The sequence below is a fragment of the Aliirhizobium sp. YIM B11859 genome (assembly GCF_057163345.1).
Genome location: NZ_JBXHAY010000006.1, coordinates 339,499 through 394,868, shown reverse-complemented (window position 1 = coordinate 394,868; position 55,370 = coordinate 339,499). Strand labels below are relative to the sequence as shown.

The window sequence follows — 55,370 nt, the reverse complement described above, 5'->3', positions numbered from 1 at the left end:
TTGGGTGGCTGGTCGACAACTACCCTCGCCTTGCGGATTGGAACGCCTGTGCCCGCCGCGTCGCATCTTTGATGATGTCGCTCGATGGCCTCGAACGTGCAGAGACTAGCGATAGTCTTGGCCGCATCACCAGAGGCGACGCTCAGGGCAATATTATGCTCAGCCTTCACGATCTGTCCGTATCACTCGGTGACGGCAGGGCTGTCGTCAAGGAGACCGAAGTCGAAATCGAGCCTGGCGAACGTGTGTTGGTGGCCGGAGAATCCGGTTCTGGCAAAAGTACCCTGGTGCGAGCCATAGCCGGGCTCTGGCCGTGGGGCGAGGGAAGCGTCAACTTCCGCGCAGACAGTCGTCTGTTCATGCTTCCACAAAAACCCTATATCCCCACGGGCTCGCTTCGCCGCGCTGTCGCCTATCCGCAAGAGGCCGATAGCTGGAGTGCCGAGGACATCGGATCGGCCCTGGAAAAGGTCGGGTTGGAGCACCTGAAGGATAAGCTCGAAGACGACGCCCCGTGGGATCATACTTTGTCGGGCGGCGAGAAACAGCGTTTGGCCTTCGCACGTCTACTTCTCAACAATCCAGATATCGTCGTGTTGGACGAGGCCACCTCCGCACTTGATGACAAGAGCCAGGATAAAATCATGCAGACGATCATCAATGAGTTACCGCAGGTGACTATCCTAAGCGTCGGTCACCGCGCTGAACTGGAAGCGTTTCACAGCCGGAAGATCACGCTCGAAAAGCGGGACGGCGGAGCGAGGCTGGTCAGCGATGTGGACCTTTTGCCGAGAAAGGGTAAGCGCATGGCAATCGCTCGGATTTGGGGAAAACCCCGAGACGTTCCCTGAGCCCCGGTACGAGATTGACGTTTACCTTGATAGGGCTGGCCCGCGTGTCGCGTTTTCAGCTTCTCGATGCGGCATTTCTTCAATGACCGAAATGATGTCAGCAAAACATACAGGCGTTGGCGCTACCCATTTGACACAATCGTGTTCATCCGCGAGTGAAGCGGTAAAACGGTCTGAAGCGAGCCTATAGTTGCGACCAACTTCAGCGGCATTCACGACGCAGCGGTAACACTGATCTGCGGCCGTTACGGCGCTTTTTGAAACTTCGAACACCATGATCGCGCGGCTATTGAGTTCCTTCACGTGAGCCTCGAGCTCGGCTAATTGTTGACGACGCATTGGAGCGTCGTCCCCAGCAATCAGCAGTATCCACTTCGGCTGATAGTCACCTTCGAACAGAGAAGGCATAGGCGTTCCTTTCGCACAAAAATCCTCAGTGGGCATCGTGGTTCCGCAATGAAGCAGAACCGGCGATGCGAAATAATGTTCCTTCCCGCGCCAGCACCCATTCTTCACCGCCACGGGCGGTGAAGAATGGGTAGATTCGTCTCGCATTGGACGCGGCCGAACCACTCGATATTCGGCCGACAATCAGGCAGCCCACGGGCTGGATCCAGTGTCAATTCCTCTTCACGCTTTTCCGTCGACTTGGCGCGTGTCTCGGGCACAAAACGGACGACGAACAGGAGTGACAGCACATTGATGGATGATGGTGGCTTTCCGACGCCACTCGGCAGGGCAATCTGGATGCACTGGTGCGGATCGATGTCGGCCGTTACGGCGCCAAATATCGGCGCGGCGTGCAGCGCAAGCGCCATTGGTGGTGCGTGTGGGTCAAGGTCAATCGAGAGATTCGCGGCCCGAGCCAGCGGAACACTTAGTTCCCTGCCGAGTTTCGGTATTCAGCATCACCAACGGAAGAGTGGAGCAGCCACATGAAAAATGTATCGAAAGCTTTGGCCGATGAATATCTGGGGTTAGGGGGCCAGCGCGTAGCGGTCATCGATGACAACCTAGGATCGTCGCGGGACTGGGATGACGATCCGCCCGAGGCGACGGCATTCTGGACCGAGCGCATTGCTTCGCTTCCCGAGAAAGAAAAGCGCGACGTCGAGAGCTTTCTGCCGTCATTGAACGATGAAAGCGATGAACCAGGATCGGAACAAAGTTAGGATATCCTCCTTCGCAAGGTAGTCCCAGATGAAGATCGAGATACCCTATTCTCAACAAAGCGAGCGGATGCTCAACAATCGACGGCTGCCGGCTACAGTTCACCGATCTGCCACACTACCCACTGGGCCGGTCCGGGTTGAGGCTGCTTTCACCGACAACGGTGCGGCAGCGACCGGGCGGGACGGTGTTTTTGAATTTGAACATGAGCATCCGGGCGCTCACAACAGCGCTCCCGTTCTGATGGGCGACTCCGATTGTCCATCCCTTAAGGCCTCACCGGGGGGACGCCGGCATTTTGCCTGCGGGAACGGACGCCAAAACCTCGGCTCGTCTCCGGATTTCCAGCCGTTGGGCGCCATGGCGATGATGGTGGAGGGATTTTGGTTTTTCCGGTTCCCGACGCAGCCCCCCTTTTGGGCGCTATGGGCGGGCTGTCGGGACTATGGCGATGACGAACCGCTGCATAAAATTGAGTCCTGTGAAACACCGGGCCGTAACCAATCGGCTTCTAAGGATGGAAGCTATTGAAGAGCGTCTGGAATTCGATTTGGAGAGCATGCAGCACTATGCTGACTCCATCGCGGAAGAGCGGCAACGCCTGACCCAGATGCTGTTGGCGACAACATCAAAGAATTGATCCGGCTCCAGAATACCGTTCAGATGCGGGCGTCAGTTCCGTTGCAGGCCGGCGGATGTGATTTTTGTGATCCATCATCGTCTCCTTCGTTTTTATGATTGGAAATTGGCAGACATATCCGGAGGCGGACTTTTCCGTTGCGGACCGGCTTTTCTTGAAAGCCGAGGGGCGGAAGCCGAGAGAACGACGCAACTGGGCCTCCCGTCGAAAGTTGGAACCATGCTCGTCTTGGTTTCGTTCCCAACGTGGGAGACCATTGTATTTTCCAAGGAGATTTTCATGAAGCGTTTTGTCGACAAGGTCGTCATTGTCACCGGAGCAGGTTCGGGAATCGGCAGAGCAACCGCCGAGCGATTCCTGGACGAAGGTGCCAAAGTAGCGCTGGTCGGTCGCACGAAGACCAAGCTTGAAGCGGTCGCGAAACCTTATCCCGCTGACCGGGTGCTTGTTCTGGAGGCCGACGTTTCAAGCGAGAGCGACATCGAGCGGGTCGTCGAACAGGCGAGCTCGAAGTTCGGTCGACTGGATGTGCTCGTCAATAATGCCGGCGTCGTCGAACAGGGCGATGTTGGATCGCTGTCGACGGATCAGTGGCGCAAAGTCATGGCGACCGACCTGGATGGCGTCTTTTTCGCGTCACGCGCGGCCATGCAGCACCTTAAATCGTCTGGTGGTTCGATCGTCAACGTCTCGTCGGTATCGGGCACGGGCGGTGACTGGGGCATGGCAGCCTATAATGCCGCCAAGGGTGGCGTCACCAATCTGACCCGCGCCATGTCCATGGACCACGGCAAGGATGGCGTCCGGGTGAATGCTGTCTGCCCGAGCTTCACGAAGACCGGCATGACCGGGGACATGGCAGATGACGAAGAGATCGTCGCCAAGTTCAACGAGCGGTTTGCGCTTGAAGGTCCTGGAATGCCCGAGGATGTGGCGGCAGTGATCGCGTTTCTGGCCAGCGAGGATGCACGTTTTGTCACCGGCGTGAACCTTCCTGTAGACGGCGGCATGTCCGCATCCAATGGCCAGCCTGCGCAATAGGAGGATGAACCGTGCCAGGCACATTCGCAACGGTCTATATCACCGCATTTGACATTGACGATCATGGTCAGGCCGTCCAGGCATTTACGCCGAAGGCGGCCGCCAGCGAGAGCGCTGCGATCAAGGAGGCCGGCGAGCTTGCCCACACTCATGCGGGCGTCCTTGTCTGGCGACGGGACAACAATCCCGTCGTCGCAGAAGAAGGCGAGCCGGCGGTCGTATTCAGCATCGGCAAGGTCGGGGATTTCTCTTAGGGCATCACGGACGATGCTGCCAGACCATGCGCCTCGGCCTGAACTCGCAAAGCCAGGGCTTCCACCCGGCTTTTATTGCGCGGTGAAGAAGGTAAGAAGAACCTTTCCCTTTTCGCCGAGCAGGCAGACGAACCTGTCGGGCTTTCCGGTTGCGCCTTTCCGCGCAATATAGGCATCGCCCATAATGACCATTTTGACCGCGACGTCCTCGACCTTGGTATCCGCAGCGCTAACGGCAAGGGATTCCGGATCCAGAACGATATCGGTGATGTCGGGCGCTTTTTCCTTCAGTGCCAGGAGTCCTGTCGATTTGCAGGCCTGCACCGCCGTGTCATTGTTCGTCTGAGCATGTCCGATACCAGCGCCGAATCCGGCAAACGCCAATGCAATGATGCAGGTGGAAATCTTCATTGTCATGGTCCTCGTATCGACGCGTTGCGCGCTGCATAATGCGTGACGAGACTGCCAGTTCCTTGTTGGGCAAACGAAATCTCGTGAGTTTCGCATCGCGTCCGTCTCCCCGAAATTTATACCTACCGACCTCCCCGCGCCCCGGAACCAAGCCGATCGCATTTGGTTACCTTTGCTCACGAGGAAGGAAATCCATCATGGCATTTATCGAAACAAAAGACGGCACCCAGCTCCACGTCAAGGACATGGGTCTGGGCCATCCGGTCGTGCTGATCCACGGCTGGCCGCTGACAGGCGATATGTTCGAATACCAGACGGTCGCTCTTCTTGAGGCCGGCTATAGGGTGATCACCTATGATCGCCGGGGCTTTGGCCAGTCAAGCCATCCCGCCGATGGCTATAATTACGACCTCTTTGCCGACGACCTTGCATCAGTGCTCGAGGGCCTCAAAGTCGATAAGGCTCATCTGGTCGGCTTTTCGATGGGTGGTGGCGAGATTGCGCGGTATCTGTCGCGACACGGCGCGTCGCGCGTGTCAAAGGCGGTGCTGATCTCGTCGGTCGTACCATACCTGCTCAAGGATGATAGCAATCCCGATGGCGTTGATTACAGTGTCTTTGCAGATATGAAGTCTCAGGTGCGGGAAGACCGGTTTGCTTTCCTTCAAAGCTTTGCCAAGACCTTCTACGGCGTCGGGCTGGTCAGCAAGCCCGTTAGCCAGGGCGTGCTGGACTGGTCCTTCGTGCTTGGCGTGATGGCGAGCCCGAAGGCGACAATCGAGTGCATTGACGCTTTTGGCCGAACTGACTTCCGACCCGACCTTCAGGCTTTCACTATTCCAACGCTTGTCATTCACGGCACGTCGGACAAGACCGTGCCAATTGCCCCGGCCGGCCGCGCCGCGGCGAGCGGGATTTCCGGTTCCAAGCTGATCGAATATGACGGCGAGCCGCATGGCCTGTTCGCAACGGCGTCCGAACGGCTGAACCGCGACCTGATCGAATTCCTCGGTTGACAATTCGAGGCCCAGCTGAGTTTTTCCTAAGTGTAGAACTGAGCTTCTCATCAGGCAGCTCAGGTTTCCCGATGCGGATATCAGGGGCCAGCGATGGCCTCCACGACGAAGCTAAGCGGAGCGAAACAAGTTTCGACCGTCCGATGACCATCGTGAAAGAAACCGGCCTACCCCATCACATAGCCGAGCTTTGCATCGTCGAAACCGCGGGCCAACCAATCGTTGTCTGGATTCGAGGTTAATTTATGTATGGTACAGATGCCCGTCGATATATCGGGCGACGGATAGGCGATGGTTGAAAGCTATCGCCTATCTTCGGATTTACTTCTTGAATTTCGAGTAATCGAGCTTCGGCGCTTTCGAAAGCGTCTCCTGGGTTGTGTCGACATAGGCCATCCAGGTGCCGTTTTCCTTATTCAGCGCCACCGACGCTGGGTCGATCACCACATAGCTTTCGCCGATGCCGAGGAAGCCGCCGACGCTAGCGACCACGCCAATCACCGACTTGCCGGCACCGATGACGACGTCGGCAACGGTACCAACCTTCTCGTTCTGCTTGTTGTAGATTTCGACCCCGACAAGGTTCGATGCGACCAGATCGGTGTCTTTGATCTCGACATATTTGAGAGGCATCGTTGCCGCCGTGCCCATGGCGATACCAGGACCGGCAAGGTTAGGATCGCTACCCGTGACCGCCGCCTGCTGCGCAAAAGCTGCGCCCGACACGGAAAACAAAAATGCTGTGGCGAGAATGGAAATTTTCATGCGATGCCCCTGTGTGATCATACCCGAGCGAGGGCTGGACAGCCGATAACGGTGCGGCTCTATGGCAGTTCCCTTTCCGCCAATGAAAATATTGATTTCATTGAGCTTAGCGGAGCGGAACATTGTTGTTACGCGGGTGTTTGTCCCTGGCAACAAGGAGCTTTCCATGAACATGATGGCCACGCCCGTCCGTTACGCTGCCGATCTTGAGGAAATTCAGTCCAACGAACAGGAAACGAACGAGGGGCTAAACGAAGCTTTTGACACCATCTTGGCACGCACGGCCGAGGATTATGGCCACGCCGTGCGCGCCGTGCACGCAAAGGCACATGCCATCCTTAAGGCACAGATGACCGTGCTGGACGGCCTGGGCCCGGAGCTTGCCCAGGGCATGTTTGCCCGGCCCGGCAGACATCCGGTCTATATGCGCGTCTCCACCAATGCCGGCGATATCCTGCCTGACGCGATTTCCCTGCCACGCGGACTTGCGATCAAGGTGCTGGATGTGGACGGCGCCCGACTTACCGACGCGGAAGGTACGACCCAGGATTTCGTCATGGTCAACGGCCCGGTCTTCCAAGCGAAGACTGCCAATCAGTTTCTCGCAAGCCTGAAAATGCTCGCTAAAACGACGGATCGCATGGAAGGCACGAAGACGGTAATGTCGAGCCTGCTCCAGACGATCAATACCGGATTGGAGGCGGTCGGGATTGCGAGCCCCGCGGTCCAATCACTTGGCGGCGCGCCGAACGTCGATCCGCTCGGCGAGACCTATTTCAGCGTCACAGCGTTTCGCTATGGCGATTATGTCGCAAAGTTCCGACTAAAACCCGCCTCGCAGGATTTGATCAGGCTTACTGGCAAATTGATCGATGCCAGCGTCCGTGAGGATGCAATCCGCGAGACCGTACAGGCTGAAATGCAGCATGTCGATGCGGTCTGGGAATTCCAGGTCCAGCTCTGTCGCAATCTCGACAAGCAGCCGATTGAGGATGCGACCGTCGCGTGGAGTGAAGAGGATGCCCCCTTCGTGACGGTTGCCACCGTCACTGCGGAACCGCAAGATAGTTGGAGCGATGACAAGGTGCGAGCGGTCGATGAGGAAATGCGGTTCAGCGTCTGGACCGGCCTCGATGCGCATCGCCCGCTCGGCAGCATTAATCGGGCCCGCAAGTCGACGTATCGGCATTCGTCGGACTTCCGCCAGCGCTTCAATGGCTGTCCCATCCACGAGCCTCGCAGTTAAATCTGTCGCCGTCCCGCCTTCAAATTCGGAGCCTTTCTAATGTCAGACATAATTAGCAATCCGGAGGGTAAAGGCCCGGCCGGCGGTTGGGGATCACTTAAATCGATTGCACGCATCTACGGCGAAATCGAGCCGCCGGTTGCTTTTGTCGAAACGCTCGCCCGGCAGAATAAGCCGGGCGGCTTCATGTGTGTCTCCTGCGCATGGCCCAAGCCTCAAAACTATCATCCGTTCGAATTTTGCGAAAACGGCGCCAAGGCGACGATGTGGGAAATGACCAATGCCCGCTGCACGCCAGATTTCTGGAGCGATCACACGGCAGCCGAATTGAGATCGTGGAAGGACTACGATCTGGAGATGACAGGGCGTCTCACCCATCCAATGCGGTTCGATCACCAAGCGGACCGGTATGTGGAAGTGACCTGGCAAGAAGCCTTCGAGGCAATTGGCATCACGCTGCGGCGGCTGAAGAAGCAGAGCGTCGTCTTTTATTCCTCCGGTCATGCAGGATTGGAAGCCTCTTATCTTTATGCCCTGCTGGCCCGGGCTTATGGCAACAACAACCTGCCGCAAAGTTCCAACATGTGCCACGAGACGACATCCGTCGGCCTCAACAAGGTGATCGGCTCCCCGGTCGGCACGATCGTCTGGGACGATCTGGAAAAGACTGATGCATTTTTCTTCTTTGGCCAGAATCCAGGCACCAACAGTCCGCGGTTCCTTCATCCGTTGCAAGACGCCAAGAAACGCGGCGCAAAGATCGTCACTTTTAATCCAGTGGTCGAGCAGGGCCTTGTTTCTTTTGTTAATCCCCAAAACCCGTTCGACATGCTGACGGGAAACGAGACGAAGATCTCCGACCAGTATTTGCAGGTACGGGCAGGCGGCGACGTGGCAGCCATGCTTGGCCTATGCAAGGTGGTGGTTGAAGCCGACGATGCCGCCATAGTGGGTGGCGGCAATTCCCGCGTCGTCGACATCGACTTCATTGCCGAACACACCACCGGCTTCGAGAACTTCATCGCTTGCGTGCGAGAGACAGCCTGGGCAGATATCGAACGCGAAAGTGGGCTAGCCGAAACCGATCTGCGGGAGGCAGGCGAGACCTATATCGCGGCCGAACGCGTCATCGGCGTTTATGGCATGGGCCTCACACAGCACGCGCACGGCGCTCTCAACGTCGCCATGCTCGTCAATCTCTTGATGCTGCGCGGCAATATCGGCCGCGAGGGTGCCGGATGCTGTCCCGTACGCGGCCACTCGAATGTTCAGGGCCAGCGGACGGTGGGTATCGCCGAAAAAACCAAGCTCATTCCCATGGACAAGCTGAAGATGCTGTTCGACTTCGATCCACCGACCGAAGACGGAACCCATATCGTCGACGCGGTAAAAGGGATGATGACCGGGACGGTCCAAGCCACGATTTCGCTCGGCGGCAATCTCCTGCGCGCCGTGCCGGATCAGCAAGACATGGAAAAGGCTTGGGCGGACCAGGAGTTGACGGTGATGGTTTCGACCAAGCTCAACCGCAGCCATCTGTTTCCCGGCAAACAGGCCTGGATCCTGCCCTGCTTGACCCGCACCGAGATAGATGAACAGGCGACCGGCAACCAGTCGGTCACCACGGAAGACAGCTTTTCGCACATCTCCGGCTCGATCGGCAAACGACCGCCTGCGTCGAAATACCTGAAAAGCGAGCTTGCCATCATTGCTGGCATTGCAAAATCGACGCTCGATCCAAATCCGAAACTGAACTGGGACGGTTGGACGGGGGACTACAGCCTGGTGCGTGATCTGATCGAAGCCACTTATCCCAAGGACTTCAAAGATTATAACGCACGCATGTTCGAACCAGGTGGCTTCTATCGTGGCAATGATGCGCATGAGCGCGTCTGGAATACCGATGAAAAGAGGGCCGTATTCACCACACCAAGCCGGCTCAATGCGTTGTCGTTTGAAGATGCTCCCGGTCGTTTTCGTCTGATGACGCTGCGATCCAACGACCAGTTCAATACGACGATCTACGGTTATTCCGACCGCTTCCGTGGCATTGAAGGCACGCGCGACGTCGTACTGATATGCGAAGAGGATATCGCCCTGGCAGGGTTATCCGAGGGCCAGACGATCGCCCTCGTCAGCGACTTCGGCGACGGTAAACATCGTCGGCTAGAAGGACTGACAGTGAGGGCACATAATCTACCGCGCGGCACGATCGGTGGCTACTATCCCGAGTGCAACGTGCTCAACGCCATCGATCACCATGACGAGTTGTCGAAGACACCGGCTGCCAAGGCCATTCCAGTGTGCATAGTCGTTTGATTGCCGGATTAATTCGCGCCTCGACCGAACGTCGATAGCGAAGACATGGCTTGGATTGGCGCCACCTGAGCGGTCGGCGGCGATACGAAAGCCCCCATAATCTTTCCCGCATCGAACATCGTCGAAATATTCTTTGTTATGCGCGGAACCATTGGCAGCGGCATGCGTTTGGCGGCTTGAATTGAGACAACATCCAGAACGAATGGCATTATGAATGTTGCAGATGAGCCCGGAATACGGGAATATTTTCCGTAACCGCGCCCGGTCTCCTGCCGGCGGCTGTCTCGATCTTCCAGCCTGTCCAGAACTTTGGAACGCCGCGCCGCGCCGGTTTGCAATGGCTTCCCGGGAGGCGATCTTGTACGTCGGCTGCCAATCGCCCCCGCGCTCATTGCGAACCGGTGACGCAAGGTTTAGGCGTCGGTGGTCCAATCACTCTCTTCATATTCGAGATATCCATGACGACGCCCTCTAAACCGACGCCGACCCGGCGCACCATAGGCCTCGACCCGGCGGTCGCCTTCAGTCTTGTCGGAGCTTTGGCATTTTTCGTCATCAGCGCGGCCGTCGCCTGGTACAATGTCCAGACACTGCGCGCCAACAACGAGCGTGTCGTGCATAGCCACGAGGTGATCGTTGCTCTCGCCGATCTCCTTTCCAACATTCAGGACGCGGAGACGGGGCAGCGGGGTTTTTTGCTGACGAATAGCGATCGTTACCTTGAACCCTACAATTCGGCGATCAACGCAATCCCAAGGCGGCTTGAGGCGATTGCCGGGATGATCAGCGACAATGGATCTCAGCAGCAACGGCTTGCCAACCTCACATCACGCGTCGAGGGAAAGCTATCGGAGCTCCGTGAGACGATCGAACTGCGCCGAAACCAAAGCGCAGAGGCAGCACTTGCCGTCGTCAATTCCGATCGCGGCAAGGTGGAAATGGATGCTGTCCGCACTCAGTTGACGGCGATGCGACAGGAAGAGACCCGTCTACGCATGCAGCGCCTGGCGGAAATGGACAATGCCTACACGACCGCGTTCGCCAGCAGCATCCTGGCCGGTCTGCTCGGCGTTCTGCTAACCGTCACAATCGGTGTGCTCATGCGTCAGGCGACGATCGTGCGAAGGCGGCAGGATTGGCTGCAGTCGGGCGAGGTCGGGATGAATGCCGCAGTCACGGGAGACCGGCGCACCGAGGAACTTGGAGACAGCATCCTGCAGTTTTTGGCTCGTTATACCGGCGCTGTCGCCGGCGCGATTTTCGTCAAGGATGAGGACGATTTCTTGCGCGCGGCGACCTACGGCGTTCCGGAAGGGGCCCACGTGCCGGAACGCTTCAAGTCGAACGAAGGTCTACTCGGGCAGGCGGCGATCGGTGCAAAACCGATCCTGATCGAGGGCGTGCCAGACGGATATCTGGCTTTCGGCTCGGCCCTTGGGCGCGACAAACCACGGCATTTGATGATTTCACCTGGGAGTGTCGATGGTTCGGTCAATTCCGTCATAGAGCTTGGCTTTCTGCGTCCGGTCGACGGCTCGGTTTTATCCCTTCTCGAGCAGGCCTCGGCATCGATCGCCACCGCCGTTCGGTCAGCCAAATATCGCAGCGACCTTCAGAATTTTCTCCGCGAAACCCAAAGGCAGGCCGAAGAGCTTCAGGTCCAGGGTGAAGAGTTGCGCGTTTCGAACGAGGAGCTGGAAGAGCAAGGCCGGGCGCTCAAGGAATCGCAGGCACGTCTCGAGCAACAGCAGGTCGAGCTCGAACAGACGAACTCCCAGCTGGAAGAACAGGCCCAGCAGTTGGAGGGCCAACGTGACGACCTTGAGAGGGTCAACGCGTCTGTACAACTGAAGGCCCGCGAACTTGAACAGGCAAGCCAGTACAAGTCGGACTTTCTTGCCAATATGTCACACGAGCTGCGCACTCCGCTCAACTCTTCCCTGATCCTGGCCAAACTTCTTGCAGACAACCCGGACGAAAATCTCACGGCTGAACAGGTCAAATACGCACAGACGATCCAGTCTTCGGGCAATGACCTTCTCAATCTGATCAACGACATTCTTGATCTGTCCAAAATCGAGGCAGGTCATGTCGATATTCGGCCAGAGCCGGTCGCTCTTGACCGATTGGTGAGCGGTCTCAGGCAGCTCTTCGATCCAGTCTCCAAGTCGAAAGGCCTTGCCTTCGAGATCGATATCGCGCCTGAGGCGCCTGCCGTCATCGAGACGGATCCGCAACGTCTCGAGCAGGTGCTCAAGAACCTTCTATCAAATGCCTTCAAGTTCACTGAGAAAGGCAAGGTTGTTCTGACGCTTCGTAGCGCTACCGATGGTCAACTCGCGCTGGCGGTCACCGATACCGGCATTGGCATCGCAGAGGATCAGCAGCGCAGCATTTTTGAAGCCTTCCATCAGGCTGACGGCACGATCAGCCGGCGATTTGGCGGAACAGGTCTTGGCCTGTCGATCTCGAGGGAGCTCATTCGCCTCCTCGGCGGTGCAATCCGCCTTACCAGTCGGCACAACCACGGAAGCACGTTCACAGTGGTCGTCCCCGTCTCTTACGATCCGTCGCGTGTCGTTTCCCGTGACATTCGTACCCTTGAACCGGTGGCGATCCCCCGACCCGTTGTTGAAGAGGTTCGGCCGCTTCAGCCCGAACGTCATCGGATCGTCGAGGACGATCGCTCGGCTCCGGCTGACGGCAAGCGCACCTTGCTGGTCATCGAGGACGACGAAACGTTTTCTGCTATCCTTCGCGACCTTGCGCGCGAAATGGGTTTTCGTGCGCTCGTAGCAGGAACTGCCCACGACGCACTGGAACTTGCCAAGCAGCACATGCCGAGCGCCATCGTACTCGACATCGGATTGCCGGATCAATCCGGCCTGTCGGTGCTCGATCGCCTGAAAACCGACGTCCGTACCCGCCATATCCCGATCCACATCGTCTCGGCCGACGACTATGCCGAGACCGCGCTTTCGCTCGGCGCAGTCGGTTACATGATGAAGCCGGTACAGCGCGAACAACTCGTAGAGGTTCTGCAGAAGCTGGAGGCGACGCTTTCGCAAGGAGTGCGTCGCGTTCTGATCGTTGAGGATAACCAGGTCCAGCGCGAAGCGGTTATGAAACTCCTGACCTCGCATGACGTCGAAACGGTCAGTGCCGGGACGGCAGCCGAATGCCTGACGCTTCTCAGACAGCAGACATTCGACTGCATGGTGCTCGATCTGACCCTGCCCGACGCATCCGGCTATTCCCTCCTCGAGACGATCAGCGCCGACGACAGCCATTCCTTCCCACCCGTGATCATTTATACCGGCAGGGTTCTGTCGGCGGACGAGGAGCAGCGGCTGCGCCGTTATTCGAAATCCATCATCATCAAGGGCGCCAAATCGCCGGAACGCCTACTCGACGAAGTGTCCCTGTTCCTGCATCAGGTGGTTTCCGATCTGCCGGACGAACAGCAAAAGATGATCCGCAAAGCCCGCAACCGGGATGCGTTGCTGGAGGATCGTCGGATCCTGATTGTCGAAGATGATGTTCGCAACGTCTATGCACTGACAAACATCCTCGAACCCCGAGGAGCCGTCATCGAGATTGCCCGCAACGGCCAAGAGGCACTCGACAAGCTCGGACAAAGCCAAGGCGATGCAACAAAAGCGATCGACCTCGTTTTGATGGATGTGATGATGCCCGTCATGGATGGCCTCACCGCAACACGCACGATCCGGAAAAATCCCAACTGGAAGAAACTGCCTATCATCACGCTGACGGCCAAGGCCATGCCCGACGACCAGCAGCGCTGCATCGAAGCCGGGGCCAACGATTATATGGCCAAGCCCCTCGACGTCGAAAAACTATTGTCGCTCGTACGTGTCTGGATGCCCCGGTGATCGAAACATTCGAGAAAGTCGAGGACATCGAAATCCGGCTTCTGCTGGAGGCGCTCTACGTCCGTTACCACTACGATTTCCGCAACTACGCCATGGGGTCGATCAAACGGCGCCTGCGTCAGGCTCGCGAGCAGATGGGATTTGCCACGATCTCCGCGCTGCAGGAAAAGGTCTTGCACGACGAGACCATGCTGCCCAGGCTGCTCGGCTATCTCACGGTCCAGGTGAGCGAGATGTTTCGCGATCCGAGCTATTTTCGCGCAATCCGCGAGAAAGTCGTTCCGCACTTGAAGACCTACTCCTCCCTCAAGATCTGGATCGCCGGCTGTAGTTGCGGCGAGGAAGTTTATTCACTGGCGATCCTGTTTCGCGAGGAAGGGCTGGAGGATCGAACGATTTTCTACGCGACCGACATCAACCAGGATGCATTGCAGGCCGCTGAAGCCGGCGTCTACGACCTCGATCGGATCCAGTTGTTTACAGAAAATCATCGGAAGTCAGGAGGCAAATCATCGCTTTCCGATTACTACAATACCGGCTACGGCCGGGTTTCATTCGACCGGTCACTGCGCGAGCGTGTGGTTTTTTCCGACCACAGCTTGGTGACTGACGCAGTGTTTGGTGAGATGCATCTGATCTCCTGCCGCAACGTAATGATCTATTTCGATCGGCCCCTGCAAGACCGTGCCGTTGGATTGTTCAAGGAGTCCCTGGCTCGTAAGGCCTTTTTGGGTATCGGCGCGAAAGAGAGCCTTCGCTTTTCCGTGCACGCCGAGGGGTTCAAGGAATTCGTACGCGAGGAGAAAATCTATCAAAGGGTCGGCCTATGACCGCTGCCAGACCACATGCGGTTGTGATCGGAGCTTCTGCAGGGGCATTGGAGGCGCTCTCCGTTATCCTGCCGTCGTTGCCGGGTGATTTCCACGCACCGATCATTGTCGTTGTCCATATCCCATCGGACAAGCGGAGTGTGCTTGCTGAACTGTTCCAGGCCAAATGCCGGATCCAGGTCATCGAGGTCGAGGATAAGGAGCCGCTCCGGCCGGCAACTGCCTATTTCGCGCCGCCGGACTATCATCTGCTTGTCGAAAACACCGAGAGCCTGGGGCTGACCTCCGATGAGCCGGTTCTGTATTCCAGGCCTTCGATCGACGTCCTGTTCGAGAGCGCGGCCGATATTTATGGTTCGGATGTCACAGCCATCTTGCTGACCGGCGCCAACCAGGATGGCGCAAAGGGTTTGGCAGCCATCGCCCAAGCGGGCGGACAGGTGATCGTACAGGATCCCGAGACGGCTTTCGCTGCCGCAATGCCTGAAGCGGGTCTGAAGCTTTGCCCGAACGCTGCGGTTCTATCGCTTAGCGGCATATCCGAATATCTAAGGAGGTTCGGCTGACATGAGCCAGGTTTCGTTTCTTTTGGTAGACGATCTCGAGGAAAATCTCATTTCTCTCGAAGCCCTACTGCGCCGTGAGGGGTTGAACCTTTTAAAGGCACGCTCGGGCGATCACGCACTGGAACTGCTTTTGGAACACGACGTCGCTCTTGCACTCATCGACGTCCAGATGCCAGGCCTGAACGGGTTCGAGCTTGCCGAGCTGATGCGAGGCAACGAACGCACGCGACGTGTGCCTATCATCTTTGTGACAGCCGGCAGTACCAGTGACAGCCGGTGGCGGTTTCAGGGATACGAAGCGGGTGCCGTCGATTTCATTCAGAAACCGATCGAGCCAGATGTTTTGCGCAGCAAAGCGGAAGTGTTCTTCGAACTTTACCGTCAGCGCCAACAGATTGCAGCACAACGCGACGAACTCCAGAGCCATGCTATAGCACTGAAGGAAGCAGATCGCCGCAAGGACGAATTCCTGGCGACGCTCGCTCACGAACTTCGCACACCACTGGCCCCGTTGCGCAACGGCCTCGATCTACTTCAGCGCAATCCGAATGGCGAGAAGGCGAGCGATATACGCGGGATGATGGACCGACAACTGGTCCACCTTGTCCGGCTGATTGATGACCTGCTTGATGTCTCGCGGGTCAGTCAGGGTAAGATCGAGCTGCGGAAGGAACCCGTGCGGATCGATGAAATCGTGCGATCGGCGACCGAAGCCAGCCGCCCACTCATAGACGGCCCAGGTCACCGGCTGACGATCGACATGTCGGAAACTTCGCTCTGGGTTGACGGTGACGAGATCCGCTTGTCACAAGCGGTATCGAACCTCCTCAACAATGCCGCAAAATATACGCCGGCAGGCGGTCGGATCACACTTGGCGTGCGCGTTGAAGCCAATCGTGCCGTCATATCGGTGACCGATACGGGTGTCGGCATACCCAACGATATGCAGGCAAAGGTCTTCCAGCTCTTCACTCAGATCGACGACCACCTGCAACGTTCACAGGGCGGGCTCGGAATTGGTCTTGCCCTTGTCCGGCAGCTTGTCGAAATGCATGGCGGGTCGGTGGACGCTTACAGTGCCGGACCTGGAACCGGCAGCCGGTTCACGATCAGGCTCCCGCTGGTGGAAGCCCCTGCGCGGACGGAGGTCTTGGAGCCGCCGAGACCGGAGATCTTCTCCTTTCGGCCACTCAAAGTTCTGGTCGTGGACGACAATCCCATCATCGCCGATACCCTTGGAATGATGCTGGAGGATATCGGCCACCATTTCGAGGCGGTCCACGACGGGCGCGAGGCGCTGGACGCGGCCAGGCATTACCACCCGGACGTCATTCTCCTCGATATCGGTCTTCCTGGCATGAATGGCTATGAGGTTTGCAAGGCCTTTCGCGGCGAGGCCGAATTCCAGGATACGCCGATCATCGCGCAGACCGGCTGGGGTCAGGACCGCGACAAGGAACTAGCGACGGAGGCTGGCTTCAATTTCCACTTAACAAAGCCGGTCCCGCTGGAGCAATTGCAAAAGGTGTTCGCGACGTTGTCGTCTTGATCCAACGGCCTTCGGAATGATGCTGTTTTTCCCTTATTGATTTTGCAGGGTATCGAACCGAGTATCCGTGATCATGCAGGCTTCCGTCCAAAAATATAAGTGATTTTAGCGACGTCGCTCCGTTGTTGTAACGGCGGTATTATCGAAGCCTATCGGTATGTATATCGGCTCCCACATGCGCCTGGAGATCAACCAATTGCGCCATGCCGTACGCTCTGGCAAAAGGAGCGATTGCGCGAGACAATCGGGGCAGAGCAGACCTCGGGTTTCACTGTCATGAAGTCCCGCCAACCCCATCGATGATGAAGTGCAGAAGCTTGTTTGTCCCAAGCAGGTTTGCGCGCATTCCGTTTTTTCGAAACCTCCACAGCGTTTCTCGCGCCCACTGATCTCATCTGTCGAGAATGCCAATCATCCGATTGACGGCATCTCGGTATTCCTCGTGCATGATTTCGGCCGCCTCTGAGATCGCCAACTTCCAGGCTGGTCCGCGATCCCATGCTTCTTCCAGGGCATCAGCCAGTGAGGGTCCATGACCTGTCACCGGCAGGGCATCGAATAGCATTCCGGCCTGTCTGAGGTCTTTATCTCGTTTGGCCTGCCCGCCGGCGTCATTTTGGCGGCGACCGGCAATTATGAGCTTGTGTACCGCATACCTGCAAGGATCAGGAATCACTACGGAGATACCGGCACCATGGAGCAGGATCGAACGGACGGGATCACGGATCAGGAAATCCATAAATCTCAGCGGCTCGGCCGAGGCGCCACCGAGAGCCGGCATGTTGGCCGGTTTGTCTGAATATTCTTCCGCTCCCCTGTTCGTCGTCATGAATTCAACCCGGTAGCCGGTTTGATTCCGGAAAGCGTGAGATCGAGGACTGCCGCTGATGTGCGGAACGGCCCGGAAAGTCGAATCAAGCGCTCTCAGGAGATCGAGTATCGGCGGCAGGGAATCCGCTACTTCAGCGGAGATCGCAAAATCCTGGGCTAGGTCTGCATCTCCTGTCAAGATTGCTGCCGATGGCAGGCGGATGCCGAGATAAGCCGAGTAGCATTGAAAGGCGACGGTACCGATGAGAACACCGCGCAGTCGGAAGAGACCTGCCTTGGCAAGCATTTGTATGACATCGCCGGTAAAACGATCCGCAGCAATTAGACCGGCTTCACGAGTGAGGGTGGACACAAACTTTCGGCGAGCCTTGTAGTCTGACTTCTCACCCTTGAAGGTTTGGACACGTTCCGAAATCAACAGATCGTCAGCCGGCCCGACATACCGACGCCTTTGCCCGCCCTCACCATCGGGCTGGTCGAAATACCAATAATGTCGACCATCGACTGCTACAGGAACAAATCTACCTACGGGGGGAAAGTCCTCCGCCCAATCGTCATCGAATGCGCGTTGCTGAAGTTCCGCGACCATGGTCCGGAACATGAGATCAATCTGTTTGATCATGGTACACTCTATATCGTTTTCACAATTCTAGTATAGCCACTCGCTGTCGGCAAGCCGTAGTCGCAATTTTCCCTTTGCGATATCGTGCCACGGCAATCACAGTACGATTATGTTCGGTCTAACTCACGCGTGCCTCATCCTAGCTGATTGCTATACTATTTTCGCAAATCCAGTACAGAAACAGAGTGGCCGGCACTCTGATACGAAAAAACCGGATCGTTCATAACTGGAGTTTCCGCGCTAAATTCCGCGGCTGGGAACAGGAGCGGAAGCGATGAAGGCCTCAAGGTTCTCGGACGCCCACAAAACGTTCACTCTGAAGCAGGGTGATGACGGTATGCCGGTGGCAAAAATTTGCCGCGGGCCGGGATTCCCGTGTGCTGTAAGTTCAGTAAAAAACGCACATGTATCGGAGTCATGAAGATCGCGCCGAACCGTCTCAAGCTTTGTACGAAAATCAGCGGATGTTCTGCCTAAACACAATGCGTTCTGATTACTCGCCAACTTGAGGAAGCGCTCAGGCAAATTTGGCATACAGATGCTCGGCTCGCAGCATTTCCGAAATGCCAGCTGTTTGAGCGATCAACTCGTTGTTCGTTTCAGCGCTGAAGCTGATGCGGCTATCGTCAACCTTCCGTGCGCCGGGTTTCGTCTGACTGTGTTCTGCAAACAGGCGAGCATGTGTAATCATGCTCGAACTGAATACACCCGCACCTCTTCGGTTTTCCCCTTGACCAGGATGCGATCCAGCTCCACGAGCGAGAAACTGCCGGCAACGCTAACCGCGGTGTTTTCGCCTATCAGCATCGAGACCCCGTAATTCTTTGAAGCGCCCTCCAGACGAGCGGCGAGGTTGACGCTGTCGCCAAGTGCCGAATAGTCAAAGCGGGTAGTCGACCCCATGTTTCCAACAACACATTCGCCGGTGTTGATGCCGATCCCAATGTGCAACGGATAGTGCACGCGGCCGTCCGCCTCGGCCTCTCGCAATAGCTCGTCGTTCAACCGATCCATTGAGCCGAGCATGGCGACAGCTGCTGCCACAGCGTGTCTTGCGTGGTCGGGATCATCCAGTGGAGCATTCCAGAAGGCCATCAAGCAGTCGCCGATATATTTGTCGATCGTGCCACCATGCGATAACACGATGTCGGAAAGAGGGGTCAGCAGCCGGTTGATCAGCGACGTGAGTTGCTGCGGGTCGTCCTTTAGCTGTTCAGAGATCGTGGTAAAGCCTCGGACGTCGCAAAACAGGATGGAAAGTTCGCGCTTCTCGCCACCGAGTTTCAGCTTTGAAGGGTCACGCGCAAGCTGCTCCACCAAAGCAGGGGACAGGTATTGCGAAAACGCCCGGGTGATATGCCGGCGGTTCCTGCGTTCCTGCGCGTAGTCGATGCCGGCTTGGCTCGCTGCAATGCAGACCAGGGCAAGTGCGGGAGCGACAGGGGATACGAAGACCCGCCCGAAGCGCAGCGCCAGATAGGCCCCGGCGAACATCAAGGTGACTGTGATGGTAGTGATTGCAATGGTCTGCCACCCGGTCCGCCTAAAGACGGCCAGTGTGGCAACGATAGCGACGGCCAGCAGAACAAGCTGGCGCGTCCAGGTTTGCGCCTGCGACACGAAAGCGTCGACGCGAATGTTGTCGACGATCGTGGCCTGGATCTCTGCGCCCGCGACCAGCTTTCCGGTATGGACCGTGTAGGACGTCGCGAAGGCATCGGATCCGCCGCTTTCCACTGAGGCCGCATTCTGCAGGCTCAGGCCGACGATCACGATACGATCCTTGAAAAAGCCGGGCGGCAGGAACTGGTCCGGGTCCAACGCCTGGTAGTAGGAGACGGTTGGATAAGTTCGTGTTGGCCCAAAGCTCTGGATCAGCGCGCCCTCGGATGGAAGTTTAACCTCTAGTCCGGCGGCGGTGGCGATCATTGCGGCAAAGCCGTCATCATAGGTCGGCATGCGGCGCAGCACACCGTCGCGGTCGAGTGCGAAGGATGTTATCCCCGACAGGGCCAACGCGTCGGAAAACATCTGCAGCGGGAGCACCCGGACGAATTGGTCCGCCTGTGGCGAGGTAACAAGCGTTTCGTCGCCTGCAAGCACGACATCAGGCCCAAGTGCCGCCGTCAGGGTGGCGTCCTCTGTGGGCAACGACGGCTCGGCAAAGATGATATCCATGCCGATTACCTTGGCGCCGGCCGCGCGCAGGGCCTCTATCAGCCTCGCATGCAGGCCGCGTGGCCACGGCCATTGGGTCTGGATTTCGGCAAGTGAGGGTTCGTCGATCGCAACGATCACCGGTGCCCCGTCAGGTAGCGCCGGTGCGCCGATGGTGGAGAAGTAGTCAAAAACCCGGGCATCGACGAGCGGCCATCCGGGCAGGCGGGTGATCAATGCCATCGCCGCGACAACGACGATGGCGAGCAATGTCACCTGCAGGCCGCGCGAGGTTGCGAGACGGCGCGCTGGCGCAACAAACAGGGGATGTCCGGGCATCAGCAAGACACTTTCATCAAGAGATGGCTTTCATCAGAAGCGAACCTTCACCATGCCCTTGAAGGAGCGCCCCCAGCCGGGCGTACCGACATCGACGTCGAAATCTCGATCGAGAAGATTGCGAGCTTCGAGTTCCACCTCGAAACGTTTGTCGAAGGGCTCCCAGGTCAGGCTGGCGTCGAGGGTCCAGTAGTCGTCGAGCTTCAGGCCAACCTGGCTGTCACGGCTGCCGATATAGTTCGCCGCAAGCGTCGACCGGATATTGGCTTCGTTGACCCACGTAACGGCCAGCTGTCCGGCCCAATTGGGCAGATAGGGCAGCGCGCCCCCGGCTGTGGATGTACCGCTGCCTTCATCCTTTGAGTCCGTGTAGACGATGCTGGAGGAAAGGCCAAAACCGTGTTCCAGCAGGAGATTGGCCATCAGGCTCGCGCGATCGATCCGGCCTCCCCTGGTGGAAAAGGGAACGGCGGCAAGGGGAACAGCAATCTGCGGATCCTTCAGTTCCTGATGCTGGAATTCGACAGCCGTGAAGAAGATATCGGTCCATTCCGAATCCCAGCGGAGGGCATAGGTATCCGCATAACCTCCCGATCCGACCTCGAAGCGGTTCGGTTGTAGCCCAACGACTGCGATGGGCGAAAGCGTTGGCGTGCTCATGTCGATGCTGGAGCGCATGAAGCTCGCGCGCAGCCACTGCCCCTCGGCTGGCGTCCATGCAATGCCCGCACGTGGCTCGAAACGTGCAGCACTGTTGTTGCGATCGAAATAGCTGCCAAAAACCGCGTATTCCGCCTTAAGCTCCGGCGTGATCTCCTGCAGGAGGTCGATATAAGCTCGGCCTACCGCCGTACGCTCGGAGGAGTTGGTCGAGGTAACGGTGCCGCCTCCCAGGAAGGGCGGCAGGAGGTTTTCCGCGGTCTGCTTCTGGCGATCATCGATCCATCCGCCCTCAATGCCGTAGCGCCAAGTCAGGCTGTCGAAGCCGATTGCATGGCTGAGAGCCACGATATAGGCCTCCCGTCGAAATTCGCCCCGGCTGCGCAGAACGGGAAGGGTCGTGCCGTCGTCAAACTCGAGATATAGCGTGTCGTCACTTTTGGCGCCGCTGTAGAGCAGCGCCGTGTTCAAGACGTTCTGGTATCCGAATACGTGGCTCCAGCCGACCCCACCATTCCGCTCGGTACCCGTCACTTCCCGCTCCCGGTCCAGAGGAAATGGTCCGGCAACGGGGATACCGAAAAGAAGCGGTGAGACATCGGTCGAAACCGAGCTGTCGAAACTGCTTTTGGTGTCGTTGTAATAGAGGACAACGTGGTCGAAGAACGTCGGGCTCGCGGTCACATAGACATTTCCGCCCACCGCCTTCAGCTCCGTGTCGAGATCAGATGCTGCCGCGGTCGGCCGGCTTTCCGGCATTTTCTGCCATTCGATGTTGGCGTAATAGCTGGTCGGCGTTGGCAGGTTGAAATAGCCTTGTACCTCCGCCTCCCAGGTATAACCCGCATCACCGTTCGCCAGGGTGACACCGCCGCCAATCGCCACTTCGAAGAACGGATGCTGCAGGATATTGAAGCCGCGCGATGGTGCCGAGATCAGAGTGGGCTCGAGCAGCAGTCCCTGCAGTGTCGAAGAGAAGATATGTGCGTTCGGCCCGTTATTGACGATGTCAGCTCCATAGAAATAGCTATTGGCAAAAGGCGCGGCACTGCCCCGGATGCCTTCGTCAATATAGGCTGCACCCGAAAACGGATTGAAAACGGCGTCGCTGTAATATTCTCCCCATGCATTCAGCCCCTGAAACCGAAAGGCGCTGTTTAGTGTCGAGCCGGCCTGCTGGTCGGCACCGAGCGAACTGTATTCGCCGCCTCTTGCGCGCGCACGCCGCACATATTCGCGCGCCTGCATGATCGCACGGTGGGAATCATATTCATCGATCGCAACAGAGGCACGCAATGCTGCAATGACCGGGTCGTTATCATCAAGTCTGTTGGCGTTATCGATCGCCTGCTCTGCCGCAATCCGATCGCCCTTTTGATAATGAGCGGCGCCAAGTACGATCTGCCCCTGTGCATCAGCCGGGTTGGCCGTTGTACCGGCAAGCAGGTCGTCGATCGCTTTGTCGGTATCGCCGGTCTGGAGATAATAGCGTCCGCGCGCAATCAGAACCTGATCGAGCGCCGGATCGGCCGCCAATGCTGTATCGATTTCGCGCTTCGCGTCGGCTATCCGGTTCATATCCAGATAAAAGATCGCCATATTGGCATGCGGAACCGGGCTTAGCGGATCGAGTTCGATTGCCTTTTCAAGCGCCGCTTCCGCCTCGCGTGTAGCGCCCAAGCTCGACTGGAGATCGCCGATCGCGTTCCATGTGCTGCTGCTGCCGGGTGTCACCTTCAGGACAGCCTGCAGGTCCTCCATCGCCCCTTTCGTATCGCCCTGGAACCCCGCACGGAAATGCGACCGGGCCTCAAGCGCAGTCGGCTCTGAAGGATCAATCGACAGCGAGCGATTGATCGCTTCGAGCGCCTGATTGCGATCGTTGAGGAGGAGCGCGATCCAGCCGCGATAGGCGGGCAGCGATGCGTCGGTCGGATAGCGAGTTTCTGCTTCACGCAATGCGTCGATCGAGGCATTTAAGTCTTTGAGAAAGCCCAGCGCGTAGGCGCGCAGGAAAGCAGCCTCGGGTCCTCCGGTACTCAGCGGAAGCGCTTCGACGCGACTTGGATCAGCAAGCGAGCGAGCATAATAGCCACCCCACAGCGCGATGGCGCGCCGCGCGCCGTCAAGCTTGCGCTCCGCCCGGCGAAAAAGACTTGCGGCCTCCGAGAAGCGATTTTCTCCCGCAGCAAGAACGGCCTCGATCAGGGTAACTCGTGCCTCCTGGCTCGCAGAAAGCTCACCCCTGTTGATCAGGGATAGCGTGTTCCTTGCCCGGCCGCTGCCTTCCAAAGACATCTGGGCTTCAGCAAGGGTGAGCAGATCCTCGGGATCACGCTGATCGGGTGCGATTGAAAGGATCCGGTCAGCATCGCGCCGAATGGCCGCCATCGGCTGGGCAGCGGGCGCCATCCGCTGAAATGCTTCGCGTGGTGGTAGATAGAAAAGCATCTGCTCGCGATCGTCTGAATCGACGATGACCACCTTTCGAGGGGCCTGGCCAATCGTTGCCGCGGCGCCTTCGCCTTGCCGCACCTCGACACTGCCCTGCGGGTTGGTGAGTTGGACAACACCCTCCAGCACAGTGAGCGCCGTGTCGCGGCCGTTTACCGTCATGGCCCAATCTGTGCCACGGATGGCCGCAGCAGCGGCCGCGGTCTGCACCTGCACGCCGGCGCCGCCCCTCTCGGCACGCGCCCAGATTGTCCCGGCTTGCAGCTGCAGCACGGTATCGGCGCTTGTATTCGTTGTGATCTGCTTGACCACCAGTGTCGAATTGCGGCCAAGCCGGATCTGGGTGCGGTCGGAAAAAACGATTGCCAACTGGCCCGCCGCGTTTGTGCGCAAGATGTCTCCGCTCAAAAGATCCTGCTTCAAATCGATTGATTGCCAATCGCTCACATCGATGAAACGGACCTCTTCACCCGCCTTGCGGGCAATGACAGCGCCGGCGCTCTCGCCGGATCGCGCCAAAGGCTCGGCAGCAGCCGGAAAAGCGGCGGCCAACACCAATGGCAACGCGGCTGCGCTGCGATGAATGATCCTCAATATACCCAGCATCCCCGAAGTCAGTCCCGAACCTGACAAGTTTTGTTAACGCTTTAGCAAGAGGATTGATTAGGCGCCAGAGTCTTATAAGAAGGTTATGCTTTTGCCGCTGGAGAAATGATACGTGAGTGACTTTGATAGCGCGCCGACCGAATTGTTGGACATGCCAATGGCGACAGGGGAAATCACTGAGGAATATATAAATCACATCAGGAAGATAAACGACGTATTTTATGACCAGATAAAAATCGCCGATCAGAAGGCCGCCTACATATTTACATTCATGTTGGCATTCCTGGTATCGTCGGCGGAAGGTAGAGGGGTCTTCAACTGGGCGAGATATACGCATGGGAACTGGGTGGAGATTTTCTTTTCCGGCATGCTCGCAGTAGCGTCGGTTTTCTCTATTCTATTTGCTATTCGGGTTGTCCTGCCACGCCGGATTGACAAGTCAACGTCGTTGTTTTGGGGGACATGGACGCATCACCGCGGTCTATTCGAAACGGCGGCGCAAAAAAGTGATGTGTCCTACCTCTTCCAGGAGTATCTCGATAATGCCGATGTTCTGGCGCTGATTGCGGGCCAAAAGTACAAATGCGTTTCGCTGGCGTTCCGCGGCCTGGTATTTACGGTCGTGGCCTACGTCGTCCTTCTTCTTGCAACGCAGTAGGCCGGCTAACCTACTGTGTTGACCAGGATGCGCTTTTCCTGACGCCACAACAAGCGCGTGTGTATCATACCAAGCAGTATACCGATCTTACCAACATGCGACAGCGCGCGCTCAGTCAACTGGCACGTGATCTCAATGACCAGCCGAGAAAATGTCTCAGTTACCGAACGCCGGCGGAGGTGTTTACGGACCTCTTGCTCGTAAGACGCTGACGCCCACCCCTCCAAACCGGAAATGTTTCACTTGGGATAGCTTCTCCAAAGAAGACCTTAGTTCGGTAGCCAGAGAGCGACTTCGAGACCGCCGAGTTGCGAACGGTCAAGTTGGAGATCGCCACCATAAGCGGTCGCGATGTCACCAGAGATAGCGAGCCCCAGACCGGTTCCAGCTCCGTCTGCGTCGCCACTTACACCCCGCTTGAGCATTGAGGTGTAACGATCCGGCTCCGCACCCGGCCCGTCATCGCAGACACGCAGCACCGTCATCTCCCCTTCTTTCGAGGCGCATATCTCGATTCGCCGTTCTGCGAAGCGCACCGCGTTGTCGAGGATGCCGCCCATAGCCTCCGCGACATCTGCAGGATCAGCCTGAATGGTAAGGTCAGGGTCGATATCCAAAAACCATTCGATGCCGCGGCTTCTGGTGATGGGCGACAACACGCTCACAAGCTTGCCGGAAATACCGAGCAGCGAGGTCGTCGCCATTTGCTCGACACCCATGCGCGCCGCTTGCAACTGTCGATCTGCACGCTGCCGCACCAGTTCAATCTGCTGCAGGGCCATTTCCCGACGGTCCTCAGGCAGTTCTTCGGCCAGATGCGACAGCACTGTTAGCGGCGTTTTTAGGCCATGCGCCAGATCGCTGGCGCGTGCTCTCGCCCTTTCCACCGCCGTCTCGCGCTCGGACAACAGCAGGTTGATTTCGTTGACCAGCGGCGTGACCTCGGCCGGTCCAGATGCACTCATCTGGCTGGACCGTCCCGCCCTTATGTCGGCCACGTCGCGGCGGAGAAGCGACAGGGGTTTCAGCCCGATCAGCCCTTGCAAGAAGGAGGCAAACAGTAAAAGCGCGCCAGTGGCGATCAACATCACCATCAGAGGCCAGTGATAACTGGCAAGCGCGGCTTCCATATCGTCCTTCGAAAACGCAGTATAGACCGTAAAGGTCTTTGGGTGGTCGCCTTCGGTCAGCACCATATCCTTGATCGAGACCAAGATGACGCCGCCATCAGGCCCTTCTGCCTGGTGGAAACCGCAATACATCTCAGGAAGGAGGATTGCCCTTGAAAGCTCCTGGTCCCAGAGCGAGCGGGAACGTAAAGGCGTTCCTCCTCCTTCGGCGGTAATTTGCCAGTATCGACCGCCCGCTGGGATCTGGAACCGGGGATCTGAAGGCTCGCTTGCGAGCAGGAGCTTGTCGCCGGCGATGGTCAGCCGGGCACCGAGCGCATCGGACACGGCCGTCATTTCATTGGCATATTGGTCGGCAAGGTAATCCTCGAACAAGTGGCCAAGCACATACCAGACAAGCGAGAGGGCAACGGCGATCGAAATGAGAGCGCCGGCGGCGAGGCGGAAGCGCAGCGAGCGGGTAATCATGGCCGTTTCTCGGGCAGGACATAACCGAAACCACGACGGGTCTCGATCGCATCGCTGTCGGTCTTGCGGCGCAACCGGCCGATCATCGCCTCGACAGCATTCTTGGCTGTATCGTCATCTCGGCCTTGAACCTGGCTGGCGAGTTCGGCAGGCGTCAACACGACGCCGGGTCGATCGATAAACAGCGTCATCATCCGGTATTCGAGCGGGGAAAGATCGAGCTCTCTTCCATCGAACGTGACACGCCGCGCTTGTTCGTCGAGCGTGAACCGGTCGGTCGCCTTCACGCGCTGCCCTGTTTTGCCTGTTCGCCGCAAAAGAGCACGAAGACGAGCCACCAACTCCTCGCTGCGGAATGGCTTCGGCAGATAGTCATCCGCACCAGCATCGAACCCGTCGACCCGCTCCATCCACGATCCACGCGCCGTCAACACCAGGATTGGGGTGTCGAGACCAGAAGTACGCCAACGTTTGAGGATCGAGAGACCGTCCATGCCCGGTAACCCGAGATCGAGGATGATGGCTGCATAGTCCCCCGCCTCGCCTCGCTCCCACACTTCAGGGCCCTTTGACAGAACCTCGACGCGATACCCCTCCCGCCCGAGTTTTTCCACCACGTGACCGGCAATGTTCGGATCGTCTTCTGCAAGCAGGATTTTCATCAGATCAGTTCCTTCCCACCACCGCACCACTTCGCGCATCAACCCTCAAAGTTCGGATGACGCCAGCTTCGTCTCGCAGCTTCACATGATAGATGTCTTGGGCTTGAGATCGGCCGAGGCGGACGTCAACAATCCGACCGTAGCGCTCAAGGTCGATCTTTTGCAGGATCGCTTTTAGCGACATGATCTCACCACTTCGCACCGCGTCGCGTGCCCTGTCGTAATCCGCCCTGCCAGAGCTGGTCGCGCCGGAAGTTGCACCTTCGCCATGTCCGTCGTCACTGCCGCCGTGTCCGCCGTGATTGTCCCCTCCTCCGTCATCGCCGCCGCCATGACCTGAACTGCCTCCGTCCGAGCCGCCACCATCTTTGGCGTAAGCGAATGACAACGGCGCCGCAGCAACGGCCGCGAAGGCGGAGAAAGTTAGGATGATAAACATGCGGCGGTTCGAGCCCATGGTGTCTCCGCAGAGGGGGCATATAGTCGAAAATATTCTGGCACGAAGCGATATAGGCAGCAAACGACAAGAACCCCGCCGGATAAAGGCGGAGTTCAAGACGGTATTGCCGGAATCGCTTACTTACGGCCGCCGCGCTTGCCGCCCTTATCATCTTTTGAGTGGTGGCCGCCTTTGTCATCGGCCCCATGGCCGCCGCGGCGGCCGCCCTTGTCGTCATTTGCATCGTGGCCAGCACCGTCGTCGGCGCCCTGCCTTGCAAGGGCGGCAGAAGAACCGGTGATCGGCGCGACAGCTTGGAAAACCGGCATCGCGGCGGCAAAGGCGAAAGCTGCGGCAAGGGCAGCGAAAGATAATTTGGTGTTCATGGTCGAAATCCTTTCCTATTCAGTTCGAAGAACGTCCTCCTTCGACCAGTTCAAAATTGCACGAGTGCGCTGACAGGCGGCTGAGCACACTTGTCAGGGATCTGTCAGGAAATGTTGGCTCAATGGGGACCGGGGCCGTATCTATCTGCGGGCTAGCGTCGTGGTTTTTTCGTGCGGCAAGGGGCGAAGGCTCGCTCATGAAGCGAGTTAGTCACATAAGCTCTTGAAGTGATGCGAACCTTTGACCCCTACAAAAACTCAATGCTACTGAAAAAAAGCCTTCACTTTCAGCGTATCAATGCGAAGGTGCGGTGGGTCAGGGATGCGAAGGAATAACCGGCCGAGCTTGATAATCCACGTGAAAAGCTCGACACAGCGAAGACCGCGCTCGGTAAGCGCGGTCCCGTCCGGTGGGCTGACGAAGCGCCGGATCGCAACCCGCCATCTCGTCACAAGCGCCCCATGCCGCGTGTTAAAATGGCTCGCAAAAATGGCGGAGTCTGATGGTTGATCAGATCCGTGCGCCCCCCGTGGCATCGATGATCTGACCCGTCGTCCAGCGGGCATCATTCGATGCCAGGAAGGCTATCACGTCAGCAATGTCGTCCGCACGGCCGACACGCGAGAAGACGGATAGTGCTTCGGCGCCAGCGCGCGCCTCCGGCGATGACAGCCATTCGGAATTCATGTCTGTTTCGGTGACGCCCGGCATGATGGCATTGACCGTGATCCCGCGAACCGCAAACTCAGGCGCAAGTGCCAGGGTTAGGGTCTCGAGTGCTCCCTTTGAGGCTGCGTAGGCCGGATGGGTCGGTGCTGCAATCCGTGTGAACCCCGTGGAGACGTTGATGATGCGGCCATTTTCGCGAATGTGGCCCGCGACCGCCTGGATCAGGAAGAATGGCGCCTTATAGTTGATGGTCATCACCTCGTCGAAGATAGCCTCGCTGGTCTCCCTCAACGGGACTGCGGGAGCAATGCCGGCATTGTTGACGAGGATATCGAGAGCAGCGGCACCCGTATGCGCAAGCGCCGCGTCGCTGAATTGCGTCCAAAGGCTGTCGGCAGCTTCCTTGCCCTGCCGTAGATCGGCCTTTACCGCAACCGCCTTGACGCCCAACGCCTCGATATCGCGCACGGTCGCCTTCGCCGCATCCGGATTGGCGGTGTAGTGTACGCCGATCAGTGCGGCCCCCTCATTTGCAAAGGCGAGCGCGACCGCGCGTCCGATACCGCGTGAGCTTCCGGTGATAAGTGCTGTCTTCTCAGTTAGTTTCTTGGGCATGTTCTGCTCCGTTGCCAATTAAAATAGTGATCCCTATATTAAGAGTCAAAACATCGCTGTCAATATTTAAATAGGGATCACTATTTTAATGGAAGGGCCAATTCGTAAACGGGGAAGGCCGCGCTTGCTCGATCGAGACACAGGGCTCGACATCGCGGCACGGCTGTTCTGGGAGCGCGGCTACGAAGGAACATCGACCGCCGATTTGACCAAGGCCATGGGGATCAACCCTCCGACGCTCTATTCCAATTTCGGTTCGAAGGAAGAATTGTACCGCCAGGCTCTGGATTTCAGCATCGCCCGCGAAAGTGGTTGCCGCGCCGAAATCCTCGCATCCGCCCTGCCCGCCTACGAAGCACTCAGCCGCTACCTCTATAACATTGCCGATGGCGACACCCAACCGGACAAGCCTGCGGGCTGCATGGTCTCGACCGCAGTTCTGCAGCATGCGGAAGAAAACGCTTCAGTCGCTCGAATGACCTCTGAACTCCGGGAGGCATCAATGCAGGCTCTCAAGACCCGCTTTGATCGCGCCGTCAGCGACGGGGAACTGCCGGCCGGGACCGATACGGACACGCTCGCGCGCTTCTACGGTGCGATTATTCAGGGAATGTCGGCCCAGGCCTGCGATGGTGCCTGCAACGCTCTTCTGAAACGGTTGATCGACGTTGCTCTGACGGCCTGGCCCGGGGAACGCACTACTGTCTCCGGGAATTCAAATTGAAGACGCATTAACCTGTCGTTCTGATCGCAGTGTTGAAGAGCGGGATATCGAGCCATTCCATCGCCTTCGGCAGCGGTATTTGCCGGACAGTGATTTCGTCGGCTCGCATCTGGCGATGTTTCACAGGTTTGCGGGCAAACATCGTGGCAGAATGTGCAAAACACTTACCAACATTGCAGCACAGGCGCGATTGACGACATCGAAGGTCAGCAGCCTGCCGTGCATCGGCGCAGGCGTCGCCCTCCTCGTTACATGCCTGGAGTTGGAGGACATCCGTGCAATCCTGGACGCGGAGATTGTAACGTGGCTCGGCTGTCAGGACATACGGACCTAGCGGCCGCACATCACGATCCAGAACAAGGCGCCGAGAGCAACCCCGACGCGGTCTACCGCGACCCGAGCGCGAGCTTAAAACTTCAGACTATCGAGATCTTGGACCTTGATCTGTGGAACTGTCCCGAAGACGGTAGGAGTATTGGGAGTTTATGCCTTTCGACATGCGGCCTGGGATGACGGCACACCCGCATATTGCCCATCATGCCCGGAACCGGTCGATGGCTCTTAAATGCCAAGCCCGCGGATGGCTCTCCGGCCTGCAGTCAACGCGGCCCTAATCGCGGAGAACCTCTGCCGTGTCTGCATCAGATAAACGATTGCGACACCGGCGCGGTTGAAGCGGGCTATCGCGCTAACACCGAAACGAAAAAGCCTGCCGCGGGAGGAGCGGCAGGCTTTTCGAATGATGTGAACGGCGACTGGGAGGAGGATGCCGCCATTCTGTCAGGTGCCCTTGGGAGGAGGAGTAGGTCACCTGAATGACGAAGCTTAGCGGGAGGAGGGTGCGTCGCTTCGTTGGGCCTCATCTAACCCACCGGGCCCTGCTCGAAAATAAGCGATGCATCAGAACAGCCATGCTCAAATCGCATACCGGTCCGGTGGCGTTCAGGTTGCCGCCGGCCAGTCATTCGCCGGTTCGTCGATCTCGCCGGACTCATCGACTGGATCGGGATCTTCATTGTAGGCGCGCTGCATATCTTGTAGTTCCTTCTCCATCGCGGCGATTACCTCGGGCGTCTTTGACCCGGCGGTTACGTAGTGATCGACAAGCTGTTCGAGCTTTAGGCGAAGGTCGCCAGCAATACTGGTCATGGTCACACCCTTAATGCTTGGCCGAGCGGTGATCGCCCTTGTCACCTTCACCCGCCTTGGCGACGGTTTTGGCTTTCTGCCGCTTGTCGGCGGAGAGCGATCGGCCGACGTCGACGCTCTCCTTGAATTGGCCTTTTTCGTTGCGACGGACGTAGCGCTTGTCTGCCCCGGTATCGATCAGTTCTCTCTTTGACATCTGAATTCTCCATCGGTTGCGATAAGCGAATAACTCGCGCTTGGCCGAAAAGATGCATCGAATCCAGAGGCTTGATTTGAATCTCATGGTTGCAGCGGAAACTTAAATCAAACCATTGAAAATGATTCATTTTTCGAAACGGAACTCAGTCGCTGTTGACGCAGTTGAATCGCATAGGTTGCGTCTTATGCGAGGAGTTCGATATGCCCGGTCAGCGCGCTCAATGGAAAGGCTTCATCAAGTTCGGCGAGGTGTCGTGTGGGGTGGCGCTTTATACAGCCGCCTCAACCTCGGAGCGGATCACGTTCAACACCATCAACAAGGCGACGGGCAACCGCGTCAACCGCGTGTTCATCGACAGTGACACGGAAGAACCTGTTCCGAAGGACGCGCAGACCAAGGGGTTCGAGATCGAGAATGGCCAATACATCATCATCGATCCCGATGAGGTGGCAGCCACTATTCCGGAGAGCAACAAGACGCTGGAAGTCGAGGCGTTCATCCCCTGCTGCGACGTCGATGATGTCTATTTCGACAAGCCCTATTACCTCACGCCGGACAAGATGGGCAACGACGCATTTGCTGCATTGAGGGACGGCATGCGCAAGTCCAAAGTTGCTGCGATCGCAAGGACCGTGCTCTTTCGACGGATGCGCACAGTCCTTATCCGACCGCACGGCAAGGGCCTCATCGCGACAACGCTGAACTACGATTACGAGGTCCGCTCGTCGAAGAAAGCCTTCGAGGACATGCCGAAGATCAAGATCCAGGGCGAAATGCTTGATCTGGCGAAGCATATCATCTCAACGAAGAAGGGCGACTTCGATCCGGCTGGCTTTGATGACCGTTATGAGGCGGCACTTGCGGAGCTGGTCAAAGCCAAGATCGAAGGCAAGCCATTGCCGAAGCGAAAGACGGTCGAGGTATCGAAGCCAAACGACCTGCTCGCGGCGCTGCGCAAAAGCGCTGGTCTCGGCAAATCCAGGGACGACAAACCGGAACGCTCTGCAGCCAACGCCAATACAGGCGCTGGCAGGCAGCGCGCCGCGCGCGGGGCGGCATCGAAGACCGCCTCTTCGAAAGCTGCCCCGCAGCGCAAGGCAGGGTAAGGAGGAACGATCATGGCGCTTCATCCGTACTGGAAAGGCTATCTCAAACTCTCGCTTGTCACCTGTCCGGTGTCGATGAAGCCGGCAAAGTCAGAGGCGGAGAAGGTTCGGTTTCATACGCTGAACAAGGAAACAGGAAACCGCGTCGTCTCTCAGTACATTGATTCCGTGACAGGCAAGTCGGTGAAAGAGGAGAACGAGGCCAAGGGCTATGCTCGCGGCGAAAACGACTATGTCATCCTGACCGACGACGATCTCGATGCCGTTGCCCTCGATACGGTGAAGACAATCGACATTGACACGTTCGCACCAGCCGACAGCATCGAATGGGTTTATCTCGAAAAACCCCATTATCTGATGCCGGATGATCCGGTCGGCCACGAGGCCTTTGCGGTGATTCGGGATGCTATGAAGGCTGACAAGGTGGTCGGCGTGTCGAAACTGGTGATCGGGCGCCGCGAACGGGCGGTGGTGCTCGAGCCACGCGACGAAGGCATCGTCCTATGGTCACTGCGGTTTGGCGACGAAGTGCGACCGGAGGAGAATTATTTCGAGGACATCGAGCCTGAAGCCGATGACGACCTTGTTCCGCTCGTTCAAAAGCTGATCAAGCAGAAGATGGCCCGCTGGTCCCCGGACATGGTCAGTGATCCGATCCAGGACAGCCTACTGAAGTTGATCGCCCAGAAAAAGAAAGAGCTGAAGCCCAGAAAGGCTGCGAAGGGCAAGAAAGCGGAGGGGGCAGCGGCCTCGAATGTTGTCAACATCATGGATGCCCTGCGCAAGAGCGTCGAAGCGGATCTCAAAAAGAAGAAGGCAGGCTGACATGCTGGAGGAAACAGACATCCGGCTGTGTGAGCCCGCGCCGTTCATTTATTTCGAAAACGGGCAGATCGCCGTGACTGATGGATCGTCCGTTTGGTTGGTGATCGTAACGTGCGAAGCGATGCAGGCGACAGCCCTTCCGCCGGAAAAGTCGCTGAGGCGGCTCGTCCGCTACGCCGATTTTTATCGCGATCTGGCGGCAGCCAGCATTCGGCGGGGCCAAGATCTGGATGGGAAGGTGTGGGTGCGAGAAAGCGACGTGCTGGCCGCGAAAGGCTCTATCGATCTAGGTGGAGATTCCCGATCCCATATCCAGGAACGGCTTTGACGGAGCATCAGTCGTTTCCTCGAACGCCGGATGGCCGGTACATGGTGGTGCGGGGCCGACTTTGGAGGGTGAGCAATCCGGCGCTCAGCGAGAATGAACGGCAAGACCTCGTCACAGCGCTCATGAACGCCCGCAGGGCGGTCAAGCAGGTAAAAGGCGATCCTTCGGCGACGACGGTGGCCCGTCAGAGCGTCGATGCTGCAAAGGTGGCGCTCGGAGAACGCGGGCCGGTGTGGTGGGAAGACGGCGCGCTTGACTACAATCGGAAGCTTGCCAAAAACACGCCGTATCGCGCGTGGTTCGACAGCCTGGCTCGATCGTCTTAAGGTTTGGAACCACCCGCCGGGTTAGCGGGAGTCGCCAGATTCTCCGGCTCACCATGCGCGGGTGCCGAAACGGATGACGTTGTCCGTGGATCTGTCGCCGGGCCGATGAGATAACTCCCCACGACTGCCGTGATGGCGACGATGACCGCGGTCGCTCCAATACGGATCATCCGTTTGTTTGATCGGTTTATTTCGCTCAACGTTAATCTCCCTATTTCTCTGCGGACAAACTCAGCTGCCTGGTGACGGCTCGGCCGCTTCTGCACCCCCAGTGCTGCCCGACGGCGTTCCATCGCTGGATTTGGCCGTACGTTCTTTGGCCTGGTTTTCCCGTCGTTGCAGATCACGTTCGATCGTCTCGCGCGAACCTTCTGCAGGGTCTTGCTCGGGATGGTTTTTCAGGTCGGTCATTTGCGATATCTCCCTTGTGTCTGCCCAACTTGCTCCGCACCCCGATGGTTCCGCTCATGGTGCTCGACGTTTCGCTATTGGCTTCGCCTTGACGGCGGACTGACAGACGACATGTCTTGCGGATGAAACGCATATCGCCGCCGACAACCGACAGACATCCCGATCGATTTCTGCAATGCCAGGAAGCGATGGCCGGCGCGTTCACCGCTGTTGCCGTTGAGGCGGTTGAGGCCGGTTGGATGCCGGAAGAAGTAGCCGCAGCCTTAATGGAACTGGCCGATCATCTGATGCTCGGGATGATTGTCAATCGCAACCTCACCCAAGACCTCTCGACCCTCAGGAGACGATGACCCGATGTGCGGACGGTTCACGTTTGAGCACGAATGGCCGGCCTTCACCGATCTTTATGATCTCCCCTGGGATCAGGAGCGGGGCCGAAACACGCAGGCTCGTTTCAACATTTCTCCGACACAAGATGTCCTGATCGTTCATAACGATGCTGAAGGACATGAGATGGCCGAAACCGCTCGTTGGTGGTTGGTGCCGTTCTGGGCGAAGGAGCTCCCGAAGGGCGCCATGTTCAATGCCCGCATTGAGACGATCGGGACCTCGCCGGCGTTTCGCGACGCGTTCAAGTCGAAGCGGTGCTTGATCCCGGCCGACGGGTTTTACGAATGGACCGTCAATCAGGATGACGGCAAAAAGGACCCATGGCTCATCTACCAGCCGGGCGGCAGCCCCTTCTCCTTTGCCGGGCTTTGGGCCCATAACGAGAAACTCGGCATCACCAGTTGCACCATTGTCACAATGCCCGCCGCAGATCCGATGACGAAGCTGCACGACAGGCAACCCGCCATTCTCGATCCAGCGGCCTATAAGGAGTGGCTCGATCCTGCAACGAGCGGGGCACGCGCGAAAGGACTCCTGGAAAAGCAGAACCTTGATGGAATGCTGGAATTTCATCGGGTTTCGAGAGATGTGAACTCGTCAAGGTTTACTGGAAAGCCGCAAGTGAATCCGCTGTGACCATAGCCCCAGGTTCAGTGGAAATTCCTGCTCTTCACCTTCAGCGTGTCAATGTGAAGATCCGGCACGAAAATGTCGCGAACCTTATTTGGCCTCGGCCGATCCCGAGCATCTCCACCTCCGGGTGAACCATGGGCGAACTCGTCGCCCCGTCCGGTCGGATTCTTGAACTCGGAATCGCGATCCGATAGCGCGGCAAGATCACCAGAAAGGTCTTCGAGCTGCCGCGCAATCAGATGAACGACCTCTCCTTCTCGCTGGATCTTTCCCTGGATCGCCATCATGCTCGCCCCGAGCACCACGCGCCGCCGCTTTTCGAATAGGCTTGGCCAGACGACGATATTGGCGATGCCGGTCTCATCCTCGATGGTGATGAACATCACGCCCTTGGCGCTGCCCGGCTTCTGACGGACCAGCACGAGACCGGCGGCGCAGACAAAGCTCTTGTCCCGGGCATTCATCGCGTCTGCACAGGTGACAATCCGGCGCGCGGCAAGATCGCGGCGAAGGAATGATATCGGGTGCTCCCTGAGCGTGAGCCCGACATGCGCATAGTCCTCGACGACGTTGTGGCCTTCAGTCATCTGCCTGAGCGTCACTTCGGGCTCGTGTTGTTCGGCCACGGCCCTCTCCTCCCGAGCGGCGGCCGCGGCGAACAGCGGAAGCGGCTCGTCGCGAAGGGCCTTGATCGCCCAAAGCGCATCTCGCCGTTCCAGGCCAAACGCCGGCCGGAACGCATCGGCCTCGGCGAGCTGGACAAGCGCCTCGGCCGGCACGTCCGATCGTCGCCAGACATCATCGACAGTTTCGAACGGCCGCTCCATGCGGGCAGCAACAATCCGCGCCGCATCAGCGACCGCCAATCCATCGACCTGTCGCATGCCAAGTCGGATGGCATGGCAGTCAGAGCCGGGGATTTCCTCGAGCGTGCAGTCCCATCGCGAGTGCTGAATGGAGATGGGCCGCACTTCGACACCATGCTTGCGCGCATCACCAATGATCTGAGCCGGCGCGTAAAAGCCCATAGGAAGGGAGTTCATCAGCGCGGCCCCAAAGGCATCCGGGAAATGGCATTTGATGAAGCAGGATGCGTAGGCGATGAGTGCAAAAGAAGCGGCATGGCTCTCCGGGAAACCGTAGGATCCGAAACCTTCGAGCTGCTTGAACGTCCGTTCGGCAAATTCGCGCGTGTAGCCGTTGTTGATCATACCGTCGATCAGCTTGGTCTGGAACCGCGAGACACCGCCGGTAAATTTGAACGTCGCCATCGACTTGCGCAGCTGGTCGGCCTCGCCGGCGGTGAACCCGGCACAGACCATCGCGACCTTCATCGCCGATTCCTGAAAAAGGGGCACGCCTAAGGTTCGCCCGAGAACCTCCCTCAACTCTTCCGTGGGGTATTCCTCAGGCTCCTTGCCTTCTCGGCGGCGCAGATAGGGATGCACCATATCGCCCTGGATCGGCCCGGGGCGAACGATGGCGACCTGAATAACGAGATCGTAGAATGTCCGGGGTTTGAGCCGCGGCAGCATCGACATTTGCGCCCGGCTCTCTACCTGAAACGTTCCGAGCGTATCGGCCTTGCAGATCATTGCATATGTGGCGCTGTCCTCCTGCTTAACCCTGGCGAGATCGAGATCCTCTCCCTTATGCTCTCGGATCAGATCAAAGGCCTTCTGCATGCAGGTCAGCATGCCGAGCGCCAGCACGTCGACCTTCATCATTTTCAGCGCCTCGACATCGTCCTTGTCCCATTCGATCACCTGACGATCTTCCATGGCGGCCGGCTCGATCGGCACAAGGTCGTCGAGGCGCGAGCGCGTCAGCACGAAGCCGCCGACATGCTGACCGAGATGCCGTGGCGCGCCCATCAGCTCGCGCGCAAGGCGAAGGGTCATCACCAGACGGTAATCGTTCGGGTTGAGGTTCAACTCGCGGACATTGCGCTCGGTTATCTCTTCCGACCATGACCAAAGGCCAGAGGACAATGCCTTGGTGACATCCTCCGGTAGGCCCATGGCCTTTCCGACATCCTTGATAGCGCCCTTGGCCCGATACCGGGTGACGGTACAGACCAATGCTGCACGGTCACGGCCATAGGTCTTATAAATCCACTGGATGACTTCCTCGCGCCGCTGGTGCTCGAAATCGACGTCGATATCCGGTGGCTCATTACGCTCCCTGGAGACGAAACGCTCGAATAGCAGATCATTCGTCTCCGGATCGATGCTGGTGATCCCCAGGATGTAACATATCGCCGAGTTGGCAGCAGAGCCCCTGCCCTGGCACAGGATGCCTTGTGATCGGGCGAAACGGACGATGCTGTAGACCGTGAGGAAATAGGGCGCGTAGTCCATCTCCTTGATGAGATCGAGCTCGTGCCTGACGGATCGCAACACCTTTTGAGGAAGGCCTTCCGGATATCGCATCGGAATGCAGTCACGGACGCATTGTTCCAGAGACTGTTGAGCGTCCATCCCATTGACCAGCGCCTCCTCAGGATATTCGTAGGTGAGCTCTTCCAGCGAAAACCGACACAGCTCGACGATCTCCATTGTCCGCACCAATGCCTCCGGATACCGGGGGAAAAGCCGCTCCATTTCCTCTGGGGGCTTCAGGAAACGATCGGCGAACCGCTCCCTGTCGAAGCCAACCGCATCGATCGTGGTGCCTTCGCGGATGCAGGTGACGATGTCCTGGAGCTGTCGCCGAGACGGTTCATGGAAAAGAACGTCGTTGGTAACAACAGTTTTGACGCGGAATTTTGCTGCCATGTTCGACAGCTCGTGGAGCCGCATCTGATCGTTCGGCCGGCGCCTGAGGCAGAGCGAGACATAGGCCCGCCTTCCAAAGATATTTGCCATCTTGCGCAGCTGGAGGGCGCAAATATCATCCGGGAGATCCGGCACGAGGATGCCGATCATGCCCTCTGCGTAAAGTGCGACATCATCGAGATGCAGGATGCAGTTGTCCTTGCCACCTCTGCCCTTGCCGAGCGTGATCATTCGGGTCAGCCGCGCATATGCTGCCTTGTCGGTGGGGTAGACCAGGATCGACATGCCGTCCTGCAAATCGAGGCGACATCCGACGATGAGACGAAGCCCTGTATCCCGCGATGCTTCGAGCGCGCGTACGATCCCTGCCAGCGAATTACGGTCAACCACACCTAGCGCCTCGATTCCGAGTTCTTTCGCCACTGCAAATAGCTCCTGCGCGGAGGATGCACCCCGCAGGAAGCTGAAATGGGTCGTCACCTGGAGTTCGGCGTATTTCATGCGAAGATCCCGTGCATGAACCACTTGTGCGACCCGGTGTCCGGGTCCACACCGTCGCCGGACCGAAAGATCCAGAAGCGCTCGCCATCATCGTTCTCGATGACGAAATAGTCGCGAACAGCGTCCAACTCGTTTGGCCGCATCCACCATTCGCCAAAGATGCGCTCCGGGCCATCTGCCCGTTTGACGCGGTGGCGTTTGCCGCGCCAGGTGATGGTGGCCGGCGGATAGTCCGGCATCATCGCGATCGCTTGGATCTGTTCGGGTCGGTTGAACAGGCGAACCGGGCGTCGCCAGTGGCTGGCCCATCCTTCTCGGACTTCGTCCGCGACGGCTGACACCCGTTGGACACTGCGCTCGGGGACATCAGAGGCGAAGGGAGCGACCCGGTAGACCCGCTGCCCGCGATTGGCGAACACATCGATCAATGGCGTGATATCGCTGTTCTCCTCCTCCACAAGCGAGGAAACCTTCTGCTCTTGCGCCAAGGGCTCGGCCGCGACGGCAACCAGCGTGAGCTTCTCGATGCCAAAGCCCGGTTCGATTTTTTCGGTCCGGTCGCGGAAGAGCTTGGTCAACCAGGCGACATCGCGCGCCGGCTTGGCCGTTCCTGCCCGTATCGCCTGGATCGTATTGTCGACCTTGTGGACCAAGAGATCTGCTCGTCGGGCACCGAGACCGCGCCTTTCAAGTTCGGCAACGAGCTGCACCACGAGCCTGCCGACATACTTGTTGATCGTCTCGGCGGCGCCGATCGGCTCCTGAAACGATCGCGAGACTTCGACGAGGTCGGCGGTTCGGATCGGATCGATGGGCTCATTCATGCGTCCGAACATCTGGTCGAGACGACGGCCGACTTCCGGCCCGAAACGAAGCGCCAGCGGCGCCCTCGGCGTGTTCGACAGTTCTCCGATCGATTGGAAGCCGAGAACCCGCAGATCAGACACGACCTTTTCCGGAAGCCTAAGCAAGGAGATCGACAGGTTCTCGACGGCGCGAACAATCTCGCCGCGCGGGACGATGACCGTGTCCCGCTTGATTGCACGCACGCAGGCATGTGCCGCGCCCCAGGTATCTGCGATTGCGATCCTTGCGGTGAGCTTTCTGGCACGGAACATGTTCACGATACCGGTGATCATCGGTCGCTCTCCGCCCTGGAGATGATCGGCGCCTTCCGTATCGAGCACGAGGCCATCGATGCCATCGACGGCAACGATCGGGGAATAGTGGCCAAGCGCCCACAAGCCAAGGCGATCCAGCGCCATGGCATCGGCCGCGGGATCTGCATCAACCAGCATAAGCCCCCGAAAAATCGCCTGTGCCTTCGCGGCAGGCATGCCGGCTCTAACACCGATCTTTCTGGCGGCATGATCGGCTGCCGACACCCACCGCTTGGCACCGCTACTGGCAATGACGGCGATCGGGCGCTCATCCGGAATAGCGGGATCGTCCCGTCTGATCCTGTCCGTGGCCAGATCCGGAAGATAGATGGATACGACCCTTGTCATCACACGCTCCGACGTAAAACTCAGCACACTCGCCCGCACGCGATCTCATCAACTCAAGAAACCATTGCGGCCTTCCGATCCCTGGAACCGGAAGCTCCTGCGATGGCAGCACGCTCACCCGCCATCTCGTGGTGGACGCCGTCGGCTGGCCGAAGTCGTTTGCCTCTGTCTGGCGCCGCCATCGCCGTACCGCCAAAGCGATAGTCCCGGTTCGCTCGGCGACGAGCTGAAGCCTTCTGCTGACGACCATCGGTAGCCTCACAAGTTCTCCGACGACCGCCCCCAGGCCGCCATAGGAAAGCGCCTCCTCCATGTTGGCGGCAACGTCCTCCTCCTTGTCGCTCTCGACGAAGATTACTCTCTTTGGATGCAGCCCAGCCTGAGCCAGCGCAGGAAAAAAAAGATCCGGACGGGTCAAGCACCAGACCACTGGTCCCTTGGTCCTGGCTGCAACTCCCGCGGCAAATAAAGCAGCCGCGGCTCCATCCACCGTTCCCGAGCCGCCGCCCGCAAACTCGTGCAGAGCGCCGAGGACCAGTCCACCGCCAGGAAGAATTCCGTCGAGTTCCGCGACGCCGAATGGAAGACAGCCAGCCTTCTTCGTGCCCTCTCCTTCTATCGAAGAGATGCGGTCACGCAGATCTGCGAGGACTTGAGCGCGGACAGCCGACATCGTTCGCGGAATCCTTTCGGGTCGCGGTGGTTGGAGAGAACGGCTTCATGCCGCCAGAACGCTTGATGTTCTGTATCTGTTCCGTTAGCTGGAAAGAGTCAAGCGGGTGAAAAATAGGAATAGAGTCTCATAATTTTAGCGAATTCTCAGATTCTCCGTTTTGAATCAGATCGCTAGGGACGAGTTTCGCAAGGATATGATGATGAAAGAAAAAGTCCGGGGACCGCGCCAGTTTATCAAATCGGGCGGAGTGGATAATTGAAACGCTATAACTCCAATGTTCTCGATCTGACCGCCACGCTGCGGCATGTGAAGGTTTCCGTCATCGCGATCGAATGCCGCGCATGCGGCCGCTCCGACGAACTCGAGCGGCAGGTGCTGGTTCGAAAGCACGGTGCAGGGACAACTCTCGCGCAAGTGCGGAGGATGGCGGCGATGGGATGTGAGCGGCTTGTAGGCGCCGATGGGGACCAATGTCAGGCAAGGTTTCGGTGTCTGGAGCGTTCGAACGATTAGCGATCGCCGATCCGCTGGCGCGGGCCGGAGCGCCAGTCTCCCTCGGATCGGAATGGCGAAAGGCCACTCAAGGCGCAGCTCTTGATATACCTGGCGAGACTAGCATCATCAATCAAATGCCCGCGGATGCCTCTTCTGTTTTACGGCCGGACCGATAAGCTTCTACAATCGCCTTCTGATTGGCCGTTAGGCCATCCTCCCCCGCGTTTCAGGCGAAATCAGTCCCAGTTCAGTCAATAAGCTGCTCACTACGCCAGTTCGCTTGACGTCAACACGATCTTCGGTGTCCTTCAGCATCGCGACCAGAGCGTCATGCTGGGGACCTTTGGGGCCATTATCGAGGAAAGCGACGACTGGCGTGACAGTCTCATGGCTGCCGGATGGCAGGTTTCCACGGTGAAGAACCATCATCGAGCCCTGACGATCCACCCCGATCGACCAGGTGTCGCCGTTCGAACTGCGCGAGAACTCCCTGACGTCGGTGAGCGCAGACGCATCGGACGACGTTCGTCGAGTCCCCGCACCACAGTATTCAACACGATGCAGATTGGCGTCAGCATTTTTGGCAAGCGTTTCGCGGTTTGCATCAGCATCTTCGCCAGTCCGCGCGGCGTCGCTGGTCGGGTCGAGCTCTTGAACCATGTCTTAATATCCTGTCGCTGGGGTTGCGTTCATTCGAAACGTCAAAGGCTAACCGTCCATACGCGAGAACGGTTCCAACACGGTGCGATCGTTGCTCGACAGCTCCCGGCGCGGCCTTTCGCGTCCAGCACACGACATCTTTGATCTTACAAGCCAGGCAAAAGACCCTTCCCGTCACGAAAAACTTAAAAATACGACAGCCGACGAGGCAACCCTCCGGACGGAGAGCAGTTACTCCTAAAGGCATCGCCCGTGACAAGGTCAGGACAAAGTAGACGCCGGCGGACACGATCTGGATCAGGTCGCTGGGCATACTCAAAGCACATTGAGGATCAACAGATGAAGAGCAAGGAACTGGGCGACACAAATCCCTGGAGCGAGCGGAACTGGGTACTGGTCCTCGATGAGGGAGAGGAGGCGTTCGAAGCCATCTCTCGCTTTGCGCAGGAGCAAACGATCACCGGCGCTTCTCTGACTGCGATCGGTGCATTCCGAACTGCCACCCTGGGTTTCTTTGACTTCGCCACGAAGTCGTACAAGGAGATCCCGGTAGACGGTCAGACGGAGGTCCTGAGCGCCCTCGGAGATGTTGCCGTCGGGGACGACGGCAAGGCCAGTCTCCACCTGCATGCCGTTCTCGGTTTCGAGGATGGTTCTACGAAGGGAGGCCACTTCATCAACGGCATCGTCCATCCCACGCTCGAGATCATCATCCGCGAGAGCGCGGTCGGATTCCGCCGCAGAAAGCGTCATGATCTCGGCATTGCCCTAATCGATTTGTAACGACCACTGCGGTGAGGGTCGCCACTTATAACATCAACGGCATCCGAAGCCGGCTGGACATCCTCCTGAGGTGGCTGAAGGCGGACAAGCCCGACGTCGTCTGCATTCAGGAGCTCAAAACGATCGAGTTTCCTTTAAAGGAGATCGAGCATGCTGGTTATGGTGCCGTCTGGCAGGGACAGAAGTCATGGAACGGCGTTGCCATCCTCGCGCGCGGACAGGAGCCGCTTCTCACACGGAAAGGGCTGCCGGGCGATCCGGACGACACCTCCTCTCGTTACATCGAGGCTGCGGTCGATGGCATCTTGATCGGATGCCTTTATCTGCCGAATGGCAATCCTGCACCAGGACCAACGTTCGACTACAAGCTCGCCTGGTTTCGCCGATTTCAGGAATATGCTGCCGAGCTGCTGGAGCTTGAAATTCCCTGCGTGCTGGCGGGAGACTACAACGTGATGCCGACCGATCTCGACGTCTACAAATCCGAGCGATGGCAAGACGACGCTCTGTTCCGGCCGGAGGTTAGGAAGGCATATGCGAAACTCATCAAGCAGGGCTGGACGGATGCTATACGGCACCTGCATCCGGACGAACGCATCTATACCTTCTGGAAATATTGGCGAAACTCGTTCGAGCGCGACGCCGGCCTCAGGATTGACCACTTCCTTTTATCGCCCGCGGCCGCCCCGTGGCTTAAGTCGGCGTCTGTCCGCAAAAAGCCGAGAGGCTGGGACCATACGAGCGACCACGCGCCGGTCATGATCGACCTCGATGTACCGATGATTGGGGAGGGTGGATAGACGCTAGGGCGACCCCGAGAAAGCGTCTTGGGATCGCGAGCTCCGTCCGACACGCGCGTGTCAGTTCACCAGTCGCTCCCGTAAGGGCGACGACCGAACTACGTGTGGCTACTTCGACTGAGGAACGATGCTGATCATCTCGTCTTCGGAAGGCTCTTCCGCAGGCGGCAGCTTGAGCGCCTGATCGAAAGAGACGCGCTTCGTCCGCTTCTCCGGCGGGAGCCCTACGGTCCCCCCCGTTTCAATCGACTTCTCGATGGCCGAAAGGACGCGCATATCCATCAGCCCTTCCTCGCCGTCGGCCTCAGGGTCGCGGCCAGTCAGGATACAATCCGAAAAATATTGTGTCTCGTTGCCGAACTGGTCGACGGGATCGAAGGTATGCGTCGTCTCGCCATCTGCGGTCTTCTCGACATAAGTAATGCCGACCTTCTGGCCGAACATAAAGCACGGGGCTGCGTGAATGGTCGCCTTCGTGCCGACGAGCGTAAAGCTCTCGGCAGCAGCCGTGGCATAGCTGACTGTGAACTGGGCCGTTTTCTCTTCAGGGAAACGAAGGGTTACGGCGACCGTGTCATGGAAATCGAACCCGCGATCTGGCGCCTTCGTCCCAACCGCGTGGACCGAGACCGGCTCCTCGCCAAAGAGGTTGCGCACGGCGTTCAAAGGATAGGTGCCCATGTCCGGCACGGGTCCGCCCCAATAGCCGTTGTGGCCCCGCGAGTTCTCCTCGGCGACATCCTGGGCGAAGGTTGACGAAAACGCACGCAATTCGCCGAAATCGCCATTACGGGCACGCGTAAACATTTCCACCGTGCCGGGCTCGTGATGGAGTCGGTAAGCGATCATCAGCTTGGCGGTGCTTGCCTTCTGCGCCTCAAGAACCTTTTTCGCGTCTTCGACACTCGATGTCATCGGCTTTTCGAGAAGGACGTGAATACCTGCCTCGAGTGCCTCGACGACAAGATCGGTGTGATGGGCGTTCGGGGTCGCCACGTAGACGGCATCGATTTCCCCGGATTCAAGCAGATCGCCGTATTGTTCGTACGTCCACGGTTTGATGCCGTACTGCTTGGCCAACGTGTCGGCCTTCACGGGATCACCGGTCACGAGGGCCGCGAGTTCCGAGTTGTTCGTCTGACCAACGCCTGGCATGAACGCTTGCTGCGAGATTTGACCGCCGCCAACGACGGCGTAGCGAACTTTCTTTTCATATGATGTCATGGTGATGGCAATTCCATTTTCGGGTTATCGATATCAGCGCCGCTAAAACTGCCGCGGCGACCAAAACCCAAATGAATGCCGACGGCGAACAGTTCCCCGCCATGACGTGATATTTTGCTGCAGCGCAACATCCGAACTGCGTTTGGTGGAACAACACTCGGAGTCATCACGTTCAGGCTTTTCCTCCCTCAAGGCACAAGGTCGAATATGAGCATTATCAACGAGTTCAAGTCATTTATCGCACGCGGCAACGCCATGGATCTTGCCGTCGGTGTCATTATCGGCGGTGCATTCGGCGGCATCGTCAAATCTCTGACCGACGACGTCATCATGCCCGTGGTGGGCGCGCTGTTCGGTGGCTTCGATTTCTCGAACTATTTCATCCCACTTTCATCAGCCGTGAACGCGCCCACATTGGCGGCGGCCCGTGCGCAGGGCGCGGTCTTTGCCTATGGCAACTTCATCACCGTCCTGATCAATTTCCTGATCCTCGCCTGGATCATCTTCCTTATGGTCAAGGGCGTGAATTTCCTGCGGCATCAAGTCGAGCACCACGAGAAGACCGGTGCGACCCCACCGGCCCCCCCACCCGCTGACGTCCGGCTCCTGACGGAGATCCGCGATCTGCTGGCGAAGAAGGATGATGCCGGCCCAGCGAGCACGACCAATCTGTAGAGTTCCGTATCGTTGAAAACTGGAAGGGCGCTCAATCCGTCACGGAGAGCGCCCCTTGCATATGGCGGCATGTTCCATGATGCGCCGAAACCATTCGACGGTTCTTCCGGTTACTCCGCCTTAACAAACCGAGGAAACAACCATGTCATTTATCGAAGCTAAGGACGGTGTTCAGCTCCACGTGAAGGATATCGGCAAGGGCCACCCGGTCGTGCTGATCCATGGCTGGCCGCTGACCGGCGACATGTTCGAGTATCAGACGCTGGCCCTTTTGGAGGCCGGCGATCGGGTTATCACTTACGATCGCCGCGGTTTCGGTCAGTCAGGCCATCCGGGCGATGGAGGGCCTCGACCTGCAGCAGGTACATTTGGTCGGCTTCTCCATGGGCGGCCGGGAGATTGCGCGTACCTTTCGCGGCATGGCGCAGGCCGCGTGTCGAAGGCGGTGCTGGCTGCCTGCTTGTCACCCCCGATTTCAACCGTCAGGCAAGACGCCGGGCATGCCCAGCATCGTTGGTGAGTGCATGGGCTACCGGAGCGATTTATGGCCTGAACGACCACTTCGCCGTCATCTGCCCGCGGGGAAGTAATTGTGTCATCGATTTCAAAGCGAGGCAGCGGAGAGCCGTCGTCGAAAGTCAGCTGGTCTGCCTGGAACAGGCCCAAGCCCTTGTGGAAAGCCTTCCTATGAGGCTTTCAGGGTCAAGCCTTGGGGACGTGAAACCTCGCTTCAGCTCATGCGTTAATGCCGGATCCTACCCAATCTAGAGCGGGAGTCGCATATGGGCCGGAAACTGACGAGTGTCTACACAGTTCTTGTTGAGGGAATGTCGTCGGGACTAGCAGGTCACGATCTCTACAGGTTTGTAACGCAAAGCTGTAACGCGTTCTCCCACGAACGCCTGTGCCGCGCCGCCATCCTTGCGATGTCCGACCCTAGCACGACTGATCGTGAGGCACTCGAGCGGGTATACATGATCGTCACCGATCACAGGCTCCGATCCGCGCATTGATCCACAATGCTTAGAGGCACAGCGATGAGCGAAACGACAGGTCGTTGCCCGCGCAATGTGAGCTGACAACCATCGTCCCTCGCTCGACCATCAAATGGAGGAAAACATGTCCGAGCTGAAAATGTCCGACATCGCCGCCAAACTCAAGAAGATCGATTTCTGCATGATGTCGACGAAGGGGGCGGCTGAAGAAATATCGAACCGCCCAATGAGCAACAATGGCGACGTGGAATATGATGGAGACAGCTGGTTTTTCTCCTATGACGGCACGCGCAAGACTGCCGATATCGAACGCGATCCTCGTGTCACGTTAGCCTTCACTGAGCCACCAAGCTTGCTCGGTAAACCCGGCACGTTCATATCGGTCGAGGGCGAAGCCAGTTTGGTCAGGGAAAAATCTGAATTTGAACGCCACTGGATGAAGGAGCTGGACCGATGGTTCCCAGATGGGATCGACACACAAGGCCTGATTCTCATGAAAGTGCATGCCGACCGGGTCCATTATTGGGACGGCGAAGATAATGGAACGATCACCGTTTGAGGGCCACCGGGTTCACAGCTCAGATGGGACCATCCGCACCAAAGTAAGAGACTTCGGCCTGTCTATGACTACCAGAGACGTACGCAACGCCCTACGATCGGAACGCAAAACGCCGCGTCCATCAACCGAAAGCAAAAAATGGCGGGAAAACATGGCGGCCCAGATCAGACGACGCCGATCAGTTCGCCAGCCGCTGTCCTTCATTGGATATCATGCCAGCGACCATCGTCGTGATAGCGTCCAATTCATATGGCTTGGCAACAAAAATAGCTTCGCCCGGCAACTCGTCTGGTCTTGGGCGGTGCCTTCCCGATGCGATGATAATCGGAACGTTCATGCGCGTATCGGAAATCATCTGAGCGAGATCAAAGCCGCTGAGGCCACCCGGCATGTCGACGTCCGTAACAATAGCGTCAATCTTTCGTTGCCCGAGAATCGCGACTGCCTCAAGGACATTTCCCGCCTCAATCACATCATAGCCTTCATCCAGCAGGGTGTCGGCGAGCAACATCCGGATGAGGATCTCGTCTTCGACGATGAGAACTGTACGCTGATACATGGCAGTCTCCGCTGAGTTGTAACGCGAGTAACTCGCTTGCCCAGATTTCGATCGCCCCCCGAACTAGAGTATTTGCCAACATATTTAATAAAATCCGAATGATTTAGACGATGACCTGAGATGCACTGCTCGAAACCGGATCGCCACCAAAGCGCCGCAGCGTCACGTCCATTTCATGCCCCGCCTCTCCCACGCGAGAGCGGAAATATTTTACCGAATGAGGAGAATACCTGTTGCAGACGTCGAGGCCGGTCACTGCCGGCCCACAAGAGCCTCATACGAGGCAGTTTCAAGCGATTGAGCGAGATCAGCGACGATCTTTTCCCTCTCCTGGATGCCGACGGTCCTGATCATGCTGATGTCCTCATCCATGTGGTCTCACTCCATACAGACGTGGAAAGCGATCGCAATCCATTCGCCCCGATCGCCCGGGAGCTGGGAAGTGGGAACGTGCGGAACAAGCTTGCCTTCTCAGGGGTTCATCGTCACCTGATGATCTGTGCGAGGAAGTGGCACTGATGAAGACGACCGCTATAGCCTACCTTGGGACCCTGATCTCCTTTCTGATTATCGATGCCCTCTGGCTCGGTCTCGTTGCGAGAAACTTCTACCAGCGCCAGCTTGGCGACATGATGCTCCCCTCGCCCAACTTTGCGGTGGCCGCGGTCTTCTACCTGTTCTTTGCGATTGCCATCGTGGTACTTGCAGTCAGGCCGGGTCTTGAAGCCGGTTCGATCTGGACAGCGGTTGGATATGCCGCAGTGCTCGGGCTCGCAGCTTACGGCACCTACGATATGACGAACCTCTCGACGCTCAAGGGCTGGCCGATCCCGGTGACCATCGCCGACCTGGTCTGGGGCACCACTCTTACGAGCGTCTCCAGCGCATGCGGATACGCAGCAGCGAGGCATTTCGGCTGACGAATATGATTTTCTTCACAGGTGATACGCACTTCGGCGATCCGAGGGTGCTCCGCATTGATCGTCGACCCTTCTCCGAAATTGCGGAGCACGACGCGGCGCTTATTCGTGAATGGAACGCAATCGTGGGAGAGGACGACAACGTCTGGCATCTCGGCGACTTCATGTCTGCGAAGGCCGGCGACTGCTCGGAGCTGTTGGCTTTGCTGAACGGCCGCAAACATTTGATCGTGGGCAACAACGATCCTGAAACGACGACCAGCTCGGATGGATGGGTCAGCGTTCAACACTACACCGAGCTCTGGGAAGCAGGCCATCACCTGATCCTTTGCCACTCCGCATTCCGGACCTGGAACCAAATGGGAAAGGGATCCATCAACCTGCACGGCCACTCGCACGGGCGGCTCAAGCCTGCGCCCCGGCAGTTCGACGTCGGCGTCGATGCTCAAAAACTTAGGCCAGTGCCGCTCGCAGATATCCTCGCCGGCAGAAAAAATTGGATGACCGGTAAGGCCGCGCGTTGACCTTCGACCAAAAGATCGAAATATGCGAGACGCGCCAGACGGCGGCTACTTCGTCATTCAGCTCGATCGGCCTTAAACGGTCACCGGCACTATCGAGATTCGAGCAATGTCCTTGAGACGGTCTCACGACGGACGGTGGTGAGGCGGTCCTGATAAAGTTGATGAACACCGGAACCGCAGGATGGCCCATGCTTCACAAAACGCCGCCCTTCCCTTGATCATTTTCATCCCAATTGCCTAATATTCATTAGGGAGGAGGAACCTAAGCCAATGACGGCCGTTCTCTCGCCGCGAATATGTAGGGAGTTCAACACCATGTCTGGTCCAAACGCACGCTGGAACGAACCTGTCGAGGTTTCGTTCCCGACCATCGGCTCGTATAAGGTCGCAGGCCCATTTGAGGCCTTGGCACATCTCACGCATAACTGGCCCGCTCAACAGGGGCTGGATTTCGTTAAAGCGCGAAGCGCGTGCCGTGGCGCCCTGGCCGGTCACCGTACCGTGGATGAAGCTAGGATTGCATTCGAAGCGGCAGCAGCGGAAGTGCGCAAGCAGTTTGACAACCGCCGCCATTAATCTGTCCAGAAAGGCCGGATTTTTCCGGCCTTTTTCAAGTATCGAAATATGCAATCGTCGCGCAATCTTGAGCTGCGTACAAATCGCGGTCATCATCACCCGTTCCTTGGACGTAGCCGCTTTTGCGGTTGGTTGTGACACGCCAATTCCACTGCTCGACCTGATTTCCCACCAAACCATCCGGCCACACCTGGGCGACTTGTTCTGCTTCGTGCGTCCCGAGCCAACACTCACTCTTTGGTGGCAAAAGCCATCTGAGGGTACGATGAGGCATCGTAGCCACCTCCTGTAAATTTCATTGATTATGGTTCCGATTTTAAGAAATGCTCTAAGTTCGTCAACTGCCTAGGCCAGTTTGGTACGGTCGTATGAAGATACGATATCCTTTATTTTTGCGTTTTGCGTCATATTAGCATTGATTTATATTTGAGCGACCCGCCCCCCGACGCTTTGCGCTGCGTCTTTGGACGTTTTCTTAACGTTTGGAGTTTTACGTGAGTGAAGACATCCCCTTCGACAAGGGCGCGACCTTGCTCGGCCTAATGGCCCGTCACCCACCCTAGCAACCATGAAGGCGTGTTGCGATTGCTTGGTACACTCAAGTGTATCTTCGATCCGCGGGCAGCCCAATCGTATATCATACCATTCTCATTTCAGCGCAACCTAATATGAACTGCCTAGAGATGGCCCGGAAACTTCTCCGGGCCGTTCATATTAATCGACTGCAACTACCCGTCGCGCTTGCCGTGCTTCATGAGCGTAGACGCTGATTGGCTGTTCCCCACGGAAATGAAGATCACGTTCGATATGCTGATCATCCGGACCGCGAATGTCTTCCAGATCACTCAGCAAAACGTAACCAAGCTCCGGTTCGCCAAGTCCAAGGTCACATAGACCGAACATCATGTCCTCGTCATCTTTGTCGATGTGCACTATTAACCATGTCGCATTGGCCCAAGGGGCAAAGAATTTGACCACTGGTGCATGGTCTCCCTCCTTCGTCACGTTGTTCAACTTGAGACGTTCGAGTATTTCAGCGGTCACCAACTGCATCATTGCACCTCAACTGAAGCTATTCCATAAATTACGATGGTTGAAATGCGTTGGATCATTTTGCGTTCCATTCCGAAACACTCCTCACCTCACGTTCGGACCGGTGTCCGTCGATCACCCCCACAGCTTAACCTACATTTACTCAACGCCTGTTTGCGTTACGCAACTCCGAGTCACTTCGAATGCATCCTAAGGGCGAGTGAAGACTGGACATGAGGACACGTCGTTTCACCGTAGCGAGCGGGATTGCCGTTTGGCTTCTCGGCGACTTCATGTCCACAAAGTCCGGCGACTGTTCGGAGCTGTTGGCTTCGCTCAACGGCCGCAAGGATCTGATCGTTGGCAACAACGATCCCGAAACGACGACCAGCTCGGATGGCGTCGAACACTACCTCGAGCTCCGGAAAGCAGGCCATCACCTGATCCTTTGCTACTACGCTTTCCGCACCTAGAACCAAATGATAAAGTGGTCCATCAAACTACACGGCCACTCGCACGGGAGGCTCAAGCCTGCGCCCCAGCAGTTCGACGTTGGCGTCACGGCTCAAGGACATAGGCCAGTGTCGCTCGCAGATATCCTCGCCAGCAGAAAAAATAGGATGACCGCGAGCGCCGCACCTTGACCTTCAAACGAAAGATCGACAGATGCGCACTCCTCGAAGTTGAGTTCAGAGGGTACAGGTGAGAATCGCGTGGCGGGCCAAATAACGATTGATCATGACGAACTTCGTGCGGGTTCATATTACTGGGGGCGGCGCACCGGCAGCGATGATGTGGAGGTCGTGCAGGTTTCCGACATCTTCGGCTCGCACAAAGAGTATTGGACGGTCGCGGTCATGGGTTCGGAGCAACATCACAGCCTGTCGGAGTTTTCATTTCTAATCCGTCTTATCAAACCATGACTTGCCGGGAGGCGACGCACTTCATGATGCGTTGCGAAGATAAGTTCACGATCTTTGCTTCGGCATTGCCGGTGTCTGAACGGTCTTGTCGTGGCCGCAGCTCGGGTTCAGGCCAACCTCGGAGAAAGCATGGCATGACGAAAGATGGTCTCAGACAATAGTTCGAGTCCGACTTTGAAGGACGTCCGTTTTCCAGTCATTGAGGTCGAGTGCCGGCTGTGCGGGACGAAGGGCTCATATCCTCGGTCAGACCTGGCGAAGACCTTCGGAGCAGAGACCAGTTTCACAAGCTTGCGGGGTCGCGCGGCGATGGGGTGTGGACACATGACAGGGCCGGACGGGCATCCATGTCAGACAAGATTTCCCTGTCTCAATCCCGACCGGCCTTGAAGGCGATTACATTTCGACCTTGGCGTTGTCGCCCATGTCCGGACGCGAGCTGCTCACCGCAGCGGCCGCCATCTTGATGTAGCTGATGATCGTGCCCGGGCTATCCCAGTATTCCGCCGAAGACGGGGTGATTTTCAGCACGCGGATCGAAGGATCATCGGCGTTGTCCCACCACGCCTTGGCGGGCGTTGCCCAGAGATCGTGGATTTTTTCCCGGTCGTTCTGGACTTCGGCCGTGCCGGAGATCGAGACGTATTTCTGCCCCTTGGAATCTGCGAAAGCCAGGCAGACGTTCGGGTGGCGGGAGATCTCGTCGTCTTTGTGGCTGGCAACATCCGTCAGGAAATAGATCGCATTCTCGATTTCTTCGCCGTGAGCCGACATCGGCCGGGCGCGTAGGTCGCTGCCAGACTGCGTTGTGAGCATGCAGAATCCGATCTTCTCGACCAGCTTCCAAACCTTACCGTGATCGTCGTCTTCGTGTGCCATGTCTGTCTCCTTGTTGAGCGGACGAAAACGAAGCGCCGGGAGCGATGTTCCATTCGATGGGAGATCGTCCGCTTCATGACGCTGGTGGTCATTGGCCGGAACAATCGCCCCCAGGACGGGTTGTCGCAAGGCAACCCTCAATCTGGAGCCCACCCCCATGAACAAGACCATCGCCCTCGCAGGCCTTGCGCTGCTGATCGCATCGCCGGTATTTGCCCAGTCCGCCGCCGAAAAGACCGGCGTCAATTCCGTCCTCGGCATGGCTCCGAAAACCGAGGACTTCGTCGCTGAAGCAGCGACCAGCGATATGTTCGAAATCGAATCCAGCAAGCTCGCGCTGGAACGCTCCGACGATGCCACAAAGGCCTTCGCTCAGCAGATGATCGCCGACCACGAGAAGACCACCGGCGAGCTCAAAGGCCTGGTGTCCAGCGGAAAGGTCCAGGCTCAGATCCCGACGGCGATGACCTCCTCGCAGCAGGACATGCTCAAAAAGCTGAAGGGTCTGCAGGGCGCCGACTTCACCAAGCAGTATCATTCGGATCAGGAAGACGCCCACGAGGACGCCGTCGATCTGTTCAAACGCTACGGCGAAGGCGGCGACAATGCCGACTTAAAGGCTTGGGCCGCCAGCACGCGACCGGCGCTGGAGCACCACCTGCAGATGGCGACCGATCTAAACAAGTGACCGGGTCGTGAATGCGACCTCAATCCAAAACAATGACAAAGGAGAGAAACTTGACCCTCGAAGGCAAGAAGATTGCAATCCTCATCGCTCCCCGCGGCACGGAGGATGTCGAATTCGCGCAGCCAAAGAATGCTGTGGAAGCCGCGGGTGGCACTGTGGTTGTCATCGGATCGAAGGCCGGCTCGGCCGACACCGTCAACGGCGATCTGGATCCGGGCAACAGCTACACGGTCGACAAGGCCGTCTTAGACGTTTCGGCGTCTGATTTCGACGGTCTCGTCATCCCCGGCGGCAGCGTGGGCGCAGACAAGCTGCGCGGCGATGCGCAGATCGTTTCCTTCGTCCATGACTTCTTCGCCCAGCAGAAGCCGGTCGGTGTCATCTGCCACGGACCGTGGATCTTGGTGGAAGCAGATGTCGTGAAAGGCCGCACGCTCACCTCGTTCCCGACTGTGGCGACAGACATCCGCAATGCTGGCGGTACCTGGGTCGACAAGGAAGTTGTCACCGACAAGGGCCTGGTGACCAGCCGCAACCCCAACGACCTGCCGGCCTTCTGCGCGAAGATCGTTGAGGAATTTGCCGAAGGCCGTCATCCCGCGCAGGCTCGCAGCGCCTGATTTCTGGAACCGCCGGCGGTGTCATCGAGAGGCTGTCGGCGACCACCTCGTCGTTGAACGACGAAAGTGATGAGCCGTCGAAATAGGGGATGCAGTCCATGGATGTCGAAGCCTTCACTTTTGATGCCAGCGACTGGGTCCCGAACAACCAGCAGCTTCCCGTCCTGGTTTACAACGCCGCGTTGCCGGATGGTGGCCTTGAAAACCTGTTTGCAACAAATGCATGGGCGGGCATCTGGACCAATGGCGTATTCACTCACCAGCATTACCACTCGGGTGCCCACGAAGTCCTCGGTGTCGCCTCTGGCGCCGCTACCTTACTTATCGGCGGCCCCGACGGCCGCAAGTTTGCTGTGAAGCCAGGCTCCTGCCTCATCCTGCCCGCGGGAACGGGCCATCAAAACCTCGCATCCTCCGCCGATTTCCAGGTTGTGGGTGCTTATCCGACCGGACAGCACGCTGATATCCAGACCTCGGCTGCGACCGAGGAAACGGTGGCCAGGATCGAAGGCTTGCGACTGCCCGACACTGATCCCGTTCAGGGGCCATCCGGAGCTCTCACCAAACTGTGGCGCAGACCAACGACGGCATGATCAAGACGCTTTGGTGAGTTTCTCCAACCGTTTGATGGCCTGCGCCAGCGGTCTTTGCCCGTCACAGTAATCCTGCCAGGCCGTGCTTTTCTTCAACAGATCCGGGACGGTCCTGACCGTAAACCGCTTTGGGTCAAGGTCGGCTCTAACCTGTGACCAGGTGAGTGGCATCGAGACGGTGGCGCCAGGACGGGCCCGCGGCGAAAGCGGTGCCACTGCCGTCGCCATGCGATCATTGCGCAGATAGTCGAGGAAAATGCGGCCCTCGCGCTGGTTCTTGGCCATCTTGATCAGATAAAGGTCCGGGTTCTCAAGGGCCATCTGCTCGCAGACGTCATGGGCAAAACCCTTCGCCTCGTCCCAGCTTATCTTCTTGGCCTTTGGCACCGCCAGGGGCGTCACGACATGCAGGCCCTTGCCGCCCGACGTCTTGCAGAAACTGACAAGCCCGAGATCTTCCAACCGGTCACGAATTTCCCGCGCGGCTTCGACAATGGTCGCAAACTCGACGTGTGGGCCGGGATCGAGATCGAATACCAACCTTCCGGGGACTTCCGGCTGATTCGGCTCGCAATTCCATGGATGAAGTTCGACGCCGCCAATTTGAGCGATGGCCGCCAGTCCCGCCACCCGGTCGATCTGCAGGTAAGGTTTCTTGTCGCCAAAAACGGTAATGAGTTCGAGCAGGTTCGACGACCCAGGCATGGCATGGCGCTGGAAAAACTGCTCGCCGCCAATCCCATCGGGCGTGCGGATTATCGAGCAAGGTCGGCCCTTGATATGGTCGATCAACCATGCTCCCACAGCCTCATGATAGTGCGCAAGATCGAGCTTGGTGACCGGCTGTTTGTCGCCGGCATCCGGCCAAAGCGGCTTATCGGGGCTGGAGATCATGACGCCCATGACGTCGACCTTCGCCCCCTTGCGGAAACGTTCGGGCGCCGGCTTGGCGGTTCCCGGATCTGGCACCTCACTTTTGACCGGAGATGCTGGTGTCTCGGCTTCCACCTCGTCGGCCGGCTTGTCTTCCCGCAAACCTTTGAATGCTGCCTGCCTCACTTGAC

Annotated in this window: 59 protein-coding genes and 2 pseudogenes (1 of these 61 running past the window's edge); 35 read left to right on the top strand and 26 right to left on the bottom strand. The window is 57.9% G+C overall.

The window, feature by feature from the left end; genetic code table 11:
• Positions 1–851, top strand: an 851-nt coding sequence (locus AC2GXZ_RS23415) for an ATP-binding cassette domain-containing protein (protein WP_483761612.1), incomplete at its 5' end; no start/stop codon positions are given.
• A 21-nt stretch (positions 852–872) separates the two neighbouring features.
• Here AC2GXZ_RS23415 and AC2GXZ_RS23410 read toward each other — a convergent pair.
• Both AC2GXZ_RS23410 and AC2GXZ_RS23405 read right to left on the bottom strand, forming a co-directional pair.
• Positions 873–1,295 carry a DUF4174 domain-containing protein gene (locus tag AC2GXZ_RS23410; RefSeq protein WP_483761611.1) on the bottom strand — a complete coding sequence of 141 codons (423 nt, stop codon included), beginning with the start codon at positions 1,293–1,295 and terminating at the stop codon, positions 873–875.
• A 68-nt stretch (positions 1,296–1,363) separates the two neighbouring features.
• Entirely contained in the window at positions 1,364–1,669 is a 306-nt protein-coding gene (locus AC2GXZ_RS23405; protein ID WP_483761610.1) for a hypothetical protein, read from the bottom strand.
• A gap of 117 nt (positions 1,670–1,786) precedes the next feature.
• Here AC2GXZ_RS23405 and AC2GXZ_RS23400 point away from each other — a divergent pair, with 117 nt between their 5' ends.
• The 5 genes from AC2GXZ_RS23400 to AC2GXZ_RS23380 all read left to right on the top strand — a co-directional run bounded on the left by AC2GXZ_RS23400 (position 1,787) and on the right by AC2GXZ_RS23380 (position 3,956).
• Complete coding sequence (locus AC2GXZ_RS23400; RefSeq protein WP_483761609.1) at positions 1,787–2,023, top strand: hypothetical protein; 237 nt, start codon at positions 1,787–1,789, stop codon at positions 2,021–2,023.
• 28 nt (positions 2,024–2,051) lie between these two features.
• Positions 2,052–2,552 carry a hypothetical protein gene (locus AC2GXZ_RS23395; RefSeq protein ID WP_483761608.1) on the top strand — a complete coding sequence of 167 codons (501 nt, stop codon included), beginning with the start codon at positions 2,052–2,054 and terminating at the stop codon, positions 2,550–2,552.
• Positions 2,539–2,661: a hypothetical protein gene (locus AC2GXZ_RS23390; protein ID WP_483761607.1), complete on the top strand. Its 123-nt coding sequence runs from the start codon at positions 2,539–2,541 to the stop codon at positions 2,659–2,661. The genes AC2GXZ_RS23395 and AC2GXZ_RS23390 overlap by 14 nt, the downstream gene beginning before the upstream one ends.
• A gap of 279 nt (positions 2,662–2,940) precedes the next feature.
• Positions 2,941–3,702 carry a meso-2,3-butanediol dehydrogenase gene (budC, locus tag AC2GXZ_RS23385; protein ID WP_483761606.1) on the top strand — a complete coding sequence of 254 codons (762 nt, stop codon included), beginning with the start codon at positions 2,941–2,943 and terminating at the stop codon, positions 3,700–3,702.
• 11 nt (positions 3,703–3,713) lie between these two features.
• Complete coding sequence (locus tag AC2GXZ_RS23380) at positions 3,714–3,956, top strand: hypothetical protein (RefSeq protein ID WP_483761605.1); 243 nt, start codon at positions 3,714–3,716, stop codon at positions 3,954–3,956.
• A gap of 72 nt (positions 3,957–4,028) precedes the next feature.
• On the opposite strand, the gene AC2GXZ_RS23375 is transcribed toward AC2GXZ_RS23380, so the two are convergent.
• Positions 4,029–4,367 carry a hypothetical protein gene (locus AC2GXZ_RS23375; protein WP_483761604.1) on the bottom strand — a complete coding sequence of 113 codons (339 nt, stop codon included), beginning with the start codon at positions 4,365–4,367 and terminating at the stop codon, positions 4,029–4,031.
• A 197-nt stretch (positions 4,368–4,564) separates the two neighbouring features.
• On the opposite strand from AC2GXZ_RS23375, the gene AC2GXZ_RS23370 reads away from it, so the two are divergent.
• A complete protein-coding gene (locus tag AC2GXZ_RS23370) occupies positions 4,565–5,383 on the top strand; it encodes an alpha/beta fold hydrolase (protein WP_483761603.1) in 819 nt (272 codons plus the stop codon).
• 321 nt (positions 5,384–5,704) lie between these two features.
• On the opposite strand, the gene AC2GXZ_RS23365 is transcribed toward AC2GXZ_RS23370, so the two are convergent.
• Complete coding sequence (locus AC2GXZ_RS23365; RefSeq protein ID WP_483761602.1) at positions 5,705–6,322, bottom strand: PRC-barrel domain-containing protein; 618 nt, start codon at positions 6,320–6,322, stop codon at positions 5,705–5,707.
• Between AC2GXZ_RS23365 and AC2GXZ_RS23360 the strand changes: the two genes are divergently transcribed.
• Together AC2GXZ_RS23360 and AC2GXZ_RS23355 are read left to right on the top strand one after the other, a co-directional pair.
• On the top strand, positions 6,321–7,394 hold the full coding sequence (locus tag AC2GXZ_RS23360; RefSeq protein WP_483761630.1) for a catalase family protein: 1,074 nt from the start codon (positions 6,321–6,323) through the stop codon (positions 7,392–7,394). The two genes, AC2GXZ_RS23365 and AC2GXZ_RS23360, sit on opposite strands and share 2 nt — an antisense overlap.
• A gap of 39 nt (positions 7,395–7,433) precedes the next feature.
• Complete coding sequence (locus AC2GXZ_RS23355; protein WP_483761601.1) at positions 7,434–9,713, top strand: FdhF/YdeP family oxidoreductase; 2,280 nt, start codon at positions 7,434–7,436, stop codon at positions 9,711–9,713.
• Between the two features lie 8 nt (positions 9,714–9,721).
• Here AC2GXZ_RS23355 and AC2GXZ_RS23350 read toward each other — a convergent pair whose 3' ends face one another.
• A complete protein-coding gene (locus AC2GXZ_RS23350) occupies positions 9,722–10,051 on the bottom strand; it encodes a hypothetical protein (protein WP_483761600.1) in 330 nt (109 codons plus the stop codon).
• A 120-nt stretch (positions 10,052–10,171) separates the two neighbouring features.
• Between AC2GXZ_RS23350 and AC2GXZ_RS23345 the strand changes: the two genes are divergently transcribed.
• The 4 genes from AC2GXZ_RS23345 to AC2GXZ_RS23330 are packed head-to-tail and all read left to right on the top strand — an operon-like array spanning position 10,172 to position 16,551.
• Positions 10,172–13,606 (top strand): response regulator, encoded by a 3,435-nt coding sequence (locus AC2GXZ_RS23345; protein ID WP_483761599.1) that lies wholly within the window; start codon positions 10,172–10,174, stop codon positions 13,604–13,606.
• Positions 13,603–14,436: a CheR family methyltransferase gene (locus AC2GXZ_RS23340; RefSeq protein WP_483761598.1), complete on the top strand. Its 834-nt coding sequence runs from the start codon at positions 13,603–13,605 to the stop codon at positions 14,434–14,436. The genes AC2GXZ_RS23345 and AC2GXZ_RS23340 overlap by 4 nt, the downstream gene beginning before the upstream one ends.
• Positions 14,433–15,002, top strand: coding sequence for a chemotaxis protein CheB (locus AC2GXZ_RS23335; RefSeq protein WP_483761597.1), 570 nt, complete (start codon positions 14,433–14,435; stop codon positions 15,000–15,002). The genes AC2GXZ_RS23340 and AC2GXZ_RS23335 overlap by 4 nt, the downstream gene beginning before the upstream one ends.
• Position 15,003: 1 nt before the next feature.
• Positions 15,004–16,551 carry a response regulator gene (locus AC2GXZ_RS23330; protein ID WP_483761596.1) on the top strand — a complete coding sequence of 516 codons (1,548 nt, stop codon included), beginning with the start codon at positions 15,004–15,006 and terminating at the stop codon, positions 16,549–16,551.
• A gap of 391 nt (positions 16,552–16,942) precedes the next feature.
• Here the strand turns inward: AC2GXZ_RS23330 and AC2GXZ_RS23325 are convergent, their stop codons facing one another.
• The 3 genes from AC2GXZ_RS23325 to AC2GXZ_RS23315 all read right to left on the bottom strand — a co-directional run bounded on the left by AC2GXZ_RS23325 (position 16,943) and on the right by AC2GXZ_RS23315 (position 24,220).
• Complete coding sequence (locus AC2GXZ_RS23325; RefSeq protein ID WP_483761629.1) at positions 16,943–18,001, bottom strand: nucleotidyltransferase family protein; 1,059 nt, start codon at positions 17,999–18,001, stop codon at positions 16,943–16,945.
• 690 nt (positions 18,002–18,691) lie between these two features.
• Entirely contained in the window at positions 18,692–20,437 is a 1,746-nt protein-coding gene (locus AC2GXZ_RS23320; RefSeq protein WP_483761595.1) for a CHASE2 domain-containing protein, read from the bottom strand.
• 96 nt (positions 20,438–20,533) lie between these two features.
• Positions 20,534–24,220: a FecR domain-containing protein gene (locus tag AC2GXZ_RS23315; protein ID WP_483761594.1), complete on the bottom strand. Its 3,687-nt coding sequence runs from the start codon at positions 24,218–24,220 to the stop codon at positions 20,534–20,536.
• Between the two features lie 112 nt (positions 24,221–24,332).
• Between AC2GXZ_RS23315 and AC2GXZ_RS23310 the strand changes: the two genes are divergently transcribed.
• Entirely contained in the window at positions 24,333–24,878 is a 546-nt protein-coding gene (locus tag AC2GXZ_RS23310; protein WP_483761593.1) for a Pycsar system effector family protein, read from the top strand.
• 80 nt (positions 24,879–24,958) lie between these two features.
• Positions 24,959–25,090 (top strand): annotated as a pseudogene (locus tag AC2GXZ_RS23305) (IS30 family transposase); the annotation flags it as partial.
• A gap of 57 nt (positions 25,091–25,147) precedes the next feature.
• Here the strand turns inward: AC2GXZ_RS23305 and AC2GXZ_RS23300 are convergent.
• The 5 genes from AC2GXZ_RS23300 to AC2GXZ_RS23280 form a co-directional block, all read right to left on the bottom strand.
• Positions 25,148–26,383 (bottom strand): sensor histidine kinase, encoded by a 1,236-nt coding sequence (locus AC2GXZ_RS23300; RefSeq protein WP_483761592.1) that lies wholly within the window; start codon positions 26,381–26,383, stop codon positions 25,148–25,150.
• A gap of 89 nt (positions 26,384–26,472) precedes the next feature.
• Positions 26,473–27,138, bottom strand: coding sequence for a response regulator transcription factor (locus AC2GXZ_RS23295; protein WP_483761591.1), 666 nt, complete (start codon positions 27,136–27,138; stop codon positions 26,473–26,475).
• 4 nt (positions 27,139–27,142) lie between these two features.
• A complete protein-coding gene (locus AC2GXZ_RS23290; protein ID WP_483761590.1) occupies positions 27,143–27,595 on the bottom strand; it encodes a PepSY domain-containing protein in 453 nt (150 codons plus the stop codon).
• 119 nt (positions 27,596–27,714) lie between these two features.
• Entirely contained in the window at positions 27,715–27,963 is a 249-nt protein-coding gene (locus AC2GXZ_RS23285) for a hypothetical protein (protein WP_483761589.1), read from the bottom strand.
• A 511-nt stretch (positions 27,964–28,474) separates the two neighbouring features.
• Positions 28,475–29,248 carry an SDR family oxidoreductase gene (locus AC2GXZ_RS23280; RefSeq protein WP_483761588.1) on the bottom strand — a complete coding sequence of 258 codons (774 nt, stop codon included), beginning with the start codon at positions 29,246–29,248 and terminating at the stop codon, positions 28,475–28,477.
• 88 nt (positions 29,249–29,336) lie between these two features.
• Here AC2GXZ_RS23280 and AC2GXZ_RS23275 point away from each other — a divergent pair, with 88 nt between their 5' ends.
• On the top strand, positions 29,337–29,972 hold the full coding sequence (locus tag AC2GXZ_RS23275) for a TetR/AcrR family transcriptional regulator (RefSeq protein ID WP_483761587.1): 636 nt from the start codon (positions 29,337–29,339) through the stop codon (positions 29,970–29,972).
• Between the two features lie 942 nt (positions 29,973–30,914).
• On the opposite strand, the gene AC2GXZ_RS23270 is transcribed toward AC2GXZ_RS23275, so the two are convergent.
• Positions 30,915–31,121, bottom strand: coding sequence for a hypothetical protein (locus AC2GXZ_RS23270; RefSeq protein WP_483761586.1), 207 nt, complete (start codon positions 31,119–31,121; stop codon positions 30,915–30,917).
• A 10-nt stretch (positions 31,122–31,131) separates the two neighbouring features.
• On the bottom strand, positions 31,132–31,317 hold the full coding sequence (locus tag AC2GXZ_RS23265) for a hypothetical protein (RefSeq protein WP_483761585.1): 186 nt from the start codon (positions 31,315–31,317) through the stop codon (positions 31,132–31,134).
• 203 nt (positions 31,318–31,520) lie between these two features.
• Here AC2GXZ_RS23265 and ku (AC2GXZ_RS23260) point away from each other — a divergent pair, with 203 nt between their 5' ends.
• From ku (AC2GXZ_RS23260) to AC2GXZ_RS23245, 4 genes are read left to right on the top strand one after another with little or no spacing between them, the layout of a single operon-like run.
• Complete coding sequence (ku, locus tag AC2GXZ_RS23260; RefSeq protein ID WP_483761584.1) at positions 31,521–32,426, top strand: non-homologous end joining protein Ku; 906 nt, start codon at positions 31,521–31,523, stop codon at positions 32,424–32,426.
• A 12-nt stretch (positions 32,427–32,438) separates the two neighbouring features.
• A complete protein-coding gene (gene ku, locus AC2GXZ_RS23255) occupies positions 32,439–33,251 on the top strand; it encodes a non-homologous end joining protein Ku (protein WP_483761583.1) in 813 nt (270 codons plus the stop codon).
• Position 33,252: 1 nt separating this feature from the next.
• Complete coding sequence (locus AC2GXZ_RS23250) at positions 33,253–33,579, top strand: hypothetical protein (protein WP_483761582.1); 327 nt, start codon at positions 33,253–33,255, stop codon at positions 33,577–33,579.
• Between the two features lie 41 nt (positions 33,580–33,620).
• Entirely contained in the window at positions 33,621–33,905 is a 285-nt protein-coding gene (locus AC2GXZ_RS23245; protein WP_483761581.1) for a hypothetical protein, read from the top strand.
• 231 nt (positions 33,906–34,136) lie between these two features.
• On the opposite strand, the gene AC2GXZ_RS23240 is transcribed toward AC2GXZ_RS23245, so the two are convergent.
• Positions 34,137–34,316 (bottom strand): hypothetical protein, encoded by a 180-nt coding sequence (locus AC2GXZ_RS23240; RefSeq protein WP_483761580.1) that lies wholly within the window; start codon positions 34,314–34,316, stop codon positions 34,137–34,139.
• A 122-nt stretch (positions 34,317–34,438) separates the two neighbouring features.
• Between AC2GXZ_RS23240 and AC2GXZ_RS23235 the strand changes: the two genes are divergently transcribed.
• On the top strand, positions 34,439–34,666 hold the full coding sequence (locus AC2GXZ_RS23235; RefSeq protein WP_483761579.1) for a hypothetical protein: 228 nt from the start codon (positions 34,439–34,441) through the stop codon (positions 34,664–34,666).
• Positions 34,667–34,670: 4 nt separating this feature from the next.
• Positions 34,671–35,342, top strand: coding sequence for an SOS response-associated peptidase (locus AC2GXZ_RS23230; RefSeq protein ID WP_483761578.1), 672 nt, complete (start codon positions 34,671–34,673; stop codon positions 35,340–35,342).
• Between the two features lie 14 nt (positions 35,343–35,356).
• Here AC2GXZ_RS23230 and AC2GXZ_RS23225 read toward each other — a convergent pair whose 3' ends face one another.
• The 4 genes from AC2GXZ_RS23225 to AC2GXZ_RS23210 form a co-directional block, all read right to left on the bottom strand.
• On the bottom strand, positions 35,357–38,617 hold the full coding sequence (locus tag AC2GXZ_RS23225; RefSeq protein WP_483761577.1) for an error-prone DNA polymerase: 3,261 nt from the start codon (positions 38,615–38,617) through the stop codon (positions 35,357–35,359).
• Entirely contained in the window at positions 38,614–40,125 is a 1,512-nt protein-coding gene (locus AC2GXZ_RS23220; protein WP_483761576.1) for a Y-family DNA polymerase, read from the bottom strand. Before AC2GXZ_RS23220 ends, AC2GXZ_RS23225 begins: the two co-directional genes overlap by 4 nt.
• Positions 40,046–40,798, bottom strand: a complete 753-nt coding sequence (locus tag AC2GXZ_RS23215; RefSeq protein WP_483761575.1) for an ImuA family protein — start codon at positions 40,796–40,798, stop codon at positions 40,046–40,048. The genes AC2GXZ_RS23220 and AC2GXZ_RS23215 overlap by 80 nt, the downstream gene beginning before the upstream one ends.
• A 702-nt stretch (positions 40,799–41,500) precedes the next feature.
• Positions 41,501–41,956 (bottom strand): hypothetical protein, encoded by a 456-nt coding sequence (locus AC2GXZ_RS23210; protein ID WP_483761574.1) that lies wholly within the window; start codon positions 41,954–41,956, stop codon positions 41,501–41,503.
• Positions 41,957–42,295: 339 nt separating this feature from the next.
• On the opposite strand from AC2GXZ_RS23210, the gene AC2GXZ_RS23205 reads away from it, so the two are divergent.
• Entirely contained in the window at positions 42,296–42,739 is a 444-nt protein-coding gene (locus AC2GXZ_RS23205; protein ID WP_483761573.1) for a PPC domain-containing DNA-binding protein, read from the top strand.
• Positions 42,740–42,750: 11 nt separating this feature from the next.
• On the top strand, positions 42,751–43,539 hold the full coding sequence (xth, locus tag AC2GXZ_RS23200) for an exodeoxyribonuclease III (RefSeq protein ID WP_483761572.1): 789 nt from the start codon (positions 42,751–42,753) through the stop codon (positions 43,537–43,539).
• Positions 43,540–43,647: 108 nt separating this feature from the next.
• On the opposite strand, the gene AC2GXZ_RS23195 is transcribed toward xth, so the two are convergent.
• Positions 43,648–44,763, bottom strand: a complete 1,116-nt coding sequence (locus AC2GXZ_RS23195; RefSeq protein WP_483761571.1) for a Gfo/Idh/MocA family protein — start codon at positions 44,761–44,763, stop codon at positions 43,648–43,650.
• Between the two features lie 213 nt (positions 44,764–44,976).
• Between AC2GXZ_RS23195 and mscL the strand changes: the two genes are divergently transcribed.
• The 3 genes from mscL (at position 44,977) to AC2GXZ_RS23180 (ending at position 46,992) form a co-directional block, all read left to right on the top strand.
• Positions 44,977–45,438 carry a large conductance mechanosensitive channel protein MscL gene (mscL, locus tag AC2GXZ_RS23190; RefSeq protein ID WP_483761628.1) on the top strand — a complete coding sequence of 154 codons (462 nt, stop codon included), beginning with the start codon at positions 44,977–44,979 and terminating at the stop codon, positions 45,436–45,438.
• A 142-nt stretch (positions 45,439–45,580) separates the two neighbouring features.
• On the top strand, positions 45,581–45,958 hold the full coding sequence (locus AC2GXZ_RS23185; RefSeq protein ID WP_483761570.1) for an alpha/beta fold hydrolase: 378 nt from the start codon (positions 45,581–45,583) through the stop codon (positions 45,956–45,958).
• Positions 45,959–46,557: 599 nt separating this feature from the next.
• The gene (locus AC2GXZ_RS23180) at positions 46,558–46,992 is read left to right on the top strand and encodes a pyridoxamine 5'-phosphate oxidase family protein (RefSeq protein ID WP_483761569.1); all 435 of its coding nucleotides are present in this window, start codon (positions 46,558–46,560) and stop codon (positions 46,990–46,992) included.
• Positions 46,993–47,170: 178 nt separating this feature from the next.
• Here the strand turns inward: AC2GXZ_RS23180 and AC2GXZ_RS23175 are convergent, their stop codons facing one another.
• Complete coding sequence (locus AC2GXZ_RS23175) at positions 47,171–47,551, bottom strand: response regulator (RefSeq protein ID WP_483761568.1); 381 nt, start codon at positions 47,549–47,551, stop codon at positions 47,171–47,173.
• Between the two features lie 518 nt (positions 47,552–48,069).
• Between AC2GXZ_RS23175 and AC2GXZ_RS23170 the strand changes: the two genes are divergently transcribed.
• The 3 genes from AC2GXZ_RS23170 (at position 48,070) to AC2GXZ_RS23160 (ending at position 49,571) form a co-directional block, all read left to right on the top strand.
• Entirely contained in the window at positions 48,070–48,471 is a 402-nt protein-coding gene (locus AC2GXZ_RS23170) for a DUF2177 family protein (protein WP_483761567.1), read from the top strand.
• A 5-nt stretch (positions 48,472–48,476) separates the two neighbouring features.
• Positions 48,477–48,995: a hydrolase gene (locus AC2GXZ_RS23165; protein ID WP_483761566.1), complete on the top strand. Its 519-nt coding sequence runs from the start codon at positions 48,477–48,479 to the stop codon at positions 48,993–48,995.
• A 270-nt stretch (positions 48,996–49,265) separates the two neighbouring features.
• Positions 49,266–49,571, top strand: coding sequence for a DUF982 domain-containing protein (locus AC2GXZ_RS23160; protein ID WP_483761565.1), 306 nt, complete (start codon positions 49,266–49,268; stop codon positions 49,569–49,571).
• A gap of 34 nt (positions 49,572–49,605) precedes the next feature.
• Here the strand turns inward: AC2GXZ_RS23160 and AC2GXZ_RS23155 are convergent, their stop codons facing one another.
• Together AC2GXZ_RS23155 and AC2GXZ_RS23150 are read right to left on the bottom strand one after the other, a co-directional pair.
• Positions 49,606–49,845, bottom strand: coding sequence for a hypothetical protein (locus tag AC2GXZ_RS23155; RefSeq protein WP_483761564.1), 240 nt, complete (start codon positions 49,843–49,845; stop codon positions 49,606–49,608).
• Between the two features lie 440 nt (positions 49,846–50,285).
• Positions 50,286–50,627, bottom strand: coding sequence for a DUF2958 domain-containing protein (locus AC2GXZ_RS23150; RefSeq protein ID WP_483761563.1), 342 nt, complete (start codon positions 50,625–50,627; stop codon positions 50,286–50,288).
• A gap of 227 nt (positions 50,628–50,854) precedes the next feature.
• On the opposite strand from AC2GXZ_RS23150, the pseudogene AC2GXZ_RS23145 reads away from it, so the two are divergent.
• Positions 50,855–51,247 (top strand): annotated as a pseudogene (locus AC2GXZ_RS23145) (hydrolase); the annotation flags it as partial.
• Between the two features lie 69 nt (positions 51,248–51,316).
• Positions 51,317–51,526, top strand: a complete 210-nt coding sequence (locus AC2GXZ_RS23140) for a hypothetical protein (protein ID WP_483761562.1) — start codon at positions 51,317–51,319, stop codon at positions 51,524–51,526.
• A 396-nt stretch (positions 51,527–51,922) separates the two neighbouring features.
• Here AC2GXZ_RS23140 and AC2GXZ_RS23135 read toward each other — a convergent pair whose 3' ends face one another.
• Complete coding sequence (locus AC2GXZ_RS23135) at positions 51,923–52,405, bottom strand: pyridoxamine 5'-phosphate oxidase family protein (protein ID WP_483761561.1); 483 nt, start codon at positions 52,403–52,405, stop codon at positions 51,923–51,925.
• Between the two features lie 157 nt (positions 52,406–52,562).
• Between AC2GXZ_RS23135 and AC2GXZ_RS23130 the strand changes: the two genes are divergently transcribed.
• The 3 genes from AC2GXZ_RS23130 to AC2GXZ_RS23120 all read left to right on the top strand — a co-directional run bounded on the left by AC2GXZ_RS23130 (position 52,563) and on the right by AC2GXZ_RS23120 (position 54,306).
• Positions 52,563–53,093 (top strand): DUF4142 domain-containing protein, encoded by a 531-nt coding sequence (locus tag AC2GXZ_RS23130; RefSeq protein ID WP_483761560.1) that lies wholly within the window; start codon positions 52,563–52,565, stop codon positions 53,091–53,093.
• Between the two features lie 50 nt (positions 53,094–53,143).
• Positions 53,144–53,713, top strand: coding sequence for a type 1 glutamine amidotransferase domain-containing protein (locus AC2GXZ_RS23125; RefSeq protein WP_483761559.1), 570 nt, complete (start codon positions 53,144–53,146; stop codon positions 53,711–53,713).
• Between the two features lie 98 nt (positions 53,714–53,811).
• On the top strand, positions 53,812–54,306 hold the full coding sequence (locus tag AC2GXZ_RS23120) for a cupin domain-containing protein (protein ID WP_483761558.1): 495 nt from the start codon (positions 53,812–53,814) through the stop codon (positions 54,304–54,306).
• On the opposite strand, the gene ligD is transcribed toward AC2GXZ_RS23120, so the two are convergent.
• On the bottom strand, positions 54,307–55,370 hold the 3' end of the coding sequence (ligD, locus tag AC2GXZ_RS23115; RefSeq protein ID WP_483761557.1) for a DNA ligase D. Its footprint extends 1,597 nt past the window's final position; only the last 1,064 of its 2,661 coding nucleotides appear in the window; the start codon falls outside the window, past its right edge; its stop codon occupies positions 54,307–54,309.

Bases quoted from the DNA above. Each gene is read 5' to 3' on its own strand.
- AC2GXZ_RS23275 (WP_483761587.1), top strand. From the start codon at position 29,337: ATGGAAGGGCCAATTCGTAAACGGGGAAGGCCGCGCTTGCTCGATCGA.
- AC2GXZ_RS23225 (WP_483761577.1), bottom strand. From the start codon at position 38,617: ATGAAATACGCCGAACTCCAGGTGACGACCCATTTCAGCTTCCTGCGG.
- AC2GXZ_RS23265 (WP_483761585.1), bottom strand. From the start codon at position 31,317: ATGTCAAAGAGAGAACTGATCGATACCGGGGCAGACAAGCGCTACGTC.
- AC2GXZ_RS23185 (WP_483761570.1), top strand. From the start codon at position 45,581: ATGTCATTTATCGAAGCTAAGGACGGTGTTCAGCTCCACGTGAAGGAT.
- AC2GXZ_RS23335 (WP_483761597.1), top strand. From the start codon at position 14,433: ATGACCGCTGCCAGACCACATGCGGTTGTGATCGGAGCTTCTGCAGGG.
- AC2GXZ_RS23250 (WP_483761582.1), top strand. From the start codon at position 33,253: ATGCTGGAGGAAACAGACATCCGGCTGTGTGAGCCCGCGCCGTTCATT.
- AC2GXZ_RS23295 (WP_483761591.1), bottom strand. From the start codon at position 27,138: ATGAAAATCCTGCTTGCAGAAGACGATCCGAACATTGCCGGTCACGTG.
- AC2GXZ_RS23400 (WP_483761609.1), top strand. From the start codon at position 1,787: ATGAAAAATGTATCGAAAGCTTTGGCCGATGAATATCTGGGGTTAGGG.
- AC2GXZ_RS23210 (WP_483761574.1), bottom strand. From the start codon at position 41,956: ATGGTTCAAGAGCTCGACCCGACCAGCGACGCCGCGCGGACTGGCGAA.
- AC2GXZ_RS23375 (WP_483761604.1), bottom strand. From the start codon at position 4,367: ATGAAGATTTCCACCTGCATCATTGCATTGGCGTTTGCCGGATTCGGC.
- AC2GXZ_RS23290 (WP_483761590.1), bottom strand. From the start codon at position 27,595: ATGGGCTCGAACCGCCGCATGTTTATCATCCTAACTTTCTCCGCCTTC.
- AC2GXZ_RS23330 (WP_483761596.1), top strand. From the start codon at position 15,004: ATGAGCCAGGTTTCGTTTCTTTTGGTAGACGATCTCGAGGAAAATCTC.
- AC2GXZ_RS23230 (WP_483761578.1), top strand. From the start codon at position 34,671: ATGTGCGGACGGTTCACGTTTGAGCACGAATGGCCGGCCTTCACCGAT.
- AC2GXZ_RS23280 (WP_483761588.1), bottom strand. From the start codon at position 29,248: ATGCCCAAGAAACTAACTGAGAAGACAGCACTTATCACCGGAAGCTCA.
- AC2GXZ_RS23220 (WP_483761576.1), bottom strand. From the start codon at position 40,125: ATGACAAGGGTCGTATCCATCTATCTTCCGGATCTGGCCACGGACAGG.
- AC2GXZ_RS23405 (WP_483761610.1), bottom strand. From the start codon at position 1,669: ATGGCGCTTGCGCTGCACGCCGCGCCGATATTTGGCGCCGTAACGGCC.
- AC2GXZ_RS23365 (WP_483761602.1), bottom strand. From the start codon at position 6,322: ATGTTCATGGAAAGCTCCTTGTTGCCAGGGACAAACACCCGCGTAACA.
- AC2GXZ_RS23395 (WP_483761608.1), top strand. From the start codon at position 2,052: ATGAAGATCGAGATACCCTATTCTCAACAAAGCGAGCGGATGCTCAAC.
- AC2GXZ_RS23285 (WP_483761589.1), bottom strand. From the start codon at position 27,963: ATGAACACCAAATTATCTTTCGCTGCCCTTGCCGCAGCTTTCGCCTTT.
- AC2GXZ_RS23180 (WP_483761569.1), top strand. From the start codon at position 46,558: ATGTCCGAGCTGAAAATGTCCGACATCGCCGCCAAACTCAAGAAGATC.
- AC2GXZ_RS23245 (WP_483761581.1), top strand. From the start codon at position 33,621: ATGGTGGTGCGGGGCCGACTTTGGAGGGTGAGCAATCCGGCGCTCAGC.
- AC2GXZ_RS23360 (WP_483761630.1), top strand. From the start codon at position 6,321: ATGATGGCCACGCCCGTCCGTTACGCTGCCGATCTTGAGGAAATTCAG.
- AC2GXZ_RS23370 (WP_483761603.1), top strand. From the start codon at position 4,565: ATGGCATTTATCGAAACAAAAGACGGCACCCAGCTCCACGTCAAGGAC.
- AC2GXZ_RS23170 (WP_483761567.1), top strand. From the start codon at position 48,070: ATGAAGACGACCGCTATAGCCTACCTTGGGACCCTGATCTCCTTTCTG.
- AC2GXZ_RS23155 (WP_483761564.1), bottom strand. From the start codon at position 49,845: ATGCCTCATCGTACCCTCAGATGGCTTTTGCCACCAAAGAGTGAGTGT.
- AC2GXZ_RS23165 (WP_483761566.1), top strand. From the start codon at position 48,477: ATGATTTTCTTCACAGGTGATACGCACTTCGGCGATCCGAGGGTGCTC.
- AC2GXZ_RS23345 (WP_483761599.1), top strand. From the start codon at position 10,172: ATGACGACGCCCTCTAAACCGACGCCGACCCGGCGCACCATAGGCCTC.
- AC2GXZ_RS23205 (WP_483761573.1), top strand. From the start codon at position 42,296: ATGAAGAGCAAGGAACTGGGCGACACAAATCCCTGGAGCGAGCGGAAC.
- AC2GXZ_RS23160 (WP_483761565.1), top strand. From the start codon at position 49,266: ATGACGGCCGTTCTCTCGCCGCGAATATGTAGGGAGTTCAACACCATG.
- AC2GXZ_RS23390 (WP_483761607.1), top strand. From the start codon at position 2,539: ATGGAAGCTATTGAAGAGCGTCTGGAATTCGATTTGGAGAGCATGCAG.
- AC2GXZ_RS23270 (WP_483761586.1), bottom strand. From the start codon at position 31,121: ATGACCAGTATTGCTGGCGACCTTCGCCTAAAGCTCGAACAGCTTGTC.
- AC2GXZ_RS23240 (WP_483761580.1), bottom strand. From the start codon at position 34,316: ATGACCGACCTGAAAAACCATCCCGAGCAAGACCCTGCAGAAGGTTCG.
- AC2GXZ_RS23410 (WP_483761611.1), bottom strand. From the start codon at position 1,295: ATGCCCACTGAGGATTTTTGTGCGAAAGGAACGCCTATGCCTTCTCTG.
- AC2GXZ_RS23235 (WP_483761579.1), top strand. From the start codon at position 34,439: ATGAAACGCATATCGCCGCCGACAACCGACAGACATCCCGATCGATTT.
- AC2GXZ_RS23120 (WP_483761558.1), top strand. From the start codon at position 53,812: ATGGATGTCGAAGCCTTCACTTTTGATGCCAGCGACTGGGTCCCGAAC.
- AC2GXZ_RS23355 (WP_483761601.1), top strand. From the start codon at position 7,434: ATGTCAGACATAATTAGCAATCCGGAGGGTAAAGGCCCGGCCGGCGGT.
- ku (WP_483761583.1), top strand. From the start codon at position 32,439: ATGGCGCTTCATCCGTACTGGAAAGGCTATCTCAAACTCTCGCTTGTC.
- AC2GXZ_RS23175 (WP_483761568.1), bottom strand. From the start codon at position 47,551: ATGTATCAGCGTACAGTTCTCATCGTCGAAGACGAGATCCTCATCCGG.
- ku (WP_483761584.1), top strand. From the start codon at position 31,521: ATGCCCGGTCAGCGCGCTCAATGGAAAGGCTTCATCAAGTTCGGCGAG.
- AC2GXZ_RS23135 (WP_483761561.1), bottom strand. From the start codon at position 52,405: ATGGCACACGAAGACGACGATCACGGTAAGGTTTGGAAGCTGGTCGAG.
- budC (WP_483761606.1), top strand. From the start codon at position 2,941: ATGAAGCGTTTTGTCGACAAGGTCGTCATTGTCACCGGAGCAGGTTCG.
- AC2GXZ_RS23150 (WP_483761563.1), bottom strand. From the start codon at position 50,627: ATGATGCAGTTGGTGACCGCTGAAATACTCGAACGTCTCAAGTTGAAC.
- AC2GXZ_RS23315 (WP_483761594.1), bottom strand. From the start codon at position 24,220: ATGCTGGGTATATTGAGGATCATTCATCGCAGCGCAGCCGCGTTGCCA.
- AC2GXZ_RS23130 (WP_483761560.1), top strand. From the start codon at position 52,563: ATGAACAAGACCATCGCCCTCGCAGGCCTTGCGCTGCTGATCGCATCG.
- AC2GXZ_RS23195 (WP_483761571.1), bottom strand. From the start codon at position 44,763: ATGACATCATATGAAAAGAAAGTTCGCTACGCCGTCGTTGGCGGCGGT.
- AC2GXZ_RS23215 (WP_483761575.1), bottom strand. From the start codon at position 40,798: ATGTCGGCTGTCCGCGCTCAAGTCCTCGCAGATCTGCGTGACCGCATC.